At 27.0% G+C, this 57,671-nt stretch carries 49 protein-coding genes, 2 tRNA genes and 1 riboswitch (2 of these 52 running past the window's edge); of the genes, 43 read left to right on the top strand and 8 right to left on the bottom strand.

Annotation, left to right across the window (positions count from 1 at the left end; all coding sequences use genetic code 4):
- A protein-coding gene (locus MTABA_RS03395) for a serine hydrolase domain-containing protein (RefSeq protein ID WP_244166535.1) crosses the window boundary here: on the bottom strand, positions 1 to 21 show its start. Its footprint begins 1,077 nt before the window's first position; 21 of the gene's 1,098 nt are visible here — the first part of the coding sequence; it begins with the start codon at positions 19 to 21; its stop codon lies off the left edge, out of view.
- A gap of 222 nt (positions 22 to 243) precedes the next feature.
- Between MTABA_RS03395 and MTABA_RS03390 the strand changes: the two genes are divergently transcribed.
- The 10 genes from MTABA_RS03390 to MTABA_RS03345 all read left to right on the top strand — a co-directional run bounded on the left by MTABA_RS03390 (position 244) and on the right by MTABA_RS03345 (position 12,651).
- Positions 244 to 1,401, top strand: coding sequence for a hypothetical protein (locus tag MTABA_RS03390; RefSeq protein WP_100679762.1), 1,158 nt, complete (start codon positions 244 to 246; stop codon positions 1,399 to 1,401).
- A 14-nt stretch (positions 1,402 to 1,415) separates the two neighbouring features.
- A complete protein-coding gene (rpoB, locus tag MTABA_RS03385; RefSeq protein ID WP_100679761.1) occupies positions 1,416 to 5,270 on the top strand; it encodes a DNA-directed RNA polymerase subunit beta in 3,855 nt (1,284 codons plus the stop codon).
- Positions 5,271 to 5,279: 9 nt separating this feature from the next.
- The gene (gene rpoC, locus MTABA_RS03380; protein ID WP_100679760.1) at positions 5,280 to 9,044 is read left to right on the top strand and encodes a DNA-directed RNA polymerase subunit beta'; all 3,765 of its coding nucleotides are present in this window, start codon (positions 5,280 to 5,282) and stop codon (positions 9,042 to 9,044) included.
- Between the two features lie 154 nt (positions 9,045 to 9,198).
- Positions 9,199 to 10,152: an L-lactate dehydrogenase gene (locus tag MTABA_RS03375; protein WP_100679759.1), complete on the top strand. Its 954-nt coding sequence runs from the start codon at positions 9,199 to 9,201 to the stop codon at positions 10,150 to 10,152.
- A gap of 75 nt (positions 10,153 to 10,227) precedes the next feature.
- Positions 10,228 to 11,358: a hypothetical protein gene (locus MTABA_RS03370; RefSeq protein WP_100679758.1), complete on the top strand. Its 1,131-nt coding sequence runs from the start codon at positions 10,228 to 10,230 to the stop codon at positions 11,356 to 11,358.
- Positions 11,345 to 11,683, top strand: coding sequence for a hypothetical protein (locus MTABA_RS03365; RefSeq protein WP_100679757.1), 339 nt, complete (start codon positions 11,345 to 11,347; stop codon positions 11,681 to 11,683). The genes MTABA_RS03370 and MTABA_RS03365 overlap by 14 nt, the downstream gene beginning before the upstream one ends.
- A gap of 28 nt (positions 11,684 to 11,711) precedes the next feature.
- Complete coding sequence (locus MTABA_RS03360; RefSeq protein ID WP_100679756.1) at positions 11,712 to 11,936, top strand: acyl carrier protein; 225 nt, start codon at positions 11,712 to 11,714, stop codon at positions 11,934 to 11,936.
- Positions 11,937 to 11,938: 2 nt separating this feature from the next.
- A complete protein-coding gene (locus tag MTABA_RS03355; protein ID WP_100679755.1) occupies positions 11,939 to 12,400 on the top strand; it encodes a Fur family transcriptional regulator in 462 nt (153 codons plus the stop codon).
- 61 nt (positions 12,401 to 12,461) lie between these two features.
- Positions 12,462 to 12,537 (top strand) — tRNA-Trp (locus tag MTABA_RS03350).
- 38 nt (positions 12,538 to 12,575) lie between these two features.
- Positions 12,576 to 12,651 (top strand) — tRNA-Trp (locus tag MTABA_RS03345).
- Positions 12,652 to 12,734: 83 nt separating this feature from the next.
- Here MTABA_RS03345 and MTABA_RS03340 read toward each other — a convergent pair.
- Positions 12,735 to 13,586, bottom strand: a complete 852-nt coding sequence (locus MTABA_RS03340; protein WP_100679754.1) for a DegV family protein — start codon at positions 13,584 to 13,586, stop codon at positions 12,735 to 12,737.
- Positions 13,587 to 13,594: 8 nt separating this feature from the next.
- Positions 13,595 to 14,425: a DegV family protein gene (locus tag MTABA_RS03335; protein ID WP_100679753.1), complete on the bottom strand. Its 831-nt coding sequence runs from the start codon at positions 14,423 to 14,425 to the stop codon at positions 13,595 to 13,597.
- Positions 14,426 to 14,503: 78 nt separating this feature from the next.
- Between MTABA_RS03335 and ytpR the strand changes: the two genes are divergently transcribed.
- From ytpR to tyrS, 3 genes are read left to right on the top strand one after another with little or no spacing between them, the layout of a single operon-like run.
- Positions 14,504 to 15,085, top strand: coding sequence for a YtpR family tRNA-binding protein (gene ytpR, locus MTABA_RS03330; protein ID WP_100679752.1), 582 nt, complete (start codon positions 14,504 to 14,506; stop codon positions 15,083 to 15,085).
- Positions 15,086 to 15,088: 3 nt separating this feature from the next.
- Positions 15,089 to 16,144: a nicotinate phosphoribosyltransferase gene (locus MTABA_RS03325; RefSeq protein ID WP_100679751.1), complete on the top strand. Its 1,056-nt coding sequence runs from the start codon at positions 15,089 to 15,091 to the stop codon at positions 16,142 to 16,144.
- 13 nt (positions 16,145 to 16,157) lie between these two features.
- Positions 16,158 to 17,399 carry a tyrosine--tRNA ligase gene (gene tyrS / locus MTABA_RS03320; protein WP_100679750.1) on the top strand — a complete coding sequence of 414 codons (1,242 nt, stop codon included), beginning with the start codon at positions 16,158 to 16,160 and terminating at the stop codon, positions 17,397 to 17,399.
- Positions 17,400 to 17,656: 257 nt separating this feature from the next.
- On the opposite strand, the gene rpsD is transcribed toward tyrS, so the two are convergent.
- On the bottom strand, positions 17,657 to 18,283 hold the full coding sequence (rpsD, locus tag MTABA_RS03315) for a 30S ribosomal protein S4 (RefSeq protein ID WP_100679749.1): 627 nt from the start codon (positions 18,281 to 18,283) through the stop codon (positions 17,657 to 17,659).
- 252 nt (positions 18,284 to 18,535) lie between these two features.
- On the opposite strand from rpsD, the gene MTABA_RS03310 reads away from it, so the two are divergent.
- From MTABA_RS03310 to MTABA_RS03270, 9 genes are all read left to right on the top strand, one after another.
- A complete protein-coding gene (locus MTABA_RS03310; RefSeq protein ID WP_100679748.1) occupies positions 18,536 to 20,326 on the top strand; it encodes a hypothetical protein in 1,791 nt (596 codons plus the stop codon).
- Between the two features lie 18 nt (positions 20,327 to 20,344).
- The gene (gene thiI, locus MTABA_RS03305; protein ID WP_100679747.1) at positions 20,345 to 21,547 is read left to right on the top strand and encodes a tRNA uracil 4-sulfurtransferase ThiI; all 1,203 of its coding nucleotides are present in this window, start codon (positions 20,345 to 20,347) and stop codon (positions 21,545 to 21,547) included.
- Complete coding sequence (gene dnaE / locus MTABA_RS03300) at positions 21,547 to 24,525, top strand: DNA polymerase III subunit alpha (RefSeq protein ID WP_100679746.1); 2,979 nt, start codon at positions 21,547 to 21,549, stop codon at positions 24,523 to 24,525. Before thiI ends, dnaE begins: the two co-directional genes overlap by 1 nt.
- Before the next feature lie 16 nt (positions 24,526 to 24,541).
- Positions 24,542 to 27,229, top strand: a complete 2,688-nt coding sequence (polA, locus tag MTABA_RS03295; RefSeq protein WP_100679745.1) for a DNA polymerase I — start codon at positions 24,542 to 24,544, stop codon at positions 27,227 to 27,229.
- 16 nt (positions 27,230 to 27,245) lie between these two features.
- Positions 27,246 to 28,073 carry a DNA-formamidopyrimidine glycosylase gene (gene mutM, locus MTABA_RS03290; RefSeq protein WP_100679744.1) on the top strand — a complete coding sequence of 276 codons (828 nt, stop codon included), beginning with the start codon at positions 27,246 to 27,248 and terminating at the stop codon, positions 28,071 to 28,073.
- A 161-nt stretch (positions 28,074 to 28,234) separates the two neighbouring features.
- Entirely contained in the window at positions 28,235 to 29,431 is a 1,197-nt protein-coding gene (locus tag MTABA_RS03285) for a DnaD domain protein (protein WP_100679743.1), read from the top strand.
- A gap of 7 nt (positions 29,432 to 29,438) precedes the next feature.
- Positions 29,439 to 30,374, top strand: coding sequence for an AAA family ATPase (locus tag MTABA_RS03280; protein WP_100679742.1), 936 nt, complete (start codon positions 29,439 to 29,441; stop codon positions 30,372 to 30,374).
- 92 nt (positions 30,375 to 30,466) lie between these two features.
- Positions 30,467 to 31,480 carry a type I glyceraldehyde-3-phosphate dehydrogenase gene (gene gap / locus MTABA_RS03275; RefSeq protein ID WP_100679741.1) on the top strand — a complete coding sequence of 338 codons (1,014 nt, stop codon included), beginning with the start codon at positions 30,467 to 30,469 and terminating at the stop codon, positions 31,478 to 31,480.
- A gap of 113 nt (positions 31,481 to 31,593) precedes the next feature.
- On the top strand, positions 31,594 to 32,808 hold the full coding sequence (locus tag MTABA_RS03270; RefSeq protein ID WP_100679740.1) for a phosphoglycerate kinase: 1,215 nt from the start codon (positions 31,594 to 31,596) through the stop codon (positions 32,806 to 32,808).
- A 44-nt stretch (positions 32,809 to 32,852) separates the two neighbouring features.
- On the opposite strand, the gene MTABA_RS03265 is transcribed toward MTABA_RS03270, so the two are convergent.
- Entirely contained in the window at positions 32,853 to 33,539 is a 687-nt protein-coding gene (locus MTABA_RS03265; RefSeq protein WP_100679739.1) for an ECF transporter S component, read from the bottom strand.
- 87 nt (positions 33,540 to 33,626) lie between these two features.
- Positions 33,627 to 33,743: riboswitch (FMN riboswitch) on the bottom strand.
- A 64-nt stretch (positions 33,744 to 33,807) separates the two neighbouring features.
- Here MTABA_RS03265 and MTABA_RS03260 point away from each other — a divergent pair.
- Positions 33,808 to 34,314 carry a hypothetical protein gene (locus MTABA_RS03260; RefSeq protein ID WP_100679738.1) on the top strand — a complete coding sequence of 169 codons (507 nt, stop codon included), beginning with the start codon at positions 33,808 to 33,810 and terminating at the stop codon, positions 34,312 to 34,314.
- Between the two features lie 272 nt (positions 34,315 to 34,586).
- Here MTABA_RS03260 and MTABA_RS03255 read toward each other — a convergent pair whose 3' ends face one another.
- From MTABA_RS03255 to def, 3 genes are all read right to left on the bottom strand, one after another.
- The gene (locus MTABA_RS03255) at positions 34,587 to 35,537 is read right to left on the bottom strand and encodes a hypothetical protein (protein WP_100679737.1); all 951 of its coding nucleotides are present in this window, start codon (positions 35,535 to 35,537) and stop codon (positions 34,587 to 34,589) included.
- A gap of 88 nt (positions 35,538 to 35,625) precedes the next feature.
- The gene (locus MTABA_RS03250; RefSeq protein WP_100679736.1) at positions 35,626 to 37,392 is read right to left on the bottom strand and encodes a ribonuclease J; all 1,767 of its coding nucleotides are present in this window, start codon (positions 37,390 to 37,392) and stop codon (positions 35,626 to 35,628) included.
- 144 nt (positions 37,393 to 37,536) lie between these two features.
- Positions 37,537 to 38,139 (bottom strand): peptide deformylase, encoded by a 603-nt coding sequence (gene def / locus MTABA_RS03245; protein ID WP_100679735.1) that lies wholly within the window; start codon positions 38,137 to 38,139, stop codon positions 37,537 to 37,539.
- Positions 38,140 to 38,308: 169 nt separating this feature from the next.
- Between def and MTABA_RS03240 the strand changes: the two genes are divergently transcribed.
- The 20 genes from MTABA_RS03240 to scpB form a co-directional block, all read left to right on the top strand.
- Complete coding sequence (locus MTABA_RS03240; RefSeq protein WP_100679734.1) at positions 38,309 to 39,268, top strand: glycosyltransferase; 960 nt, start codon at positions 38,309 to 38,311, stop codon at positions 39,266 to 39,268.
- A gap of 6 nt (positions 39,269 to 39,274) precedes the next feature.
- Entirely contained in the window at positions 39,275 to 40,111 is an 837-nt protein-coding gene (locus MTABA_RS03235; RefSeq protein WP_100679733.1) for an RDD family protein, read from the top strand.
- Complete coding sequence (locus tag MTABA_RS03230; protein ID WP_100679732.1) at positions 40,104 to 42,275, top strand: ATP-dependent helicase; 2,172 nt, start codon at positions 40,104 to 40,106, stop codon at positions 42,273 to 42,275. Before MTABA_RS03235 ends, MTABA_RS03230 begins: the two co-directional genes overlap by 8 nt.
- Positions 42,276 to 42,350: 75 nt before the next feature.
- Complete coding sequence (locus tag MTABA_RS03225) at positions 42,351 to 42,620, top strand: HPr family phosphocarrier protein (RefSeq protein ID WP_100679731.1); 270 nt, start codon at positions 42,351 to 42,353, stop codon at positions 42,618 to 42,620.
- Between the two features lie 77 nt (positions 42,621 to 42,697).
- Positions 42,698 to 43,690, top strand: a complete 993-nt coding sequence (locus tag MTABA_RS03220) for a CPBP family intramembrane glutamic endopeptidase (RefSeq protein ID WP_100679730.1) — start codon at positions 42,698 to 42,700, stop codon at positions 43,688 to 43,690.
- A complete protein-coding gene (locus MTABA_RS03215; RefSeq protein WP_167373337.1) occupies positions 43,690 to 44,598 on the top strand; it encodes a pseudouridine synthase in 909 nt (302 codons plus the stop codon). The genes MTABA_RS03220 and MTABA_RS03215 overlap by 1 nt, the downstream gene beginning before the upstream one ends.
- A gap of 17 nt (positions 44,599 to 44,615) precedes the next feature.
- Entirely contained in the window at positions 44,616 to 46,670 is a 2,055-nt protein-coding gene (locus MTABA_RS03210) for a hypothetical protein (RefSeq protein ID WP_100679728.1), read from the top strand.
- A 198-nt stretch (positions 46,671 to 46,868) separates the two neighbouring features.
- Positions 46,869 to 47,669 carry a 30S ribosomal protein S2 gene (gene rpsB, locus MTABA_RS03205; protein WP_100679727.1) on the top strand — a complete coding sequence of 267 codons (801 nt, stop codon included), beginning with the start codon at positions 46,869 to 46,871 and terminating at the stop codon, positions 47,667 to 47,669.
- Between the two features lie 28 nt (positions 47,670 to 47,697).
- Positions 47,698 to 48,591, top strand: coding sequence for a translation elongation factor Ts (gene tsf, locus MTABA_RS03200; RefSeq protein ID WP_100679726.1), 894 nt, complete (start codon positions 47,698 to 47,700; stop codon positions 48,589 to 48,591).
- A gap of 2 nt (positions 48,592 to 48,593) precedes the next feature.
- Positions 48,594 to 49,154 carry a hypothetical protein gene (locus MTABA_RS03195; protein ID WP_100679725.1) on the top strand — a complete coding sequence of 187 codons (561 nt, stop codon included), beginning with the start codon at positions 48,594 to 48,596 and terminating at the stop codon, positions 49,152 to 49,154.
- Between the two features lie 44 nt (positions 49,155 to 49,198).
- Positions 49,199 to 49,939 (top strand): polysaccharide deacetylase family protein, encoded by a 741-nt coding sequence (locus MTABA_RS03190; protein WP_100679724.1) that lies wholly within the window; start codon positions 49,199 to 49,201, stop codon positions 49,937 to 49,939.
- Between the two features lie 2 nt (positions 49,940 to 49,941).
- Positions 49,942 to 50,256, top strand: a complete 315-nt coding sequence (locus MTABA_RS03185) for a hypothetical protein (protein WP_100679723.1) — start codon at positions 49,942 to 49,944, stop codon at positions 50,254 to 50,256.
- 89 nt (positions 50,257 to 50,345) lie between these two features.
- On the top strand, positions 50,346 to 51,062 hold the full coding sequence (gene pyrH / locus MTABA_RS03180) for a UMP kinase (protein WP_100679722.1): 717 nt from the start codon (positions 50,346 to 50,348) through the stop codon (positions 51,060 to 51,062).
- A gap of 11 nt (positions 51,063 to 51,073) precedes the next feature.
- Positions 51,074 to 51,619: a ribosome recycling factor gene (frr, locus tag MTABA_RS03175; protein WP_100679721.1), complete on the top strand. Its 546-nt coding sequence runs from the start codon at positions 51,074 to 51,076 to the stop codon at positions 51,617 to 51,619.
- Positions 51,620 to 51,670: 51 nt separating this feature from the next.
- Entirely contained in the window at positions 51,671 to 53,332 is a 1,662-nt protein-coding gene (argS, locus tag MTABA_RS03170) for an arginine--tRNA ligase (RefSeq protein ID WP_100679720.1), read from the top strand.
- A 1-nt stretch (position 53,333) separates the two neighbouring features.
- The gene (locus MTABA_RS03165; RefSeq protein WP_100679719.1) at positions 53,334 to 54,818 is read left to right on the top strand and encodes an MFS cation transporter; all 1,485 of its coding nucleotides are present in this window, start codon (positions 53,334 to 53,336) and stop codon (positions 54,816 to 54,818) included.
- Between the two features lie 9 nt (positions 54,819 to 54,827).
- Complete coding sequence (locus tag MTABA_RS03160; protein ID WP_100679718.1) at positions 54,828 to 55,397, top strand: hypothetical protein; 570 nt, start codon at positions 54,828 to 54,830, stop codon at positions 55,395 to 55,397.
- 18 nt (positions 55,398 to 55,415) lie between these two features.
- Positions 55,416 to 56,255: a hypothetical protein gene (locus MTABA_RS03155; protein WP_100679717.1), complete on the top strand. Its 840-nt coding sequence runs from the start codon at positions 55,416 to 55,418 to the stop codon at positions 56,253 to 56,255.
- Positions 56,256 to 56,305: 50 nt separating this feature from the next.
- Positions 56,306 to 57,139 carry a segregation and condensation protein A gene (locus tag MTABA_RS03150; RefSeq protein WP_100679716.1) on the top strand — a complete coding sequence of 278 codons (834 nt, stop codon included), beginning with the start codon at positions 56,306 to 56,308 and terminating at the stop codon, positions 57,137 to 57,139.
- On the top strand, positions 57,132 to 57,671 hold the 5' portion of the coding sequence (scpB, locus tag MTABA_RS03145; RefSeq protein ID WP_100679715.1) for an SMC-Scp complex subunit ScpB. It continues 90 nt past the right edge of the window; 540 of the gene's 630 nt are visible here — the first part of the coding sequence; its start codon is at positions 57,132 to 57,134; its stop codon lies beyond the right edge, outside the window. The genes MTABA_RS03150 and scpB overlap by 8 nt, the downstream gene beginning before the upstream one ends.

Here is a 57,671-nt window from a genome sequence, read left to right as displayed (position 1 = left end):
TTCCTTAATTTTTAGTTCCACGTTTTTCACTTTTTTGATTCTCTATTTTTCTATTCTTAAATATATTATAAATACTTAAAAATAGAATAAGAAAAAAACACTATTTTAGCTTTTAAATTAAGTAGTTATATTTGATTTTTTATGGTGTTTTATATATAATAAAATAATCGAGTCTAGTTTAGTTAGTTAAGAGCTTCTGCTATTCTCAATTTTTTTGCAAAGAAATATTGGGAGGAAGTTTTTATGAGTCTAAATTATTTTCTAAATAAAAAGATCATTAATTCAATGCAACAAGTCGTTGAAGAACAAGGCCTTTTCACTATAAACTTTCCATTATCAATAGGGCAAAAAATGAATTTCGAACCAATAAATGAAATAGAAAGTGATAAGTACCTAACTAATTACTTTCAAGCATATACATTTGCGAACAATAAACAATTAACAGAATTTATTTTAACTAGCAATATATCTTCACTAATGTTTTTAGAAAATTTGGCAGAAGGTTCTTCAACGCTCTCAATTAATAATATGATTAGAAAAATTGAAAACGGGGCAAAACCAAAAACTAAAAAAGAAAAAATGGCAATGAATCTAATTGAAGCAATTAGATTAGTTAAAAAAACAGACTTTAAAATAAATGAAGATAATTATGAATTATTAATTCATATTTTGTTTAGAAATACTGAATTTAACTTAGATAGAAAAGCAAATTATTATAGAAACAATAACAAAACAATGTTGACTGATATAGCAATAAATTTTGAGCTAATTGATGAAGAACTAAAAGGCTTGTTTGAGTTTGTAAATGATGTACCTGAAAATTCTTTTGATGGTTTTACAAAAGCAATAATTATTTTCTTACAGATTTTAATTATTCAACCTTATCAAAAGTTTAATTCAACTTTAGCTTTACTAATGAGTCTTTGATTTATGGGTCAATACAAAGAAAAGGAAATGTTTCAAGTTTGAATTTTTGATTTGCTAAATCACTGAGAAGAACTAATTGAAAAAATTAATGAGTTAGCAGTTAACAATTTTAATATAAGTGAAATTTTGAAGTATATTAAAAAAGATTTAAAAGATTCTGTAAAAAGAGGATTTATATTGTCTCTAGTTAAAGAATGAATAGCTCAGGATTTTGATGTTAGAGCAAAATTTTTTCCAAGTGATTACGAACTTGTTGTACTAATTACTATTCTTACTGAAAGAACAAAAGAAGTTTCAGTAAAAAGAATTACTGACAAACTAAAAGTAGCAGGTTACACAGCAGTCAAAAAACAAGAAATTAAGGATGCTTTAGAAAATCTCAAAAGCGCTAACATAGTCAAAGTTACAAAAAATGACGCAAATTTTATGATTGCTGATAAGCAATTAAACAAATATAAATATATTTTAGAATAATGAAAGGAAACAACATGGCATATAAAATTAAAAAAGTAAACCGTGGCGTTGAAAGACGTGATTATAGAAAAGTTTCAGGTAATCTTGAATTACCAAACTTAATCGAAATTCAAACAAAAACTTTCGAATGATTCAAAACAAAAGGAATTGACGAAGTTTTAAATGAATTTTTTGCAATGAGCTCAAATGATGCTAGTGCATCTCTTTTCTTAGAGGGATGAGAAATTAAAGAAGCTAAAATTTCTCCAGCAAAAGCAAAAGAACAATCAAAAATTTATGATGCTCCAATTTATGTAGACTTACAATTAATGTTTACAAAAACTGAAGATATTTCAAAGCAGTTTGAAGAAATTGTAGAAAAAGATATTAAAAAAGTTTTAGCAAATTGAATTGCTGAAAAAACAGATTCAAAGAATGTTTCACTTGTTAAAAGTACAGAAAACATTTATTTCTTTGATGTTAAATTAAAAGGTACAGAAAAAAATGACTTATTTCAAATTACAATATTAGATGAAAAAGAAGATGTAGTTGTAGCTGAAGTTAGTGTAAGAAAATGAGGACAAGTATTCTTTGGAGACTTCCCATTAATGACTGACGCTGGAACATTTGTTATTAATGGTTCACAAAAAGTTATTGTTTCACAATTAGTTAGATCACCTGGTTCATATTTTAAAACAGAAATCAACAACAAGACAGGGGAAAACCTATACAATGGTGATATTATCCCAAGTCGTGGGACTTGATTAGAATTTGAAACAGATACTAAAAAAACTGCTGAAACAACAAATTCATTATTTGTTAAAATTGATAAATCAAGAAAAACTACTGCAACATCATTTTTAAAGATTTTAGGATTAGATAGAGATACAATCTTAAATATTTATGATAAAGACAAAGTTATTGTTGAAACTTTAAAAAATGACAACGATACTGGAGATACATATGCAGACTGAACTCAACATGTTCAAGAAATTTATAAAAAAATTAGACAAGGTGAAACAGCAACATCTGATGGGGCATCAAAATATATTAATGGATTATTATTTGACCGTAGAAAATATGATTTAACAAAAGCTGGTAGATTTAAATTACAACAAAAATTGGCTGTTAAAAATCGTTTAATTGGAAGAATCTTAGCTGAAGATATTATTGATGCAAATGGAAAAGTTTTAGTTGCTAAAAACACTGAAGTTTCTAAAGCAAACTTTAAAGAAGTTTCTGAAGCTTTATCACAAGAGGGTGTTATGGTTTCTTCAATTGAATACAGAGAAGATATTCCAGGTTCACGTCAAATTCAAAAAGTTAAAGTTTACCAAGACAACAATTCAAAAGATGAAACTTTCACAATCGTGGGTATTACTCCTAATTCAAAAGAAGAACATATTACAGTTGTTGATATTGTAGCTACTGTATCTTACTTATTAGGATTAGAGTACAACATTGGTGAATATGATGATATTGATAACTTGGCTAACCGCCGTGTTAGAACTGTTGGAGAATTATTACAAAACCAATTTAGAATGGGATTAACTCGTATTGATAAAAACGTTAAAGAAAAACTTTCAACAAGTGATTTATACAAAGTTAAAGTTTCAACAATCATTAACGCAAAACCATTAACTGCTGTAATTGGAGAGTTCTTTAACTTGTCACAATTATCACAATTCATGGATCAAATTAACCCATTAGCAGAATTAACTAACAAACGTAGATTAACTGCTTTAGGACCTGGTGGATTATCAAGAGACCGTGCCAGCTTAGAAGTGCGTGACGTTCACCCTTCTCATTATGGAAGAATCTGTCCTATTGAAACTCCAGAGGGACCAAACATTGGATTGATTAACAACTTATCAACTTATGCAATCGTTGATGAATTAGGATTCATTAGAACACCTTACTTAAAAGTTATTAATGGTGTAATTCAAAATGAACATGAATATTTATCAGCTGATGAAGAAAAAGAATACATTATTTCTCAATCAAATGTTACAAAAGATGAAAACGGAAAAATTTTAGATGAAACTGTAGTTTCACGTTACAAAGGTGATGATTACATTGCTAAAGTAAGCGAAGTTCAATTTATTGACGTTTCACCTAAACAAATTGTTTCTGTTGCTACTTCAGCAATTCCATTCTTGGAAAATGATGATGCTAACCGTGCACTTATGGGTGCTAACATGCAACGTCAAGCAGTTCCTACAATTGTTCCAGAATCACCATTTGTTGGAACAGGTATTGAATTTGAAGCAGCTAGAGATTCAGGAGTATGTATTGTTGCTACAGAAAACGGAATTGTAAAATATGTAGACGCAAAACAAATTACTGTTGAATCAAAAGCAGGAATCAAAACTTATACATTAGCAAACTTTGAACGTTCAAACAATGGAAGCTCTATTGTACAAAAACCAATTGTTAAAGTTGGGGATTCAGTTGAAGCAGGGCAAATCATTGCTGATGGACCGTCTGTTGATAATGGAGAATTAGCCTTAGGACAAAACGTTGTTGTTGCGTTTACTACATATAATGGATACAACTTTGAGGATGCTATTGTTATGTCTGAAAGAGTTATCATGGAAGACAAATTTACATCAGTGCATATTGATGAATATGTATTAGAAGTTCGTAACACAAAACAAGGAGCTGAGGAAATCACTTCAGAAATCCCTAACATTAGTGACAATGCTAAAAAGTACTTAGACAATGAAGGAATTGTAGCAATTGGTACTGAAGTTAAAACTGGAGATATTTTAGTTGGTAAAGTAACTCCAAAAGGACAAACTCAATTATCACCAGAAGACAAATTATTACATGCTATCTTTGGAGAAAAATCAAGATCAGTTAAAGATAACTCATTGAAAGTTCCAAATGGTGGAGAAGGTATTGTTCAATCTGTTAAACGTTTCAAAGCTAAATCAGCAGCAAACCCAGATGGTATTGAATTGCCAGCAGATGTATTAGAAGTAATTAAAGTTTATATTGTTCAAAAACGTAAAATCCAAGAAGGGGATAAAATGTCAGGACGTCATGGTAACAAAGGGATTATTTCAAAAGTTTTACCAGTTGAAGACATGCCTCATTTAGAAGATGGAACACCAGTAGATATTCTATTGAACCCACAAGGAATTCCATCACGTATGAACATTGGACAAATCTTAGAAATCCATTTAGGAATGGCTGCTAAAAAATTAGGAGTTAAAATTGCAACTCCAGTTTTCGAAGGAGTTAACAGTACTGATTTAGATGAAATTATGGCTGAAGCTGGAATGGAAAACTATGGAAAAGTTAAATTAATTGATGGTCAAACTGGAGAAGCAATTGACAAACCAATTTCTGTTGGGGTTATGTACATGTTAAAACTTTCACACATGGTTGATGATAAGCTTCATGCAAGAAGTGTTGGGCCATACTCATTAATTACTCAACAACCTCTTGGAGGAAAAGCACAAAATGGGGGACAACGTTTTGGAGAAATGGAAGTTTGAGCGTTAGAAGCTTATGGGGCAGCTCATACTTTAAGAGAAATCTTAACTATTAAATCAGATGACTTAAAAGGTCGTACAAAAACCTATGAAGCTATCGTAAGATCAAAAAACATTCCTACTCCAGGAACACCTGAGTCATTTAATGTTCTTTCAAAAGAAATTATGGGATTAGGATTTGATATTTATTTATTAGACGAAAAAGGTAATAAGTCACAAATTAATGCATATGATGATGATAATGATTCAATTAATGATGAAAGTATGAAGCACGCTTCAACTGATAAATTAACTTTTGAAGATTCAACAACTCTTGTTGAAATTGAAGACTTAGATAGTTTTGAAGAAGTAGATGAAAGTGAAATTAACCTTTCATTTGAAGAAGAATAGGAGGGCAAAATGGAAAATAAAAACAATAAAGTAATTAAAATTGAATTAGCTAGTGCTGATACTATTCGCTCATGATCGCATGGAGAAGTAACTAAGCCTGAAACAATTAACTATAAAACATTAAAAGCTGAAAAAGATGGTTTGTTTGATGAAAAAATATTTGGACCAACTAAAAACTATGAATGTTTTTGTGGAAAATTTAAAAAAGCCAACCCTATGAATAAAGGGAAAAAATGTGAAAAATGTGGTGTTGAGTTAACTGAATCAATCGTGCGTCGTGAAAGAATGGGGCACATTGAATTAGCTGAACCTGTTACTCATATTTGAATGGTTAAAGTATCACCATCAAGAATTGCGTCATTATTGGACTTAAAATCTAAAGAATTAGAAGAAGTTGTTTACTTTGTTTCACATATCGTTTTAGATCCAGGAACATCAAAACACTTTGCAGCTAAAGAGGTTTTAGATTTAGGAGTTTCAAAGTCACAAAAAACTCGTAGCAAATTAAGACCTGCTATTGAAGAAATTGTTACGTTAATAAATGATCCAGCTCATAGAGATACACTGAAAGCTGAAAGATTATTAGAAGAATTAAATAATCCAACTATTCCTTTTTCAATTGATGAAGCTACTGCTTTAATTTCAAAATATACAGATGCTAAATTTGGTATTGGTGCTTCTGCTATTGAAGAATTATTAAAGCAAATTGATTTAGATAAAGAAATTGAAATCACAAAAAATACTTTAGATGCTATTGGTCAAAATGCTGATAACTCAAAATTATTAAAAAGATTAGATATCTTAGAATCATTAAAACGTTCTAATCAAAAACCTGAATGAATGGTATTACGTGTTTTACCCGTTATTCCACCAGACATTCGTCCTATCATTCAATTAGATGGAGGAAGATTTACAACTTCTGAAATTAATGATTTATACCGTCGTATTATTATTAGAAATGAACGTTTATTAAAAGTTAAAGAAATGGGTGCACCATCAATTATTATTAACAACGAAAAACGTATGTTACAAGAAGCTGTTGATGCATTATTAGATAATGAACGTAAGCCACGTCCAATTCAAGGAAAAGACAAACGCCCTTTAAAATCATTAACAAGTGTACTTAAAGGAAAACAAGGTCGTTTCCGTCAAAACTTACTTGGAAAACGTGTTGACTACTCAGGTCGTTCAGTTATTGCTATTGGGCCAGATTTAAAAATGTATCAAGCAGGAATTCCTCGTGAAATGGCTTTAACATTATTTAAACCTTTTGTAATTCAATGATTACAAGAACATGAGTATGCTGAAAACGTTAAAGTTGCTGAAAAAATGATTTTACAAAATGATGCTAAAATTTGAGAAGCATTAGAACACGTAATTAAAGATAGACCAGTTCTATTAAACCGTGCTCCTACTCTTCACAGACTTGGTATTCAAGCATTTGAACCTAAATTAGTTAAAGGGAAAGCAATTCGTCTTCACCCGCTTGTAACTACTGCGTTCAATGCCGACTTTGATGGGGACCAAATGGCTGTTCACGTTCCAATTACAAAAGAAGCAGTTGCTGAAGCTAGAGCTTTAATGTTAGGATCAAATGCTATTTTAGGACCTAAAGACGGAAAAGCAATTGTAACTCCAGGTCAAGATATTATTTTAGGTAATTACTATGCTACTTTTGAAGAAAAAGGGCAAAAAGGTGAAGGAACAATCTTTGCTGAAATTACAGAAGCTATTAATGCTTTTGATACAGGAATGGTTTCATTAAACGCAATTATTGGAATTGCAGTTGATGCATTACCTACTGAAAAATTTACTGAAGAACAAAGAAAAGGTTATTTAGTAACAACAGTTGGTAAAATACTATTCAACCAAATATTTGATGCTTCATTCCCATGAATTAACTCATCAAGTATTTATGATGCAAAAGAAGCAGTTAAAACATTTATTTTTGACTTCTCAAAAGATATAAATGAAGTTATTGCTGAGTACTCAGTTATAAGTCCAATTAAGAAAAAAGAATTATCAATTATTATTGAAATATACTTTAACAATTTTGGAGCAAGAAAAACAGCTGAAATGCTAGATAAAATGAAAGATTTAGGATTTAAATATTCTACAAAATCTGGAACTACTATTTCAGCTGGAGACGTTGTTGCCTTTAAACATAAATATGAAGAATTTGCTGAAGCTGATCAAAAGGTTGCAGAAATTACAAACTTCTATAATGAAGGTATGTTAACTAAAGAAGAGAAAAAACACCGTGTTATTGAAGTTTGATCTGATGTTAAAGATGACATTCAAAAAAGACTTGAATTAGTATTGAAACAAGATACTAAAAACCCTGTTTTCGTGATGGCGGACTCTGGAGCCCGTGGTAACGTTTCTAACTTTACACAACTTGTAGGTATGCGTGGACTTATGAACGATACTAAAGGGGACATTAAAGAAATTCCAATTAAATCATCATTCCGTGAAGGTTTATCAGTTTCAGAATACTTCGTTTCAACTCACGGTGCCCGTAAAGGGATGGCTGATTTAGCCTTAAAAACTGCCGATTCAGGTTACTTAACACGTCGTTTAGTTGACGTTTCACAAGAAATTGTTGTAGTTAATGAAGACTGTAAAGCAAATAAAGGATTTGAAATTGAATCAGTTATTGATACAAAACACAACAACATTATTGTTCCATTAAAAGACAGAATTGTTGGGCGTTACTCATTTAATGATATTAAAGACATCAAAGGTAATGTTGTAGTTGCTAAAGATACTTTAATTGAATCAAAAGAAGCTGATGCAATTATTGCTGCTGGAATTACAAAAGTAACAATTCGTTCAGTATTAACTTGTGATAACCAAAAAGGAGTTTGTCAAAGATGTTACGGACGTAACTTGGCAACTGCATCATTAGTTAAAATTGGTGAACCTGTTGGAGTTATTGCTGCTCAATCAATTGGTGAACCTGGAACTCAACTTACTATGCGTACCTTCCATACCGGAGGGGTTGCAGGGGACGCTGATATTACTCAGGGTCTTCCTCGTATTAAAGAGTTACTTGACGTTACAACTCAAAAAGGTTCAGTTGCTATTATTGCTGAAAAAGCTGGAGTTGTTACAGATATCATTAACAAAAATGGAATTAATACAATTGTTGTTACTGAAGAAGTTAATGGAACACAAATTGAAAAACAATACAAAACAATGTATAACGCTGTATTAAGAGTTAATAAAGGTGATGAAGTTAAACCAGGTAAAAAACTTACTGAAGGTTCAATTAACCTACATGATCTATTAGAAGTTGCTGGAACTACAGCTGTACAAAACTACATCTTAAAAGAAGTTCAAAAAGTTTACCGTTTACAAGGGATTGAAATTTCAGATAAATATATTGAAATTATCGTAAAACAAATGTTAAACAAAGTTAAAGTTATCCAAAGTGGTGAATCTCATTTGCTGCAAGGTGAAATTGTAACTCAACAAAAATTTAAAGAAGTAGTTACTCAATGTATCCGTGATGGTAAAGTACCTCCAGTTGCTAAAAATCAAATTTTAGGTATTAAAAAAGCTCCATTGAAATCTGAATCTTGATTATCATCAGCTTCATTCCAAGATACTGCGCGTGTATTAACAGACGCAATTATCAAAGGTAGAGAAGATAAATTAGATGGTCTAAAAGAAAACATCATGTTAGGAAACTTAATTCCTGCAGGAACAGGTTTAACTGGAATTGATGAAGTAATGGAAATTGCTGAAGAATACCACAAAAACGAATACTAATATTCAATATCAAAGTGTTACATCTTAGTAACACTTTTTATTTGTTTTGCAGAACACTCATAAATTATTATTTTCTATTGAAAAATGCTTAATTTTTATTCTTATAGAGAATATAATTATTTAGTAGAGAGAAATTAATAGGGAGAATTTAAATATGAAAAAAACTTCAAATAAAGTTGTATTAGTTGGTACTGGTGCAGTTGGAATGTCATTTATTTATTCAGCAGTTAATCAAGGTTTAGCTGAAGAATACGTATTAATTGATGTTAATACAAAAGCTGCAGAAGGAAATGCAATTGATATTCAAGATACAATGGCTGTTTTAGACAAACCATTTACTATTAAAGCTGGAACTTATGAAGACTGTAAAGATGCTGATTTAATTGTTATTACTGCTGGACGTCCTCAAAGACCTGGTGAAACAAGATTAGAATTAATTGCAGATAACTCAAGAATTATGAAAGGAATCGCTGAAGCAATTAAAGCATCAGGATTTAATGGAGTGACAGTTATTGCTTCGAATCCATGTGATGTTTTAACAACTGTTTACCAACAAGTAACTGGTTATGATGAGCATTCAGTAGTTGGAGCTGGAACAACTCTTGATTCAGCAAGATTAAGAAGATTAGTTGCTGAAAAATTAAATGTTGCTCCAAAATCAGTTAATGCTTACATTATGGGAGAACATGGTGATTCATCAGTTGCTGCTTACTCAAAAGCGACAGTTATGGGACAACCAATAAGCAAATACTTAGCTGAAGGAAAAATTACTGATGCTGATTTAGAAGAATGTTGAACAAGAGCTATTAGAATGGCATATGAAATTATTGAACGTAAAGGTGCTACTTACTATGGAATTGGTGTATGTTTAGCAGCTATTTCAGCAGCAATTTTAAGAGATGAAAAAACAACATTTATGGTTGGTGCTAAATTAAATGGTGAGTATGGACAAAAAGGTTTCTACACTGGAGTTCCTGTAATTTTAGGATCAAAAGGATGAGAAACAATTATTGAATGAGATTTAACTGCCGCAGAACAAGAAGCATTTAAAAAATCATGTGATGCTTTAGATGCAACTTATCAAAAAGCTAAACAAGCTATCGCTTAATTAAAAATAATAATAAGATGTATTATCATCTTATTTTTTTTGTATTTTTGCTTAATTATAAATGAGGTGAGCAAAATGATAATTCAGTCAGAACAAAAAATAAATACAGATATTATTGTTGATAATATTATTTCAAATAGCAACCAGTCTTTTTTATCACCAGAAATAGTCTTTTTTAATAAACCTTATACTATAAACAAAAATAGCTATTATAAAATGCTTGTATGTTTAAACTTAAATCCAAATATGGCTGACTTATCGCAATATAAGGAGAAATACAATATTGCAAATTTAGATTTTAAACTTTATACGTCTGATTTAAAAGAAATAAAACCAGTTACAGCAATTTCAAAAAATTACTTAATTGATAATGAAAACAAATTATTTTTTGAGTTTGAGATACCTGTAGCACTTAAGCAAGAACATTATATAAATTTGACTTTTGGTTTAAGTCATGATTTCAATACATTAAATTATAGGTCAAAAGGAATTATTAAAATAAATCCTAAGTTTGTTAAAAAAGATGATGAAATAAATATAAATTTAGTTAATTATTTAACTTATTATGATATAAAAAACAAAAATAAAATGTGAACTTCTGAATGTCTTTTAGAAGCTAATGTAAACTTAAAATTCAATAATCTTGAAGTTAATAAATATTATGATGAATTTTCAGAAATAAATATAAACTTTGCTGAAAAAAATCAGCACTTAATAAATCATAATCAATTGCTAATGTATGAAATACAACAAATTAAAAATAATAAAATTTTTCCAGCTGTAAAACTAAATGATTTTAAATTAAATGATGAAATACAATTTAAGAATTATTACGCTGGTAATTTTGAACCTAAACTTTTGGAAAGTTTAGGAGTATATAAGGTTGTATATTTAGAAAAATCTTTGTTAGATGAAAAAAATAAAAAAGTTATTTTGAATGAAGGAGAAAAAGGACTTTATTTTAATCCTTTTAATTGAAGTAAAAAGCAATCAATAAATCTCAATCTTGAAGTGTTTGGAGAAAATTTAATATTTCCTATTCCAATAAAATCTTATTCTAATTTTCAGTTGATTGATTCATTAAAATTTGAAATTATTAAAAGCAATAAGTTTATATATAAATTTAACTCAGAATTTTGAAACATTCTAATTTTATTAACTAGTGATGAAATCAAGGAGGCATTAAAATTATATGAAGTATCTTAAACAAGTCATAATTTTAGTTCTTTTAGCATCAGGTCTTTTAAGTTTATATTTTGCAATTATTAATGCAAACTTTTTTGGTCGTAATCAAGTTGATAATTTAAACATAAAAAAAGTTACTTTTAATGATAATGAATGGCACACATTCATAAATAAAAATGGTGATATAGACAATGATAAATTTATCAGCGCATTTTTACTAAAAATTGAAAATCAATCTCATATAGAAAATATAAGTTTTGATTTTGAAGAAAATAAAGTTATAGTAGATATATGAAATGAATTCAAACATTATAAGTGATTTTACCAATTAGAAAAAGGCCAATAAATGATATAATTTGTTTAGGTGATTAAAAATGAATATACATAACGAAATTATTAAAGAATTAAAAAGCAAAGGTGCTAAAGGAAACTTGACAACTCAAACTCAATTTTCATCAATTGGTCTTGATTCATTAGATTTAATGGATATGATTACAATTCTAGAGGATCGTCTTTCAATATTTGTTCCAGATGATAAACTTTTAGAAATCAAAACAATAAAAGACTTAGAAAATGTTATTGCAGAGTTAACAAAGTAATTATGTTAAAGTTAAAAAAAGCTCAACAAGCTAAATACAATGAAATTATTGATCAGTTAAAAGTAAAATCAATAAAAATAACTGAGATAAGATCTAATATTATTAAGCTTATTATTATTTCAGAACATATCAATATACAACAATTAACTCTTAAACTTGAGAAAAATTTATCAAATGTTAATTTAGCGAGTATTTATAATACTATGGATTTATTATTAAAGGAACACATAATATCATCAAATACGTTTGATGGTAAAAATATTTGATACGAACTTTCAACTAATAAATCTGCACATATTAAATGTGATAAATGTGGGAATATAGAACATGTTTCAACAGAAAAAATTAAAAATATAAATTTTGATGAGTTTAAAACATTAATTGTAGATAAAAGCCAAAAACTTGAGCACCTTAAAATAGAGCTGCATGTTATTTGTGAACGCTGTAACAAAAAAAGAAATTAGCGCTTTGAATATTAAGATTGAAAAATTACATTTTTTTATTTATAATATTTAAGTGTTTAATAGGGGCATAGTTCAGTTGGCAGAACATCGGTCTTCAAAACCGAGTGTCGCGAGTTCGAGTCTTGCTGCCCCTGCCATTATAAAAACAAGGTGCTCATTAATAGAGTACTTTTTTAGAGGTATAGTTCAGTTGGTAGAACATCGGTCTCCAAAACCGAGTGTCACGAGTTCAAGTCTTGTTACCTCTGCCAATTAAAGAAATTAGTGCGATATATTTTTATAATAATAAAAGTGCTATATTCAATATAAAAAAATGTCTTTAAAAGACATTTTTTTATATTTTTTTAGTAATAATGAATGCTATTGTATCAACACCAGCATGAGCTGTGTAAATATTAGGTACCAATTCTTCTGAAAAATTTACTTTTCCTTCAACCAATGCATTTCTAGCAGCTTCATAAATTTTTGAAGCTGTCAAAGGTGTTCTAACAAATACCATTTCATAACCCGTTTTATAATTTTCATTGTAAACTTTAATTATTCTATCCATAATTGAATGAATTGTTCTTCCCATTGCTTCTTTTTTTGGTTCTGCTTCTCACTTAATTAAGACTTTAGTTTTTAAAAGGTTTAAAACTGTTGTAACTGCTTTTTTGCCTCTCCCACCGCTAGTTAATCTTTTAAGATCTCCCGGAAGGATAGCAATATACATTGTTTTTTCATATTCTTTGATTGCTTCAGTAATTTGTTCTGGCGTTGTAATTTTGCCTTCTTCAATAAGTTTACAAATGTATAATGCTGTTTGTTCAATTGCTTGGGCAGCAATGTTTAAATTTTCATAAACTGTTACTTTCCCAATATATTTTTCATCTCTTGAGACCATCATAGCAGTTTGTAGCATACTTGATAAGTTTCCAGTAATAGGTATATGATAAACATGATCATAAGTTTGTAAAAGTTCATCATATTTATTTTCAACTTCTCCAGGACTAGCTTGGCTTGTTTTAATATCAACTCCTTCTGAAATAAGTTTTATAATTTCTCTTTCCTTTACTTCTTTTGGTGTATCTAACATGTCTGTTCCATTTGGAAAAGTAAAGTGCAGTGGTAAAACATCAATATTTTTATTTTTAATTTTTTCTGATGAGTTAGTTCCCGAGCTGTCTAATAAAATAACTATTTTCATAAATCCTCCTATTTCTTTCATGCGGCAATAGCCAATGTTTCTTTTCCTGTGTGTGCTGCAATAACACTTGTTATCTGACTTTTTAAATTTATAGTAAATCCTTTTTCTTCAATTATTTTTACAACTTCTGTTAGTGTTTCTGGATCCATTCTTGAATAAGAAATATCAACAGTTTTAACACCTTTTGCATTTTTCTTAATTAAATCTAAAGCTTCATTAATAGCTTTTTTAAAAGTTCTTGCTGTAGCTTCTTTATCTATTTTTCCATCGTATCTAAGTATTGGTACAATTTTTAGCATTTTTGCTAAGCTAGCAGCTGCAAGACTTATTCTTCCTCCACGCTTTAACGTGTCCAAAGTCTTTGGAATAATATAACCAATGAAATCTTCATTTGATTTTGATACAAGTTCCATTATTTCAAATCCTTTTTTATTTTGCGCAATTCAAAAGGCTACTTTTTTTACAAATTCTTGGTTAATAATACTTACTCCGTTAGTGTCACAAACAAAAACTTTCCCTTTATATTCTTCTTCATTTTCACTTAACATTCTATAAGTGTTGAATTGACCACTTAATCCTTTTGATAAAGGCAAGAAAATTATTTGATCATACTCAGTTAAAAGTTCATCTCAAACTTTTAACATTTCTCCTGGTGTGGTTTGTGCAGTCTTTAAAACCTGCTTATCTAATAAGTCATAAAAAAAGTTATCATCTAACTTATCATCACTAAAATGCGTTGTACCATCTTCTTCAACAATCAATAGAGGAGCTTGGTACAAATCTTTAAAACTTTTTAAATTCCCATCAAAAGATGAGTCAGTTAAAATAGCTATTTTCATAATCTAACCTCCTGTAGTGCTTTTTTAATAACTTAATTATATAATATTAATAAAATTATTAAAATAGAGGGTGAACATATGAATACAAAATTTGGAGTCTTTTATAATAAGCAATTTAATTGTTTAATGCTTGCTTTCAATAATAAACCAATAACAGCATCAGAAAAAATAAATAATGTACTTATTTTAAAAAATGAAAACAACATTGTAGGTATTAATATTTTTGATGTTAAAAAAGAAATAAATAAAAACTTTATTATAAATGAACCTGAGATTTATGAGTATATTAGTTATGAGTTAAAAGATGTGATAGTACTTAAAAATTTGCCTCAATTCATTGTAGGAAAAATTATTAAGTGTAACAAAATTCCTGATACACATTTAAGTGCTTGTGAAGTTGATATAAAATCAGAGGTATTAAAAATTGTATGTGGAGCAAAAAACGCTAGAGAGGGAATCTATGTTGTTGTTGCCACTGATGGAAGCTGAATGCCAAACGGAGTGCAAATCGTTAAAGGTAAACTTAGAGGTTTTGATTCTGAAGGTATGCTATGTAGTGCTAAAGAATTAGGGATTGAAGAAGGCAAATTTAATTCAGACGGAATAATTGAATTAAGTGAAAAATATCAAATCAATCTAGGTAAAGAGTTCAAAGGATAATTTATGAAGAAAATAAATTTTGATAAAAAAATTAAAGATGGATATTACATTGCTGATTATTTCAAAAAGACAAGTTTGATAATAGAAAACGAACTTCCTAATTCTGTTGTAACTATGCAATTTTTTCAAAGAAAAAATAATATTACAATATCCGGTATAAGCGAAGTTATTCAACTATTAGAATTTGCATGTAAAGACTATAAAAACTTAAAAATATGGTCATTAAAAGATGGAGACATTATAAACTCAAATGAACCAGTTTTAAAAATTGAAGGGAAATATTCTAGTTTTGGTTGATTAGAAGGAATGATTGATGGGATACTAGCAAGAAATTCATGTATTGCAACTAATTCAAAAAAAATAGTGTCTGCTGCTAATGGTAAACCAGTTTTAAATATGATGGATCGTGCTGACTCATATCTAACATTAGCAAATGATGGATATTCATCATGAGTTGGAGGAATAAAACTTTTTGTAACTGAAGCCTCATTGGAATTAATTGATGATAATACAATACCTAAACCATCAGGAACCATGCCACATGCGCTTATTCAAGCTTTTGATGGAGATATAATAAAAGCAACTGAAGCTTTTTATAGAAATTTCCCCGAAAGCAATTTATTAGCTCTTATCGACTATAACAATGATTGTGTTAGAGATGCTGTTAAGGTTGCAAACTATTTTAAAGAAAAATTGTGAGCAATTAGAATCGATACTTCAGGAAATTTAATTGATAAATTCCTAGAAGAAAACAAAAGTAAGTATCCTGTTGATGCTAATTTATATGGAGTTAATGAATATTTAATTAAAGAAGTTAGAAATGCACTTGATAATTCAGGGAACAAACATGTAAAAATAATAGTTTCATCAGGTTTAACAGAAGAAAAAATAAAAGAATTTGAAATTAATCATACACCAGTTGATATTTACGGAGTTGGTGGATATTTAGCAAAAATAGACAATAATTTTACTGGTGATGCTGTTTTAATTAATGGCAAAGAACAAGCAAAATTTGGAAGAAAAAATATGTCTTCTGAACGTTTAAAAAAAATAAAATAAATAAGGAGAATTTATGAATATAATTAAAGAACTAGAATGACGTGGACTAGTAAAACAAATCACTAATGAAGAAAGATTATTAAAGGCACAAAATGATGGTGCTGCAGTTTATTGTGGTTTTGACCCAACTGCTGATTCATTACATGTAGGTCATTTAATGATGATAGTAACACTTAAAAGATTTGATCAAGCTGGTTTTCAGGCTATTGGATTAATAGGTGGTGGTACTGGAATGATAGGAGACCCATCTTTTAAAGCAGATGAGAGAAAATTGCAGAGTGATGAGCAAGTCAAATACCATGCTACAGCAATTCAAAATCAACTTTTAAGTATAATACCTGATGTAAAATTTGCTAATAATGCTGATTGATTAGGCAAAATGTCATTGATTGATTTTTTAAGAGACGTAGGAAAAGATTTTAATATTAGTTATTTATTAAACAAGGATTCAATTGCGACTAGAATTAGTACTGGTTTGTCTGTAACAGAATTTTCATATACTATGTTACAAGCTTATGACTTTTATAATTTGTATACTAATCATAATTGTAAGGTACAAATAGGTGGAAGCGATCAGTGAGGAAATATTACAAGTGGAACTGATTATATTTCAACAAGGCTTGGATCAGCAAATACTGAAGCAGCCGGATTTACAATCCCTTTGCTTACAAAATCAGATGGCCAAAAATTTGGTAAAACAGAATCAGGAGCAGTTTGATTAGATGCTAATAAAACAAGTGTATATGACTTTTACCAATTTTGAATTAATCAAGATGACAATGATTGTGTAAAAATGCTAAAATTTTTAACATTCTTATCACAAGAAGAAATTGCAAAATTGGAAATAAAACATAAAGAAGCCCCACATTTAAGATCAATGCAAAAAATATTGGCATCTGAAGTTACCAAATTTGTTCATGGAGAAAAAGAACTGAATAAAGCTATTAAATTAACTGAAGCTTTTTTTAATGGTAATATTTTAACTTTAGATGAAGAACTTTTAGAGTTGGCAATTAAATCAATACCAACAGTTGAATTAGAGAAAGCAACTACAGCAATTGATGCAATTATAAAAGTCAATGCTGCAACTTCAAAAAGGGAAGCAAGAGAGTTTATTAATTCAAATGCTATTTCATTCAATGATGTTATAGTCTCTGATGAAAGTATGATTTTGTCAGAAACTAAATTAATTAAAAATAATAAAATAATTGTTAAAAAAGGTAAGAAAAAATATTATTTATTAAAAATAAAATAAAAAATTCCAAAAAAATATTTAACATTTGGAAAAATATATATATAATAAAAATAGGGGATAAGAAATTATCCCCCCGCATAAAAATTGCTAAAGCAGTTTTTAAATCTTTTCATTTATATATACTTTTATTATCAAATTTACATTTTATTTTTTCTCTCAAAACAAAATTATTAACTCATCTTTAAGATGAGTTTTATATAATGAAAAATAAAAAACACCAGCGATCAGTCGTTGGTGTTTTAATTTGTTTAATTTTATTATTTAATTAAACGGTTGTATCATTCAACAATTAAAGCATCGTTGATTTCTACATTTAATTCTTGACGCTCAGGTAATCTAACAAATTGACCTTTTAAATTAGCTTTGTCTACTTTAACGAATTCAACTGTTGATTCATTATTTTGTAATGCTTCAGCAATTTTATCGTTTTTCTTCATAGCTTCTTTAACTTCAATTGAATCACCTGGTTTTACTTGGTATGAAGGAATGTCTAATTTTTTACCATTTACTAAAATGTGACCGTGGTTTACTAATTGACGAGCAGCTTGTCTAGTCATTGCGAATCCAAGACGGTAAACAATATTATCTAATCTTGATTCTAATAATACTAGGAAGTTTGTCCCTAAAATTCCACCATGAACTTTTTTAGCTCTAGCAAATGTATTTCTAAATTGTCTTTCAGTCATTCCATACATAAATTTAACTTTTTGTTTTTCTTGTAATTGAGCACCATATCCGCTCATTTTTAAACGAGCTTTGTCTTTACCATGTTGACCCGGAGTTGTTACTCTTTTTTTACCTTTGCTAAATTCTTTACCATTCTCAAGAATTGAGAAACCATATCTTCTTGCTTTTTTAAATGTTGATCCTGTATATCTTGACATACTTAATCTCCTTTTTAAAAATAGCGTTATTAAAAATAGTCTTTAATGAATTCTTTACTAATCAGTTTACTGATTCGCTCTTACTGCCAAGAGTTACTTTTATAACTAATATGTAAACAGTTTTTAATAAATATTCATCCGCAGAATATAAACAATAACTTTAATATTATATATATAAAGTACATTACTTTCAACAACAAATGTGTTAAATATATTTGTTATAATTATATATAGTAGAAAAGTGGTGATTTCATGAATTTAATGTCAACTTTATCAAGTAAACCAACAGCACTTTTTATGGTTGGTATTGGATTAGTAGTGATTTCAATATTAGGACTAATATGTACTCTTGTAACTTTAGTCCTTTACAAAAAAACTGTTGAATATACATATGAAAGTTCTAAAAAACTTTCATATGTTGACTCATCTCCTTTACTTAAAAAAATTATTATTATTTACAGAATATATATTAAAAATAAAGACAATAAAAATTTAGAAAGTACTTTTTTAATAATGTTAAGAAATTATTACAATATTTATGCAGAAAGATTTGTAACTTTGACAACTGAAACTACTCAAATGTTTAATGAAAACAGTTATAGACCAAAACCAACTATTAGTAATTATTTAAAAGCTAAAAGAATTTTTTATAAAGCTGATATTTTGCAAACAGATACAGCAAATGTAGTTAACAATATTGAACAAATTTTAGAAATGCAAAAGATAGCAAGAGATTGATATATCAATGTTGTTCATGAAACAAATAATATCAAGACATTAATTAAAACAGGAAATGGAATTTCAAATGATGTTTGAAGTCCAAACACTTTAAATGGAAACTTTTTTAACAATTTAAATTTATACATTGAATCAGCTAGTGTTGATATAAAAAATGCAAAGTATAATGAAGCTATCTCAAATTTGAAAGATGCCTATGAAATTATTTCAAAATTAATATTAATATTAGATCATACTGAAAAAATAGTCTATTTAGTTGATCAACAATTAAAAAATAAATTAGAAGAAATTCGTAATTCTATTTTTCAAAGTACAACAGGTAATGAAGTTCAGAAAAGTAATAAGATTTCGCAGTTTAATTCAATTTCTGACTTTTATGCTAATTCAGTAAAAACTATTAAAAGAGAAATTTACTCTATCAACATCGAAAAAGCATATGAAAATTCGGAAAGACTTTTATCTCAAATACGTATATTTGAACTTAATATGAAATATGAAACTTCAATTAAACAGTTTATTGAAAATAGTCAAAAAGTTATTAAAAATGCTTTTTCATCTGTTTCTAATGAAATAGTTGCTCTTAAAGATATTAGAAGCTTGAATAAAAAGTTTGGAACAAGCAGCAATTTAAACGCTATTAGATCAAGAATTTTATCAGTTGAGCAAACAATTAAAGAGCAACAAGAAAGATATACTAACTTGCTAAAAGAATTTGAATTAAGTCAAAACTCTGTTCAAAAACTTCACTACACAAAGCAAGGGCTAAATCTAATGGATATAATTTCAAAGATATTTTTATCATTTGAAAATTTAAGATTAATTAGAGCTGAATTAACATCTAAGGAAGAAATAATTAATGAAATTCAATCTAGAAATATGAGTTTAAAAAAAGTTTTAGCTGTTATGGAAGTCATGATTGCTAAAAATTCAAACATATCAGTTTTGAAAACTTTTCAAGAAAAAATAAACATAGGTTTTAGAATATTAGAAAAATCAGAAAAAAATCTAAAAAATTATCCTGAGACTTTTTTAGTCCGATCAGTATTTGATGAAATGATTGAATACTTAGATGGAAAAATAGTTAGTTTTGCAATTTTAAAAAATGATATGGCATCAACTATATATCTTGCAAAATTGGCAGAAGTGAGTTTATCATATTTAAATCGTTTCGGTGGAATTGAGTCAATTGATAAAAGCATTGCAAAATCTTTAGAAAAATTAAAGCAAGAAAATTATACAGAGTGTTTAAAAGATAATGTAACAATATTAAGTAGACTAAGCTCTCAAAATATAGCAGTTAGTTAAAATAGAAATTAGGTAAAAATGAAAAGTATATTAGTAAGATATGGTGAATTGACTTTAAAGGGAAACAATAAACATATGTTTATTAGTAAACTTTTAGATAATATAAAATTTAAACTAAAAAAAATTGATCAATCAAAAGTTAAATTTATTAAAGATAATAATTCTTTAGTTATTGATGTGGAAAATGAAATTCTTGATGAAGTTTTAGAAGAATTAAAAACAGTTTTTGGTATATATTCACTTTCAGTCATTGAAAAATGCGAAAAAAACTTAGACAAGATTGCTGAAAAGGTCATTGAAATTGCTAAAAATTCAGTAAATAAAAGATTTAAGTTGGAAATAACAAGAAAAGATAAAAGTTTTCCAGTGACAAGCGCAGAGCTAAAATTAGCATTAGCACCAATGGTTTTAAGAGCTGTTGATAATCTTGTTGTTGACGTGCATAACCCAGATTTAAAAATTGAAGTACTTATAAAAAAAGATGGCACTCAAATCTTTTCAAAAAGAATTGAAGGATTAAAAGGATTACCTGTTGGAGTAAGCGGTAAGGCACTATCTTTGTTAAGCGGGGGGATTGACTCTCCAGTTGCTTCATTTTTAACAATGAAGAGAGGTATGCATGTCGATTTTATTCACTTTATGACACCACCACATACTTCTCCTGAAGCATTAGAGAAAGTCTTTCAGTTAGCAAAAATTGTTTCAAAATATAATTCGAAAAAGTTTAATTTATATGTGTGTGATTTTTCAACTTTATTACAAGAATTACAGCACATACCTGAAGAAAGTTACAAAATTACAATCATGAGAAGAATGTTTATGCGCATAGCCAATTTAATAGCTAAAGCAAATGGCCATGAAGCTTTAATAACTGGTGAAAGTTTAGGTCAAGTTGCTTCTCAAACAATTCAAAGTATTGATGTAATTAATTCAATAAGCGATTTGCCAATTTTAAGACCAGTACTTACTTATGACAAAGAAGAAATAATAATAATATCAAAATTCATTGAATCATATGAAACATCAATTTTACCATTTGATGATGCGTGCTCACTTTTTGTTCCAAAACAACCTGTTACAAAGCCAAAAAGATGAATGGCAGAAAATCAAGAAAATGCTATTTTATGAAATGAATTATTAGATTATACAATGGAAAATAAAATTCAAAAATTTGTTTTTCATAAAGGAAGTTTTACAGAAGAAACTAATAAGGAGGATTAATGCCAAATTTTATACCCCTAATAAATGTGCGTAGCGTATATAATTTTCAAGAATCATTGATTAAAATTAATGATTATATTTCTTTTGCAAAAAAAGAAAAATTTGAATATTTGTTTTATTGTGAAAATAAAACAATGTTTGGGGTAGCTGAATTTTTCAAGAAAGCTTTAGAACAAAATATAAAACCAATTATTGGATTATCAATAGAATTAGAAAATAAAAAAATAATAACTTTGATTCCTAAAAATAAAATAGGTTATGAACATATATGTTTAATTTCTTCTCAACTAAATGATGAAACAAAATTGAATGAAGAACAAATTTTTAACTTACTTAAAAATAATATTGATAGTAATACTTTTTTATTAACAAATGTTAATGATAAAGATTTATTTTTTAATAATGCTGAAATTATAAACACAAATGAAAATAAAATATTTTTTAATACAATCAGATATATCTTTGATAATGAAAAAGAACATTATAGAGGTCTTTTTGCTTTAAAAAATGGATTAACAATTAATGAAGCTGTAGAATCTTATAAAATAAATGAAGCATATCCAGGAGCTGATGAAGTTCTTGAAGTGTTTTCTGAGACAGAAAAAATTGGAAATTATATTTCTAATAAAGTTAGCTTAGATATTTTTGGTGAGAATAAAAAACATATGGCGAAATTTGTTGCGCCAGATAACATGCCAAGCTTTTCATATTTAAAACAGAAATGCTTAGCAGGTTTAAATCATTATTTTAAAAATATAAAAAATCAAGCAATACCAACAGAATATATTGAAAGATTAAATACAGAATTAGATGTTATTGAAAAAACAGGTTTTGCTGATTATTTTTTAATTGTTCATGATTATGTTTCATATGCTAGAAAAAATGACATAATTGTTGGTCCTGGAAGAGGAAGCGCTGCAGGAAGTTTAGTTTCATTTCTATTGAGAATTACAACAGTTGATCCAATAGAGTATAATTTACTTTTTGAAAGATTTTTAAATCCTGAACGTGTCACTATGCCTGATATAGATATTGATTTTCAAGATAATAGACGAGATGAAGTTATTGAATATTTGTTTGAAAAATATGGTAAATATAATGTCGCAACAATTGTAACTTACCAAACAATTGCATTTAAATCAGCATTTAGAGATGCATGCAGAATTTACCAAATTGATATGGAATTAGTTAATCTTATAACTAAATCATTAAGTGATGATTATTTGAGTTTCAATGAAATAATTAAGACACAGAAATTAATTCGTGAATACAGTGAAAAAGAAGAATTTAAAAGTATTTTTAAATTAGTTGAAAAGTTAATTGGGTGTCCAAGACAAACAGGTACCCATGCTGCTGGAATAATCATTAGTGATGTAGATTTAAGAACCATTTTGCCAATTAGACAGGGCTTAAACGGAATTTATCAAACACAATTTGATATGAATTACTTAGAAGAAATAGGTTTAATAAAAATGGACTTATTAGGTTTAAGAAATTTAACTACAATAAAAGAAATTTTAGATCTTATTAAAATAAATCATAAAAAAGATTTAAGTCTTTCAAAAATAGATTTAAATGATGGTAAAACTTTTGAAATTTTAAGACAAGGTAATACAACAGGTATTTTTCAATTAGAATCACAAGGTATGACAAATTTAATTATAGATATGAAAGTAAATAGCATAAATGATATTGCCGCGGCTTCATCTTTATATAGGCCAGGTCCACAAGAAATGATTCCTGAGTATATTAACAGTAAAAATAATAGAAAAGTAAAGCTAGTTGATAGAAGTCTAGCAAAAATACTATTGCCCACTTATGGTGTTATCGTGTATCAAGAACAAGTAATGCAAATACTTCAATATGTAGGTAATTTTTCTTTGGGTAAAGCAGACATTGTTAGAAGAGCAATGGGTAAAAAACAAATTGATTATATGATGGAAGTTAAAGACGAGTTTATTTTTAATGCTATCAAAAATAATTATTCACAAAAAAAAGCAGCAGCTATTTGAAATTGAATTGAACAATTTGCAAAATATGGTTTTAATAAGTCCCATGCAATTGCTTATTCTTATATTGGTTATTGATTAGCTTGATTTAAAGCACATTATCCAGCAGAATTTTATACTGCATTATTAAATGGAGTAATGGGTAATCCAAGCAAAACAAGCAAATATATTAAAGAAGTGAAGCAATTTGGAATTGAAGTTATTAAGCCATCGGTTAAACCAATTAGTAACAAAATAGAAAAAACGTTAATTAAGTCAACATATACAAGCTCTGAAAATAGAATTTACATGCCATTAACATTAATTAAAGGAATAGGTAGAGATTTTATATCAACTTTAAATAATGTTGTTGATGAACATGAAGATTTATTTGATGATTTAAATAATTTTTTCTTTTATATGAAAAACAAAGGATTAAATGAATCAAATTATACATTTTTAGCAAAAGCTGGAAGTTTTGATTGTTTTGGTTACAATAAATCAACTATGGTAGCTAATAAAGACTTTATTTTTAGTGCCATGATTGCGTTTAACGAAAATATTTCTTTAGAAAAGCAAACAAAAATTGAAAATTTATTTGAAGAACAATTAAATGAAGAACTTGAATCAAATTATGAAAAAGAAGTTTTTGGCTTTTACATTTCTGCTAATCCATTAACAAAACTAAAAAATGAAAATGCATATTTTAAACCTACTGACATCAATAAATTGGTTGAAAATATGAATAATGTAAATATAATTGGACAAGTTTCAGGCATTAGAGTAATTAAAGATAAAAATCAAAATAGTATGGCTTTTATAACTGTATTTGATGATACAGAATCAATTGATTTAACTGTATTTGCATCTAACTTTGAGAACTTGCAATATGATTTAGTTGCAAATCGAAACTATGTATTAAAAATTAAAACACAAAAATATAAAAATAAAATTACAGGTATACTTGAAAATATAGTTAAGCCAATTTAATTTAGAAGAGGGAAATATGAAAAAGATTTTATTAGTTGATGGTAATTCATTATTGTTTAGAGCGTACTATGCAAGTGCATATGCTGGTCCTATTTTGAAAACAAGCAATGGATTGCCAACAAATGCTGTTTATTCATTTGCAAATATGCTTACAAGTCTAATAAGTGATAGAAACTATTATGATGTAAAAGTAGCCTTTGATAAATCAAAAAAAACTTTTAGACACGACAAATTAGAAAATTATAAAGCAGGTAGATCAGCTACACCAGAAGATTTAATTCCCCAATTTCAAATTGTTCGTGAATTTTTAGATTCAGCTAATATATTGTGATGAGAAAAAGAAAATTACGAAGCAGATGACTTAATAGGAACAATGTCTAAGATAATTGAAAATCATTGTGAAGATTTTGAAGTAGAAATTTTAACAAGCGACAAAGATATGTTTCAACTGATTACAGAAAAAACAAAAATATTATTACCAAAAACTGGAACATCTAATTTAGAATTATTTGGAGTAGATGAACTTTTACAAAAATGAGAAGTTTGTCCCGCAAATGTTATAGATTTAAAGGGACTTATGGGAGATCCATCTGATAATTTAAAAGGTGTTGAAGGTGTTGGAGAAAAAACAGCAATTAAATTGCTTAAAGAATATGGAACTGTTGAAGGTATATATAAAAACATAGAATCAATTTCAGGTAAATTACAAGAAAAACTTATTAATGGAAAAGAATCTGCACTTTTATGTAAAGAAATAGCAACGATAAACTGTGAAGTAGAAATTGAAAATTTAATTTTTGAACCTATTAATATAAATCTTAATGGCTTAATAAATTTTTTAGAAAAATACGAGATGTTTTCATTAGTTAAGAGACTTTCTAATAGAGTCGGAATGATTAATAAAACTGATGATGAAGGATTGAAAGAAAAAATAAGCTATAAGAAATTAGAAGAATGAAATAATGATTATTCATCTGAAATGAATTTTATTTACATTGAATCAATTGATGAAAATTATCATAAAGGTGAAATATTAGGTATAGCTATTTCAAACGAAAAGGGAATGTTTTTCTTGAATAAAGTAAAAGGCGATAAAGAATTTGAACAATTTTTATTAAATAAAGATTTTAGAAAAGCAACTTATGATATTAAAAAAACAGCAACACTTTTAAAAAATAGTAATATAGATTTTAATTATCATAGTTTTATTTATGATGCTATGGTTGCTGCTTACGTTTTAAATCCTAATATTACTTCAAGAATTCAAAATTTAATAAATATAGTTCAAACTCATTTATTTATTGAAGAAGATGAAATAATATATGGCAAAGGTGCAAAGCAAAATAAAGAAATACATATAGATGTAAAAGCAGACTTTATTATCAGCAAGTTAGAAATGTTAAAGGTAACTTATAATCTAATTATTGATAAGTTAAAAAGTGAAAAACAATTTAATTTATATGAAAAAATAGAATTACCACTAGTTGAAGTTTTATTTGAAATGGAACAAAAAGGTATTTTAGTAGACAAGTTAGAACTTGATAAGCAAACAGCTAGAACACTTTCATTAATCGAAAATTTAGAAGATAAAATGAGAATTATCTTAAAAGATGAGATAGATGAGAATTTTAATTTTTCATCTCCTAAACAAGTTAAGGAATTATTGTTTGGCCAAATAGGATTACCTTCAAATAAAAAACAAAGTACTGATAAAGAAGCTTTAGAAAAAATTGTTCATTTACATCCTGTAATTAATTTACTTTTAGAACATAGAAAACTTAACAAGCTTTATACAACTTATTTACGTGGATTTGAAAAATTCATTTTTGCTGATAATAAAGTTCATACTATTTTTAACCAAACTTTGACTTACACAGGGAGGTTATCTTCGTCTGAACCAAATATTCAAAATATTTCTGTAAAAGATGAATTGCAAAAAGAAGCTCGTAAAATTTTTATATCAGATATCGAAACAAAATTTTATAGTTTTGATTATTCACAAATTGAACTAAGAGTTTTAGCTCAACTTGGTGAAGAAGACACTTTATTAAGCATTTTTGAAAATGATAGAGACGTACATGCAGAAGCAGCAAAAAAAATCTTTGATTTAAAAAATGAAGAAAAAATAACTAGCGATCAAAGAAGAATTGCCAAAGTATTTAATTTTGGAATAATCTATGGTTTAAGTGATTTTGGATTAAGCAATGACTTAAAAATATCTATAAAAGAGGCCCAAGAATATATTAAAGATTATTACAACTCATTTCCAAAACTTATGATGTATAAAAATAGTCTTGTAAAAGAAGCAACTGTTAATGGATATGCTGAAACTTATGCAAATAGAAGAAGAATAGTAAGTGAACTATTATCAAATAATTTTTTAGTTAAAAATTTTGGTAATAGAATAGCTGTTAACATGCCTATTCAAGGTACAGCAGCAGATATACTTAAAGTTGCTATGATTGACATATTTGATAAATTTAAAAAAAATAACCTTAATAGTTACATGGTTGCTCAGATTCATGATGAAATTATTTTTGAAATATTTGAAAATGAAAAAGTGGAAGCGGTTAAAATCGTAGAAAGCTGTATGAAAAATGCATTTAAAAAATTAGCTTTATTAGTAGAAAAAGATAAAAATAAAGTTCAAATAAAACTTGAAGTTAATATGTCAAAGGGAAAAAATTGATTTGAATTAAAATAAAAAAGGAGTGATTTAGATGCCAGAATTACCAGAGGTACGATCTGTTGCAAGATTTTTAAATAAAAAAGTTGCAGGTGTTTCAATTTTGAAAGCAGAATGTTTTTTTGAAAAAATGATTTGGAGAAATAGTGTTCAAGATTTTTTAAATAAAGTATCTAATCAAAAAATAATAAGTGTATCAAATTATGGGAAGTATTTAATGTTTGAACTCTCAGAACAAATTATTATAAGTCATTTAAGAATGGAAGGCAAGTGAAGTATTTCAAAGAAAGAAATTGATATTTATAATAAAAGTCATTTAAGATTACAGTTTGAATTATCTAATGGAGAATTCCTGAAATATTATGATTCAAGAAAGTTTGGTACAATTGAAATTTGAAATAAGAATGAATACTTGGATAAAAGTGGAATGGATAAATTGGGACCAGAGCCTTTAAATAATGAACCACCATTAAAATATTTAAAAGACAAAGCTATTAAGTCCAATTCAGTTATAAAAGCATTTATATTAGATCAAAGTGTTTTGTGTGGTATCGGCAATATTTATGCAAATGAAATTTTATTTGCTGCTGGAATTCATCCAGAAAGAATAACCAAATCTTTATCTGATAAAGAACTGAATAATATAATTATTTGTTCTAATAAAATTTTAGAAAAAGCAATTGCTTTAAAAGGCACTTCAATACATAGTTATAAATCAGGAGATGGTGAAACAGGCCAATTTCAGCATGAATTAAAAGTACATTTGAGAAAAGATGAAGAATGCTATAAATGTGGATCAAAAGTAGTTAAAAAACAAGTTGCAGGGCGAGGCACTTATTTTTGTTTAGTTTGTCAGCAATAGCTTCTTGTTGATATGTGGAAAACTAAAAATTAATCTATGTTTTACATAGGTTTTTTTTTAGTTTATAAACACTACAAAATTTCTTTAAAAAGTCCATAAAAATTATTGAAAATTTTGATATTTTTTATTTTATATTTATATTTGTATCAAGGAGGTATAGTATGAACATTTTAAACAGGAAATATTCAATTCATTGGTCTAAAGAATTAACAAAAGTTGATCATGAAGTTTTACTTAATCTATACCAACCTATTATCGGAGCTTCAGCAATTGGTTTATACAACACTTTAATATTAGAGAGCAATTGAAGCAAAAAACTTAATTCGTCGCCGTTTATGTTAGAAAGGGTTGCTCTAATAACGTCTTCATCAGAAAAACAATTAAAGAAAAATTTAGGAAAGTTGACGAAACTAAAATTGATTAAATGTTTGAAATCTAAAAAAAGTGGAAATATGGCTATTGTATTAAATTTGCCGTTATCTCCTAAACAATTTTTTGAAAATGATGCAACAAGAACATGGTTATTAAAAAAAGTTGGTGAAGAAAATTTTGAGTTGGCTCATTTGCAATTTAAAAATAAAGAGTTTAATATTGATGATTTAGACTATGAAATAGAGGATTTGTTTGAAAATAACGAAGAAAATGAACTTGATTTTATTGATATTGAACCTGCTGTGCAAACAACAAAAAAAGAAGTTTATATTTGTGAACAATCACTAAATTTATTTGATTTAAATGGTTTATTGATTAGAAAAGGTGTGTTAATTGAAATTAATGAAAGTGTAAAATCAAATTTAGATGCTTTATTATTAAAAAAAGAATTTGACATACAATTTATAGCTGAATTAATGATAAATAATTATAAAAAAACATTTAATGAAATAGATTGAATTAATTTAAATAAAGAATTTAATGCAATATCAAAAGAACTAATTAAAAAGAATTTTAGCCTTGATTTATCAGATGATGATATAAATGTTATTAATAGTTTTAATTCAACTGAATGAATAAATTTTTACAATAAATGCATGGGAGTAGAAGCTGATCAAAATGTAGTTGAGATCATTAGTTCTCTTAAATTAAAATACAATTTATCAGATGGTATACTGAATTGTTTAATAAGTTACTCATATTTAAAGAACAATAAAAAGTTTATTTATAACTATGTTGTTAAAATAGTAGAAAGTTTAAAAGCTAAAAAAATATCAACAACAAAGGAACTTTATATGTATTTAAAAAATGTAAGTAAAAGGCATGAAAAGAACATTGAAAAAGAAGCAAAAGAAAATTCAATTTATGCTAGACATCAGCCAGTAAGTGAGTTTGTAATGGAAAAAAACATTGATATAGAATGGTAGGTAAAATATGGATATTCAAATTTTTAAAGATAATAAAGTTATTGCAAAATTAATTGAAAATAGTAAAAATGAAATTTATAAAATAACAGATGATGTTTTGAAAGAAAATTTTATTATTTTATTTGAATTTGTATCTGATTATACTGAATGTTCAATTGGGCCATTAAAAGAATGCAAACAAAGAATTAGAGGTAGGCAATTAGATTTGACTTTTAAAAATTCAAATTTTTATTTAAGTTCAACACCTTGTGCTCATTTTGAATATGAAAATAAAAATCAAGCGATTAAAAACAATTATATATACAAAGATTTTAGCGTTGATCAATTTCCAAAAACAATTAAAAATTATTTAGAAGATTTAAGAACTGAAAATTTTTTTAGTGAAGAAGAGATTGAAGAGAGAGAATTAACAATTCAGAACGCAGGAAAATTGATTGTCAATTATATTGATGATAAAAAAAATCTAGATAGAAAAAATATAAAAGGAATATATTTATATGGTAACCCTGGTATTGGCAAAACAACAATTTTTAAAACATTAGCTAATGAAGCAGCTAAAAGAGAAGCAAAAATTTTCTTTTGTACAGCACCAGACATAATAGAAAAATGTAAAGAACAATTTAGTAGAAATTCTAATTCACCAATTCCTTATATTGATCAAATGAAAAAATCTGATATTTTATTTATTGATGATTTTGCTGGTGAAATGGTTTCAAGTTGAACAAGAGACAATCTATGATATATCATTTTAAACTATAGAATGAATAGGAAAAAACTTACTTTTATATCTTCAAATTTTACACTATATGAATTAGATAAAATTTACAATATAAGTAAAAATAATAAAGAAATTGAACTTATGAAAGTAGCTAGATTAAAAGAAAGAATAACAACTTTAACAACATTTTTCACACTATCAGGAAAACACTCAAAAAGAACATAATTTTTTCAAAGAATTTTTTGAAAAAATTGTTCTTTTTTATTTAAGAGTGTAAAATTATTAATGTATAGATATTACAAGAGAGGATAAAATATATGTCAAAAAAAGTTGCAATTAACGGATTCGGAAGAATTGGACGTTTAACATTTAGACAATTATTCAACCAAGGAGTTGAAATCGTTGCTGTTAACGATTTAACAGATACAAAAACATTAGCTTACTTATTAGAATTTGACTCAGCACAAGGAAAATTCCAAGAAGGAAAAATTTCATACACAGATAACTCAATTATTGTTGATGGAAAAGAAATTAAAATCTTTGCTGAAAGAAATGCAGCTGATTTACCTTGAGGTAAATTAGGAATCGATTTAGTAATCGAATCAACAGGATTTTACACAGACAAAGATAAAGCATCAGCACACTTAACAGCTGGAGCAAAAAAAGTTATTATTTCAGCACCTGCAACAGGAGAAATGAAAACAATCGTTTATGGTGTGAACCATAAAAACTTATCAGCAGAAGATGTAATTATTTCAGGAGCTTCATGTACAACAAACTGTTTATCACCAGTTGCAAAAATTATGGATGAAAAATTTGGAATTGTTAAAGGAAAAATGGTTACTGTTCATGCTGTAACAAATGATCAAAAATTATTAGACTTACCTCATGGTGACTTAAGAAGAGGGCGTGCTGCTGCATGAAACATTGTTCCTTCAACAACTGGAGCAGCTAAGGCAGTTTCATTAGTATTACCAAACTTAAAAGGTAAATTAGATGGATACGCATTACGTGTACCAACAATTACAGGATCAATAACAGATGTTACTTTACAATTAAGCAAAAAAACAACTGTTGAAGAAATTAATGCAACTGTTGAAGCAACAATTAAAGCTGATGCTGAATTATCAAAAGCAATTAAATTTAATACACAAGAAATTGTTTCAGGAGATACAATCGGATCATCATTCGGTTCAATCTTTGATGCAACATTAACAAAAATTACTGAAGTTGATGGTGAACAATTAGTTACTGTTTGTGCATGATATGACAATGAGTCATCATATGTTTCACAATTAGTAAGAACAACAATTTACTTCATGGGATTATAATTCCTAGAATTAATAAATTTAAATACCCTAAAGGGTATTTTTTTTGTTATTAATTTAATAATTAATATAAAAGAGTTAAAATATATAATGTAAAGAAAAAAGAGGAGAATAGAATGAATTACAATTTGAAAAAAACATTAAAAGATATTAATGTAAAAGGAAAAAAAGTTTTAGTTCGTGTTGACTTTAATGTTCCATTAAAAGATGGAGTTATTACTGATGACAATCGTATTCAAGCAGCATTGCCAACAATTAAATACTTAATTGCAAATGATGCAAAAGTTATCTTATTTTCTCACTTATCAAGAATTAAAAGTGAAGATGATAAAATAACTAAATCATTAGCTCCAGTAGCAAAAAGATTAGAAGAAGTTTTGGGACAATCAGTAGTTTTTGTTAACCAAACAAGAGGAGCTGAATTAGAATCAGCAATTAATGCTCTAAATGAGAGACAAGTTTTATTATTTGAAAATACTCGTTTTGAAGATGTTAAAAATGGTGAAGTAGTTAAAGCAGAATCAAAAAATAATCCAGAACTAGGAAAATACTGGGCAAGTCTAGGAGATGTATTTATCAATGATGCATTTGGTACAGCACACCGTGCCCATGCTTCAAACGTTGGTATTGCTTCAAACATTTCTGAATCAGCATTAGGTTTCTTAGTACAAAATGAAATTGAAATGTTAGGAAAAGGAATTGATGCACCTGAAAGACCTTTTGTTGCAATTTTAGGAGGAGCAAAAGTTTCTGATAAAATCGGTGTTATTGACAATTTATTGACTAAAGTTGACAAAATTTTAATTGGTGGAGGTATGACTTATACATTCCACAAAGCAATGGGGCTAGAAATTGGTAACTCATTATTAGAAGCTGATAAAGTTGAATTAGCTAAGGAATATTTAGAAAAAGCTAATGGAAAAATAATGTTACCTGTTGATAGCTTATGTGCTCCTGAATACGCTGATGTTACTCCAACATTATGTGGTGAAAATGTTCCAACAGGAATGATGGGATTAGACATAGGACCTAAAACTATTGAAATGTATGAAAAAGTATTAGCAAATGCGAAAACTGTTGTTTGAAATGGACCAATGGGAGTTAGTGAATTTGAAAATTTTAAAGCTGGTACAGTTGCTGTTTGTGAAGCTGCTGCTAAACGTAAAGCTGATGGAGGATTCACTTTAATTGGTGGAGGAGACTCAGCAGCTGCAGCAATAAAGTTAGGATTTAAAGATGAATTTTCATGAATTTCTACAGGTGGTGGAGCTTCATTAGAATACATGGAAGGTAAAGAATTACCTGGGATAGCTGCTATCCAAAATAAATAATTTTTTCATTTTAATAAAAAAGACAGACTTAAGTGTCTGCTTTTTTATGCTCTTGATTGTTTAATTAAAATAAATAATATTTTTATTGTTGAAATAAACAGTATTATATTAATTATATATTTTGCCAATGTGACTCCAAAACCAACTCATAAAAGCATTTCTCAATAACCACTGCCATCATTTGAAAGATAATACATATTGAAAATAAATTTGTCATTACATATCATTGAAATAAACCCTGATCCGACCATTGAAACTAGTCCAGCTAAACAAACTAAAAAAATAAATATCTTTATTTGATTTTTAAACTCCGTTTTTAAAAGAATTAATTTTTTAAGAATAAAAAAAATTATCGCAAATAAAGTTAAAAATGTCATATCAGAAATCATCATTGAAAGTAATCCAATAGGTTCACTACCTAATAATAGTCTAAATCAAATAGCACCAATAGACAAAATTGAGGCATATATGTAATTAGAACATAAATAGATTACTAATATTATAAAAAAAGATATTTCAATAGTATAAACTCCGGCTATCATTGGAATGGCTATTCCCATTACAACTTTTGATATTATAGTCATTAATATTTCTAATGTAAATAACATTGATAAAAGAGCAACTTTTCTTGTGTTAAGTCTAAATGTGTCTCTAAAAACTTCTTTTCAATTTTTGAAATTTATTTCAGCAAAATCATATTTATAATTTCACAGTTTATATTTTTTGTTCATAGTATACCCCTTAGAAATAAAAAAACCGCTTACTAAAGAAGCGGGACGGACAGCAAAAAATGTAAACAAAAATTGTTTAACCTTAGCTGACATTTTCTACCATCCGGACTATACCGTCGGTTTCAGAATTTCACTGAATCAACCTGTTAAGGTTCATGGACTATTACCATCGGTAAGGAATTACACCTTGCCCCGAAAATGTTATATTCTTATTATATAAAAAATATATATTAAAGTTGTAAAATATAATAAAGTAAAAGGAGATAAGATGAAAAATTGTAATTATTGTAAGCTATCGATAAAACCATATCAGCTAAGTAGAAGTGGTCAAGTTTCAAGTGGAACTGTATACACACCTAATAATTCAAATTTTGGTTTTGTAACAACTGGTGGAAGAATATATACAAGTCACATGGGATGTCACAAAATAATCAATAAGAAATTATGACCATGAATAATAGTAGCATTAATATGTATGATAATAGCATCTATTTTATTTATTCCAGGAATCATTAATGTTGTTGATTATGAAAGTTACAAATGAGAAAATGGTAAAGAAATTCTTGTTGTTGATTTAGCAAAAAAATCCAAAGGAATTACTCAACTTGTAATTGCTGGTATTCTACTGTGTTTAAGTATTTTATCTTTCATTATTGGGTATGTTTACGCATTGTCATTTGTTAAAGATGGTCAACATGCCAATGACTTTATTGATGAAGATGCAAAACTAATTTATGATGCAGCTCTTAAAAAAGCAAAAAAAGAATTAAAATAATGAAAAATATTAAATAAAGTATTTGAGGCTTTTAATATGAATAAAATTAGTATATAAGAAATTAATAGTAAAGTAAACCAAGGATATACAATTTTAATGACAATAAAAGGGGACAGAATGTTGCTAAGTCAATAAAAGAAGAAAGAAGCAAATATCTTGATGATAGTGTTGAACTAAAGAATTAAAAGTAAATTTGGAATTTGTGGTTGTGGTAAATAAGCTAATTTATTAGATTATATTTGAAGAAAAAAACGGATTACAAAGTCCGTTTTTTATGCGTTTTGTTGTTGAACTCTTGCTTCATCAACTTTTTCAAAGTTATTAATTCTAATAACTTGTTCTTTTGATCAAAGACCAGAAATAATTTTTGAGTACATTGAAACAACTCATGTAACATATCAAATTTCAAGACCTATTCTTGAGAATGCTAAGAATATTGCAAATACTTTGAAGAATCCATCATAGCGATTCATGTAGCTAAATGATTGGAAGATTACACCTATTAATCTAAATATTGCCATTATAATTAAGAATACTAATTCTAAAGTAGCAATAATTGTAAAAATTACACCAACAACTTGCATTAGATAACCTTGCAAGTTTTTTTCTTTCATTAAATCTGAAGCATTACTTCTTGAAAATAATCCAAATCCTAATACACCAATTAAAAATCCAACAATTGATAATGTTATAGATAAAAATCCCATTAAACCATAACTAGTAGTTGTATCAATTAGTTGGTTAAATGTAATCCCTGAACCCAATGATATTGAAATGAATGATACTAAGAATAAAGTAAACCCTATTAGCATTGTTAAACCTAAGTGCTTTGCTAAGAAAGCTCTTGGATTCAATGATGATTGAGTTTCAATATTTGGCATTGAAGTTAAGATAAAAGGTGTAACGATTCCTCCTACTCCAACGCTTAATACTGCAAGTATGTATCTATTAGCAATTACTTCTTCATCAGACGCAGAATTTAAATAACTAATTATTACATAAGCTGAATAAATTGATTTTCATAAGAAATAAATTTCTATACCAATTATTAAAGAACTCATTGTAACAGTACTTGGGTCATTTGATCCTAAGAATTCACTGCTTGAAAAAAAGTAAATTGTCATTACTAATATAAGAGCAGTTACAGCTGTTCCTAATATTTGAGCAAACTTTATAAATCCTCTTGGAATATAGCTTCGCCCATAATTTCTATTTATAGCCATAATTATAATCTCCTTTCATGGTTAAAATAATTATATTCTTTTTTTGCGAAAATGAAAATATTAAAAAAAGAACGCTTAAATCGTTCTTTTATTTTTTGTTTAATATAACTGGAATAATTAGCGGATTTCTACGTTTAGTTTTGAAAATATAAGGCGAAAGTGATTGTTTAATTGCTTTTTTAATTGCTCCAAAAGTCGGCTTTGAAGAATTCAATACTTCATTTATAGCCTCAGTAACAATTGTGATAGCTTCACTAATAACATTTCCTGAATCTTTTACATAAAAACTTCCACGTGAAATAATTCTAGGTGCACATAATAATTTATTAGTTTGAGAATCAATTGAAACAACAACTGATATTAAACCATCTTTACTTAATATGTCGCGTTCTCTAATTATATTTGAAGCATGTGCAGTCATATCTTTACCGTCTACATAAATAGCATCAGCATCTACACGTTTTCCAATTTGAGCATTACCTTGTAATAATTCTAATTGATCACCATTAGCCATTACAAATCCATTACCTTGTTTCAGGTTAACTGATTCAGCAGTTTCAATATGTTTTTTTAGCATTCTAAATTCACCATGCATTGGCATGAAATAGTTAGGTCTTAATAATGTAAACAATAATTTTTGCTCTTCTTGACTAGCATGACCAGAAGTATGAATTCTATTGCTTGGTGAAGATTCAATAACATTAGCACCTATTCTTGTTAAGCGATTAATTAAAATTTCAACATCAGCTCTGTTACCAGGAATTGGTGATGATGAGAAAATAACAGTATCTCCAGGAATAATTGAAATAGATTGATGTCTATTTGTAGCAATTCTTGAAAGTGCAGCCATTGGTTCACCTTGACTACCTGTTGAAATAATCATTATCTTGTTTGCTGGGTGTTTTTCTATGTCATTAGCCTTAATAAACATTTTGTCATTAATTTTTAAATGCCCCATTTGACGAATAATTTTGATAATTCTTTCAATTGATCTACCTAAAATAACAACTTTCTTATCGTATTTATTAGCTAGCTCAACAATTTGTTGAATACGGTGAACATTAGAAGCAAAAGTTGTAATAAAAATTCTACCTTTAGCTTTTAAGAAAAGTTTATCAATGTTTTCAATAATTCCTTTTTCACCAGGCGTATAACCTTCAACTTCAGCGTTAGTTGAGTCTGACATTAAAAGTTCAATTCCTTTATCACCCATACTTGCTAATTTACTTAATTCAGCAAAATGACCTAAAGGTGATCAGTCAAATTTATAATCTCCTGTTGAAAAAATATTTCCATTTGGAGTTTCCACTAAAATCCCAAAAGCATCAGGAATAGAGTGGTTTAATGCAGCATAACTAACTCTTAAATTTTTAGTTGCTCAGATATCATCAGCAACGTATTCTTTAACAATTGTTTTATCTGTCAATTTGTGTTCTTTTAATCTGTCTCTAATTAAAGCAGCAGCTAACTCAGGCGCATAAATAACAGGTATATTAACTTGTTTAACTAAATAATGTATTCCACCTATATGGTCTTCATGACCATGAGTAATAAATAATGCTTTAATTTTTGATTCATTTTCCTTTAAATATGAGTAATCAGGAATAACAGCGTTAATTCCAAGCATTGAATCATCTGGAAACTTAACTCCAGCATCTATCATGATAATTTCATTTTCATGCTCTATACAATAAGTGTTTTTACCAATTTCTTCAAGTCCACCTAAAGCAAAAACTTTAGTTGGAGATTCAGTTTTAATGTATTTTCTTTGAACTTCTTTTTGTTTAAAAACAAAAGGTTCAAAATCCTCTTTTTCAATAATTTGATTTGTAGAAGTTATTTTTTCCTTTTCCATTTTTTCCTCCATTTATATAAAATAAACATACATAAACATAACTTATGTTTTAACTATTAAAATTGCTCTGATTATTAATTAAAATATAATGATTTAACATTCAAATATGTATTTTGTTTTTTATTAAATTGATATTATCATAAATTAAAGAATAACTCAATCATCACCAATAAACTCAGGTTCATCAATGTTTATGTGGTCATAATATAAATTCCCAATATTGTGATCCATTTCATGTTGAAAAACAATAGAACGATAGTCTTTTAATTTTAATTCAACTCATTCTTTTTTCAATCAATCAAATCCTTTGACAGATATAATTCATGATCTTGGAACAATTCCATGTTTATCTTCATCAACACTTAAGCATCCTTCGCCTTCTTCCAAGGCAGCTAGTCTAGATGACTTTGCAATGTATTCAGTATTTATCATTGCGTACTCTTCAATTTTGTTATCAGGTAAATTAAATCTTACATAAAACATGTCTTTATTGATTCCAATTTGTGGGGCAGCTAATCCAACAGCAGGTCTTAAATATTCTTCTTTGCCCTCATAGTTGTATGCTTCATCTTGGCTTACTACAACAAAATCAATTAACTTTTTCATTGTTAATTCTTCTTCGCTTGTTAAATTATTAACGTCTAATACTTTTGGTGAGACAGATCTAATAATATTTTTATTGTCATCTTTAGTAAGTCATTTATTTGTTGGTATTTCAGATTGTAGTAAATAATTTTTAATGCTCATATTATTCCTTTCAAATTTAAAATTTATGTATTTTTACTTTTATAATATTATATATTAAATTTATTTTAAAAAAATTAATGTGACGCTCCATAAGTACTTAAATTAATAAATGACAAAAAATACCTTTTAGTGTAAAATATATATAGTTATATTCAAGAGAGGTGAGAAAATGTTAGTTTCATTTATTATTTCTAGTCAAGCTAGAGAAGAAAAATTATTTAAAACAATTAATACATTAAAAAAACAAACTAATGATTCATACGAATTAATCATAATAGTTGATGAACCAAATACAGAAAAGGAAGCTATAGATTTTGTTAGAGATCAATTTATTGAAAATGATAAAATTATGCTAATTTTTAATTCTAAAGGTCAAGGTGAATCTTTGAACTGAAATAATGGAATTGAGTTAGCTCGTGGTGAATATGTTTCATTTTTAAAAGAAGGAGATTTAATCAATGAGAACTATGTACAATCAGTTCAAAACATTATTGAATCAAGCAAAAACAAAGTAGATTTAATTGAAGTTCAATACGAGCAGTCAAATTTATTTGAAGGTGAAACACAACCTTTATTAGAAACAAATAGGTTATATGATTTGCAAGAAAATAAAGAGGTTTTTGCATATATAACACAAGAAATATATGGTAAATTATTTAGAAGCAAGTTTATTAAAGATTTTAGAATTACTTTCAAAAAAAATGTTAGATTTGATATGTTATTTTTATTTATGTCATTAGCTCACTCAAGAAATTTTTATTTATCTGGAGATGTTTTATTCAAACATAAAGTTTCTGTTCCAAAATATTCAATTTTTGATATTGTTAATCAATGACCGCATGTTTTAAATTATTATAGAAGAATTGGTACATATAAAGAGTTTAAAGATGAACTAAATTTTGCAGCTAACTATTGTATGGCGTATAATTTCTTAAATTTATCAAAAAGAATTAAAAACGCAGGTATAAATAAAAAATCAATTTTATTTGTTAACACCAAACTTGATAGAAAAGTTAAGGAATTCACATCTCAAAATGTAATTTTTTTAGAAAATGCAAATCCTGACTTTACAATTAGAATGGAAAATTTTAACGGCTTTATTAATGAACAACTTAAAAAAGTAGGATAGTTAATAATGTTAGAAGTTACTAAAACTGTTGATGAAAGCTTTGAGTTATCTCAAGTACAAGAAAATGCATTAAAAGAAAATCAATTTTATTTACCAAGTTTATGAAGAGTATTTTTTGCAAGGATAACAGATTTGATTATCAGTTCTTTATTATTTTTGATTTTAGGGTTTATTTTTAAGGATCAAGCTAAAGATGGTAATTGAGTTTTCTTATTTATAATTTTTTCAGCAGCTTTAATATGAAATTTTTCCTACTTTGTTTTATTACCCTATTTTTTAAAGGGAAAAACAGTAGGAAAAATTATTTTTAGAATAAAGCTAGTAAAATTGAAAATTAATGAAAAACTAAAATTTAAAGATCTTTTTCAACGTGAATTGTGATTTATTTTATTGCCATGGTGCTTATTATATTTAGGTAATATTTTATTTCTTTTTTTAATGATGAAATATGACAAAACAAAAACAAGTATTTTTCTTGATTTAGGATATATTGTATATCAAGTAAATTATTGAATTTTTTTAATTTGAAATATAGCAATAGCTTTATCAATTAAACTTCAAAAAAATCATCAATCATCAGCTGATATGAAAAATAAAGTGATTGTTGTTTTAGAAAAAACAAAAAAATTAAAAAGATATTCAAATATATCTGGTAAATCAGTTTTAAAAGAAACACCAGGTAAATTTGATAGTGTAATTTTAAATGAAATAGGTAATTCTGATGAAAAAGAATTTTATAGTTCTATACATGTTGATAAACCGAATTTAACTGAAAATTTAAAATTGGAAAAGAAAAACCGAAAACAAATTGAGCAAAAAGAAAAAGGAGAAAGCCATGAATAATTTATTATTGCAATTAAATGAACAACAATTGGCAGCTGTAACAATTACAGATAAACCATTAAGAATAGTTGCTGGAGCAGGTTCAGGTAAAACCAAGGTTATTACTACAAAAATTGCATATTTAATTGGAGAACTTAAAATGGCTCCCTATAAAATATTGGCTGTCACATTTACAAATAAAGCAGCAAGAGAAATGAGGGATAGAGTTAATAAAATAATTCCTGATTTAACAAGCAATCCACATATTTCAACTTTTCATGCTTGATGCTCAAGAGTTTTAAGAGAAGATTTTGAATTAATTGGATTAAATAAAAATTTCTTAATTATTGATCAAGGTGATCAAGTAGCAATTATTAGAAATTTAATAAACGAACATTTTAGTCATTTGACAGAGTTAAAAAAATATACAGAGAAAAAAATAATATACAGAATTGGTAATTGAAAAAATGATTTAATATCACCATTAGAAGCAATGGAAGACTGCTATAGTGGTATTGAAAGAGCAATTGCAACTTTATATCAAAAATATGAAGATTATTTAAAAACAATAAATTCAATTGATTTTAATGATTTGCAAGTATTAGTTTTTAAATTATTTAATGAGCATTCAGATGCTCTTGAAAAATGAAGAAACAGATATGATTATGTAATGGTTGACGAGTTTCAAGATACAAATGACTTACAATTTGACTTAATAAAATTTTTAACAAGAGATAAAAATAATTTAACTGTTGTTGGAGATCCTGACCAAACTATATATTCATGACGTGGAGCGAAAGTGGATATTATTTTAAACTTTACGAAAGCTTTTTTAAATGGTGTAAGTATTACACTTAATCAAAACTATAGATCAACTCAAAAAATATTAGATCTAGCAAATGATTTTATTAATAACAATAAAAATAGAGAAGCAAAAGACATTTTTACAAATAATGTATCAGGAGATTTACCAATTGTTAAAGAATGTGAATCAAGAAATGATGAAGCAAGATATGTAACTTTAAAAATTAAAGAATTAATTCAAAATGGTTATGAGTACAAAGATATATTCATATTATATAGACTTAATGCATGATCACAGGAATTTGAAAAAGAATTTCAAAATAATAAAATACCTTTTCAATTAATTGGTGGTATACGTTTTAAAGACAGAAAGGTTATTAAAGAAGCTAACGCTTTTTTAAGAACTTTAGCTGCAAAAGATGAACAAGCCGTTGAAAGGGTTTTAAAAAGCATACCAAAAGTTGGAGATGTTACAATTAAAAAATTAAAAGAAAAAGCACAAGATATGAAAGTATCTCTTTATGATTTAATTGTTAATGAAGATGAGTTACATATTAATCAAATTTCAAAACATTTAACAACTATTAGAAATGTACTTGCAAAATCAGTTGATGTTTATAATGAAAACAAAAACATTAGAGTTACATTACAATATATGCTTGTTGAATCAGGTTATATGCAAAAATTAAAAGATACTGAAAAAAAAGAAGATATAAGTTATATTGAATCATTATATGATCAACTAGAAAATTTTGATAAGTCTTATCAAGTTGAAAACTCTGAAGAAGAAGCAACAGAAAAAATTGTTTCTTATTTACAAGAAGAAGCTTTATTAAACTCTGATGCTGATGATATTGAAGCACAAAAAGTTACATTATTAACAGTACATGCAGCTAAAGGGTTAGAAAATAAAATTGTTTTTGTTGTTGGACTAAACCAAGATGTTTTTCCCGGAAGACTATCTGCAAATTCAGCTAAAGAAATTGAAGAAGAACGAAGAGCATTATATGTTGCTATTACACGTGCTGAAGAAAAAGTATTTATTACATATATTAAAGGCGAATTTTCATTTATTTCCCAATCAGAATTAGCTCCATCAAAATTTATAAAAGAATTTGATCAAGACTTGTATCATTTTGAAGGAAAATATCAAAAAAGCTCTAATCCATTTGCAAATATTAGTCACTTAGGTTCACCTAATCTGAATACACAAAATAAGGTTTCGGTAGGATATGAAAAAAATGATATTATAGAACACATGATTTTTGGAGATGGAGTAGTAATTGAGATAAATGGTCAAACAATGAAAGTAGCTTTTAGTTCAAGTTATGGAATTATGCCTATTTCAGTTAGCGATGCAACTATATCAAAGAAAAATTAATTAATTAAGAATTGATAAAAAAGTTAACTTATTGTTATAATTATATAGTATTAAAAAATACAGGAGGAAAATTAAATGGCACAATTTACAGCAGTTATTACTGATAAAATTGGATTACATGCAAGACCAGCAACTGCAATTATTTCAGCAGCTTCTAAATTTGAATCAGACGTTAAAATAGTTTCAGGGTCAAAAACAGGAAACTTAAGATCAATTATGAACATCTTATCAATGCAAATTAAAAATGGCGATGAGGTTACTATTATTGCTGAGGGATCAGATGCTGATGCAGCAGTTGCAGGAATCAAAGAAGCAATGGTTTCAGCAGCATTAATTGAAGGTTAATAAAAAATTAATTAAAATTGCTATAAGCAATTTTTTTATATGTTTTAATTAATTAGACAATAAACAAAAGGAGAAACATGAAATTATCAATAAATAAATACAAACATTTAATGAAGTCATCAATTACTAAATTAAAATTTCAAGATGATTTACCACAAGAAATAAAGTTTAAATTTAATGTTTTTAATCCTTTAATTGATGGAATAATATTTGCAACATCAGTACTATTTGTGCCATTAATAGTTCTTATAATTTTAAAATTTACAGTAAATACAAGCTCAGTTGAAGACACTCAAAGTATTATAAATCTTGTATTTGTTTCAGTTCAAATTATTTGTTCAGCTATTGGGTGCTTTGTTTTATATAAAAGAGATAATGAACTTTTTACAAGAACAAATGCTTTTGGAATATATGCTTTTATAGTTTTACCGTTTTTATTTGTTATTATTTTGGGTTCACTATTTTTAGCCTTATCAGGCTGAAATAGCAAATCAAATTTAGTAGCTACTCAATTCGTGTTGATGTCATTACAAATAATTGCAGAAATAGTTGTTGGAATAATATTGTTTATTAAAGTGCCTTTTTTAAAAGACAGAATTTTCTGAACTTTAAAAAAAGAATGAAAAAAAGTTTTAGTTGTTGTTCTTTTTATGACAATAATTTTGTTTGGAGCATCTTTTGGTTTGAGTTTCATTGAAGTGGAAACATCTAATCAATCAGCTTTAGAAGAAATTTATAAAAACTCTTCAATAACAGTAAAAATATTTTATTCAATTTTATTATTTATTTTTAGTGTGATAGTAGCACCAATAGTTGAAGAGCTAGCATTTAGGGATTCAATATTTACAGGAACTGGAAATAAATGATTTGCAATGATAGTTTCATCACTAGCATTTGCAATGGTCCATGTTGGTATGGGAGATGTGCAAAACATTTATATTTATTTAATACCAGGAATTATCTTGTCAGCAACTTTTATTTACACAGAAGGTAACGTAACCTATTCATGATTAGTTCATTTAGGATCAAACCTTATTACATTTATTTTAATGATCGCAGGGAGAAACTAATGAATAAATTTATAGCAAATCAAAATGATGATAACCAAACATTATTTAAGTTCTTAAAAAAGAACTACAAAACAACACCACTTTCAGTTATCTACAAATGACTTAGAAAGGGTGATATCAAAATCAATGAAAAAAGGATTAAAGATAAAGATTACTTAATTAAAACTAATGATGAAATAGTAGTTTATGATAATAACAAACCAGTGCTAAGAGATGATTTTAAAAAATTATCAAAATATGATATTGATGTTATTTACGAAGATTCAAATTTATTAATAGTTAAAAAACCATACAATGTTGAAGTTCATTCACCAGTTAAAACAAGCATGGATGATATTGTTAAGAATTATTTATTTGATACTAAACAATATAATCCAAGTGAAGAAAATTCATATGTAATTAGTCATATTCATAGACTTGATAAATTAACATCAGGTCTTATAATGTACGCTAAAAATAAACAAACTCATGATATTATGGTTGAGGCAATTCAAGATAAAGATAAAATTGAAAAATATTATAGATGTAGAATCGATGTGCCGGTTACTGAAAGATTAGTAGCTAATGGTTGAATAAAATATGACCCAACTATTCAAAAATCAGTTTTTAGCGAAGAATTTAGATCTGATTTTAAAGAAGCATCAACAATATTTAACGTTGTTAGTTTAGATGTGACAAATGAACAAACTGAGTTAGAGGTACAAATTTTAACGGGTAGAAAACACCAAATTAGAGCGACTCTTGAATACTATGGAGCATCAATCATTAATGATTCAAGATATTCTGGAACAATCATTAATAATAATAAAATGATTTTCCTATTTGCTAATAAATTAGTCTTCAACGGTTTTGAAGGAAAATTGGAAAATCTAAATGGTAAAATTATAGAAATAGAACCAACCTGATAAGAATAGGAGGTGGAGAAATGCAACTGGAAGCTACAGCTACAGATAATGTTGTTATAAAGACGTCTGCAAGAACTAGTGTATGAAGTGCATTAGTAGGAGTTGCAATTTCTTTAACTAATACTATTATTCAAATTCTTATGATTTATTGAATTTTGAGTGCCTATGGTACTGAGTTCAATGGGTTTGTAAGAATTTCTATGTCCGTTGCTATAATTGGTGGAACTTGTGAAGGTGCGCTTGGTATAACAACAGTTATTTTAATGGCAAAACCAATTATGGAAAAAGATTGAATTACAGCTAATGAATCATTTTCAACCGCAAAAAGAAAATATCGTAATAAGCTATGAAGAGGTTTACTGTTTGTTACTTTAATTTCGATTTTATATCCTCTTGAAATTGCTTTAGCTCCTCATTTTTTACAAGGTGATCAAATTACAACTATTATAACTGGACCAATAATCAAACCAGGGATTGAACCAATTACAATTCACTTATGAGAACTAGGTTTTGTTTGTTTCTTTTTTGGATTTAAACAAGTTGTAAGTTCATCTATTTTTGGTATTTATGAAAATGTGCTTGAAGCAGATAAACAGAATTATTTAAGAAGAGCTATTATTCTTTTTACAGATGTATTAGTTTATATGCTAATTATTTCTCTTTTAAGCTGAATTAACTTTAAAGGAATTCACATTAGTCCAGTATTAGTATTCTTACCAATTACTGTTTATCCTTTTATTCGTGGATTCATGATAATGGTTTATGTAAAAAGAAAATATCCATGAATTAAATTTTATTCAGACTTTAATGATCATAACTTAGTCAGAAAATCATCAAAATTATTTTTCTCATCATTGGGAATTAATATTTTAATGAATTCAGACATTATTATTCTTTTAGTTGTTTTGGGAGCATCAGGGCTTAAAACAACATCTATGCTATCAATTTATATGATTGTTGGTATTAATATAAGAATAATAATGTTAAATTTCATTGTTTCATTTAGAGAGTATTTTATTTCACAAATTTTAAAAGAAGGACGAATAGAATGAAAAACATATACAAACTATGAGCTTTATACATACATTGTTGCAGCTTTTAGTTTTGTTATGATTTCTATATTAACTCCGTTTGTAACTACTGGTTTATTTGGAAGCGTTATAGCAAAAGACTTCGATGGAACTGAGGCTAGTGCCATTTATCAAGCACAAGCTTTAGAATATATTTTTTCAGGCCAAGAATTTTCGATTTTGTTTGGTTTATCAACAAGCGCAATAATTATAGTACAAGGTCAATATGTTTTAGTTCAGGCAAAAGGAATTGAGAAAAGAACAACAAAATGATTAAATTTAATTGCAATTTGATATTTAATCACAGCTGGATTAACTTTGGTTCTTTTATATTTCTTTGCATTCAATTCAGGAACTAAAGACAATTGAATTCCTTACATGATTAGATACTTGTATATTATTAAACTTATTTTTATGATGCTAGCATATTTTTTCTTGTGGTCGTTTACATGAACACATATTACATACAACTCATCATTAAAAAATGTTATACCTAATTTTATATTTTTATTAGTACCTATTATTTCAACTTCTTTATTTATTAACTATGGATTAAGTCAGTTTGCATTAATTAATATAACTAGTAAAATTGTAGATAATAAAATTAAAGTTGTTGTAAACCCAATATCAATTCCAACAATTGTTAGTGTACTAGTAATAACAGGGATAACAAGTTTACCTATTTGTATTATTTTGCCTTTAATATTTAGACCTAAAATTGGATTAAACATTATTGTTAATTTACCAGTTGTTAAGCAAATTATTCAAAAAAATAGTAGTAAACTTAAAATTGCAAGATTCATTGATGCTGGTATAAATGCAGAGGAAGAATCAAATCAAAATGAACAAATAATTAAATCATTGTATGATCAAATTGAAGAAAATAATGAAGTAATAAATAGTGAAAGTTATTTTGAAAAAAGGTATAAGTACAAAACTACTCCCAAAGTTTATACTTTGAAATCAAATGAAAAAACTTCAATTAAAGGTAAATCTAAGAAGTAGCGTTAAAAATATTAAAATGAAGCCCTTTCAAAAAGTGGCTTTTTTTGCTATAATTTTAAAAGTTGATTATTTAACAAAATTATAGATATTCAATCACAAGTGAGAATTCATTTACCCAGTGCCCAAATTAGTAAAAAGGGTGGTAGTGTTCGAATCACTTGGAAGCCTAACAAATACAAAATAAGAAGGAGTACAAAAATGGCATACAAAGAAGTAACAAGAGATGAATTATCTGCTGCTGGTGTTCAATACGGTCACCAAACAAAAAGATGAAATCCAAAAATGGCACCATTTATTTATGGGTCAAAATCAAAAAACCATGTAATTGATTTAGAAAAAACTTTAATTCAATTGAGACAAGCTGAAAAATTAGTTCAATCAATTGGAGCTAAAGGTGAAAAAGTTTTATTCGTAGGAACAAGACGTTCAGCTAAATTAGCTGTTAAAGAAGCTGCATTAAGATCAGGAAACTATTATGTTAACCAAAGATGATTAGGTGGAACTTTAACAAACTTTAAAACAATTGTAAAAAGAATTAAAGCTTTATGAGAAATTGAAGAATCAGAAAAAAATGGACAATTAGCTTTAAGAACTAAAAAAGAACAAATTTTAATTTTAAAAGAAAAAACTAACTTAGAAAAATCATTAGGTGGAATTAAACAAATGCGTAAATTACCTGCTGCATTAGTTGTTGTAGATCCTAAATCAGATGAAATTGCTGTTAAAGAAGCAATTAAATTAAATATTCCAGTTATTGGATTATGTGATACAAACGTTGATCCAGACATCGTAACTTTACCAATTCCTGCAAATGATGATTTACAAGAATCAGTAAACATTATGATCAATGCTTTAGTTGATGCATTCGCTGATGGGGCTAACTTGAAATTAGCACCTTCAGTTTTAAAAACAGTTGTTGTTAAACGTGAAAGAACAGAAGGCGAAAACAACTACTCAAACAACAGAAGTTGAAATAGACCTGAAAGAACAAATAACTAAAAAATAAAACTAAAAGGAGAAAACATATATGGCTGTAAACGCACAATTAATTAAAGAATTAAGAGAAATTACACAAGCTGGTATGATGGACTGTAAAAAAGCTTTAGAAGCAACTGATGGAAACATTGATGATGCTATCGTTTGATTAAGAGAAAACGGATTAGCAAAAGCTGCTAAAAAATCAGACCGTGTAGCTGCTGAAGGTGTAGCTTTAGCTAAAGAAAGCGACAATAAAGTTGTTATTCTTGAAGTTAACTCAGAAACTGACTTCGTTGCTCAAAACGAAAAATTTATCAATTTAATTGATGAAATTGCTAATGTATTATTAGCATCTGATGCAAAAACTTTAGAAGAAGGATTAGCATTAAAAACAAATTCAGGTGAAACAATCGAACAAGTATTAGTAAGCGCGACAGCAACAATTGGAGAAAAAATTCAATTAAGAAGATTTACTTTAATTGCAAAAGAAGCTGGAAATACAACTACTTTATATAACCATGCGAATAAAAGAGTTTCAGTTGCATTAAACTTTAAAGGTGTTATAGATGCATCTGACGCATACAACCTAGCTATGCATGTAGCTGCAATGAGTCCGCAATACAAAAGCATGGAAGAAATACCTGCTGAATTTAAAGAATCAGAATTTAACATCATTAAAGCTGAGGCTAAAGAAGATCCAAAATTACAAGGAAAACCTGAAAATGTTTTAGAAAATATTTTAAAAGGAAAATTATCAAAACGTTTATCAGAAATTAGTTTAGTAGACCAACAATATGTTGTTGATGAAAGTTTCAAAGTAGGACAATTCTTGGAATCTAAAAAAGTAACTTTAATTGACATGATTAGATATGAAGTTGGGGAAGGAATTGAAAAAGTAGTTACTGACTTTGCAAGTGAAGTAGCTGCTCAACTAGGTAACTAACTATGAGTTCAAGATTTTTAATTATGAGTATTGTGTTAATAGGTATTTCATTGCTATTATTATTAACACTTGCATTTTATTACTATCAGTTTAGAAAACTAGATACTAAGTCAAAAAAATATGGTTTAGTTATACCAGCTATAACAATTTCATTAATTTCAATAAGCGAAATAATGGGAATTATAACAGCTATAATTTATAAACCAGATGCTTCAAGTTTAAATATAGGTACAATAGTAACAACAGTTATTGGGATGATTTTTATTGCTGCTTCAGTAATTGCTTTATTCTTTTTTATCCCATACTTTGGGGTTGCATTAACAAAAGATTCAATTAATTTAATTGGAGAAAAAATTGATAATAAAAATATTGTTAAAATTATTGAAGATACTAGAACACCAAATATTTTTGTCTTTTACAAACAAGGCAAAAGAGTTACTAAAAAAGTTAAATTTAGTACAAAAATGGTTGATGCTTCATTTTTTGATGAAAAAATCACAGGTATTAAAGTTGATAATGAAGATGCATTAGCATACCATAATAAAACAATTAGAAATAAATAGTTTAAAGCATTCTTATGAGTGCTTTTTTTAAAAAGGACATAAATATGAAAAAATCAGTAAAAATATCAATTGTTTTAATAATGTTGGTTGGATTTATTTTCAGTATCTCATCTTATAAAAGCAATAGAGAAGTAGGGAAAATTATAACTAAAGAAAAAGTGTTAATGTTAACATTTGATGATGGCCCATCAGCAACTGATGATTGGGAGATAATGAATATTTTGGATCAATATGATGTTAAAGCAACGTTTTTTATGACGGGAGTTAATTTAGAAAAATATGATACAGATCCTGGAATTAAAAAGGTTGTTGATAGAATGATAAAAGATGGTCACTCATTAGGAAATCATTCATATTATCATAATAAGTATATAAATAATCAAACGCAGTTAGTTAAAGAATTAAATGATGTAAATGATTTAATTAAATATGTGTATGAACAAAATGGGCAAACAATAGAATCTAAAGATATACCCATTAGGATGCCTTACTTACAATACTATAGGGGATTAGGCTATGTTCAAAGAAAAGTAAAAAACCCTTATTGAGTTAGAGGATACCTAGGAACTGACTATTTGGAAGAAGAAACTGGAAAAGACAAAATATTAAATCAATATTACTCTCATTTGTCAAATGGAAAAATATTAGTAGCTCACACAAGAGGATACGCAAAAGTTTGATTGCCAGAGTTCTTAGAAACTTTACAAAGTCAAGGTTACAAATTTGCTAATTTTACACAAAATAGTAATTCTTTTTATAAAAATTATGGAAGATTAGGTAGTTAATTATGAGATATTCAGCAATAGAGATTATTCAAATAATTAGTGCTTTATTTATAGCATGTATTGGGTTTTATATATCAATTTATAACATTAAAAAAATATTAAAAAATAAGCAAGCAAAAATAAAAATTAATTTTTTAATTATATTTATTTTGTTAGTAGCTTCGGTTTCATTATTTATTTATACTATACTTTCTATGAATTCACTATATAACACATGAGTTTTATTAAACTGACTTTCTTTATCATTAGAAGCTTTAATTATAATTTTAATATCATATTTATTATTTTTTAGCAATCAGCAAAAAAATGATTGTTAGTCTTAAGATATTACTAAGTATTCAATTATGAATACTTTTTTTATTATCTATTTTGGGTATAATAAATAAGATGAATGAGGTATTTTTAAATGAAATATAAATATAGTACAGTTTTATTAAAATTAAGTGGCGAAGCTTTAAAAAATGAAAAAGAAATTTATAACAAAGAAAAGTTAGAAGATATTGCTAAACAAATTGTTGAATTAGCAAAAAATGGATTAAAATTAGGAATTGTTATTGGTGGAGGAAATATCTGAAGAGGTAAACTTGGTGTTGATATTGATATGCCACAAATTAACGCAGACTACATGGGAATGTTAGCAACTGTTATGAATGGTTTGGCATTAGAATCAACAATCAAACGTTTAGGATATGATAAAGTTAATGTTTACTCTTCTCTACCAATTGAAACAGTGACAGATGATTACAATTTCAAAAGAGCAAGGCTAAAAATGAATGAAGGATATATATCAATTTTTGTTGGTGGTACTGGTTTTGCTTACTTTACAACAGATACTAATTCGGTAATTCGTGCAATCGAAATTGATGCTGATGCAGTATTAATGGCAAAAAATGGGGTTAAGGGAGTTTATGACTCAGACCCTAACTTAAATCCTAATGCAAAATTTTATGAAAAATTAACTCATCGTGAAATAGCTGATAAGCAATTAAGAGTAATGGACTTAACAGCCGCAACATTGGCAAAAGATGCAAAACTTCCAATTGAAGTATTTGACATGCAAGGGCCAAATAACATTATTAAAGTTATGGAAGGTTCTTTAGAATCAACAATTATAGAAGAATAGGAGAAAAAAATATGGATGAAATTTTATTATTAGCAGAGCAACAAATGAAGGATACAGTTGTTGCTTGACAAGATCACATTAAAACAATTAGAACAGGTAGAGCAAGTGCAACAATGTTAGACAAAATTATGGTTAACTACTATGGAACTCCAACACCAGTTAATCAAACTGCTCAAATAACAACACCTGAACCTCAACAATTGGTAATTAAACCTTGAGACAAAAGTTTGATTCAAGAAGTTGTTGCAGCAATTAATAAGTCAGATTTAAATTTAAATCCTATTTCAGATGCTGAAGTTGTTAGAATTAACATTCCTGCATTAACTGAAGAAATAAGAAAAGACTTGGTTAAAAAAATGAATAAAGAATTAGAGAACTTTAAAGTTCGCATTAGAAACATTCGTAGAGACTATATCGATACAGCTAAAAAAGACAAATCAATTAGTGAAGATGTTGTTAAAGGAATTGAAAATGATATTCAAAAATTAACAGATTTAAATATTAAAAAATTAGATGACATATCAAAAGAAAAAGAAAAAGAATTAATGGCAATATAGAATTAAAACATTTGTTCAACAAATGTTTTTTCCTTAGAAGGTGGAATAAAAATGGATAACATAATTAATATAGTTAAAAAAGATTTAAAAGAAGTAGCTAAAAAATTGGGCATAGTAAAAGAACCAGTTGTTGAAATTAATAAGAACAATATTGACAGTCATTTTTCTACAACTATTGCATTAATGAGCGCAAAAGAATTAAAACAAAATCCAATACAATTAGCTGATTCTATTAAGCAAGAATTAATAAAAAAAGAATACTATGATCAAATTGAAATAGCAGGTCCCGGTTTTATTAACATTAAATTAAAAACTGAATTACTTTCAACAACAATTAAAAATATTTCAACCTTAAAAGAGGCATACGGGAAAAATGGAAATAAAAATAAAATAATAAATATTGAATATGTTTCAGCAAACCCAACTGGTTTTTTACATGTGGGGCATGCAAGAAATGCAGTTACAGGTTCTGTGTTAAAAGAAGTTTTAAAATTTGATGGTTATGAAGTGCAAACAGAGTATTATACAAATGATGCAGGAAATCAAATTAATATTTTGGCTGTAACTGTTTTTGTTCACTACCTTTGAGCATTAGGCATTGAAGCAGAAAAACCAGCTAATACATATGGTGGAACTTTCTATGATGATTTAGCTAAGACTATGATTGAAAAACATGGTGATAAATTTAAAAGTCTAAGTTTTACTGAAACTATAATTTCTGATTCTAAAGTTCATCAAATTTTTAGAAAAGAAGCTACTGAATATTTCTTAGCAGAAATTAAAAATCAGTTAAAAGATTTTGGCGTTGTCATTGATCATTACTCAAGTGAACAAGAAATGTATGACACAAATCAAATTGAAAAACTTTTACAAGAATATAAAGAAAAAAATGCGACTTATGAGACTGATGGAGCTTTATGATTAAAAACTACTCAATTTGGTGATGACAAAGATCGTGTTTTAATTAAAAAAGACGGTTCATTAACTTATATTGTTCCAGACTTAGCAACTCATAACATTAGAATTGATAGAACTAAAGCAGATATTCTAATTAATATTTGAGGTGGAGATCACCATGGTTATATTCCAAGAATGAGAGCAGGTCTTCAATTATTAGGGCATAATCCAGATATCTTAGAAATCGAAATGGTTCAAATGGTAAGATTAATTAAAGATGGCAAAGAATACAAAATGAGTAAGAGAAAAGGCACTGCAGTTTGATTGGTTGATATTATGGAAATGGTTGGTAAAGATGCACTGAGATATATGTTAGCATCTAAATCAAGTAGTTCACATATGGACTTAGACTTAGATTTAGTTCAACAAAAAAATGCAACTAATCCAGTCTATTATGCACAATATGCAACTGCAAGATGTCATTCAATTTTGAATCAGGCAGAGCAAAAAAATATAAAAGCGAATTTAGAAAAAAATAATTTATTGTCAAATAAAAAAGAAATTGATTTGTTATTAACATTAGACAATTTTAATCAAGTAATTCAAATGGCTGCTAAAAATAGAGCACCACAATTAATTTGTGAATATATTCAAACAATTTGTAAGCAATTTCATTCATACTATGCAGATACAAAAATTATTGATGAAAAAGACTTACCGACAAGTGAAGCAAGATTAGGATTAGTTGTAGCAGTTTTACAAGTACTAAAAAATGCATTTAAAGTTATTGGTGTTAGTGCATTAGAAACAATGTAATATGAACAATTGAGATTTAATTATTGTTGCTCCTTCAGTTATTATTTTTGGTTTTTTATTTTTATATTATATTTACAAAAAACAAAAAGTTGAAAAAAGACTATTTTGATTTTATATTCAAACATTAATTGTCTGAACTGTAAATGCAATCTTAATTCAAGAAAACTCAAATATACTAACTGATCTTTTTGATAAGACACCACCTGCAACAACTGTAGTTTTATTATTATTTAGTAGTTCAATGTTATTTGCAATTTTACTTAAACCATTAGCTACTTGGTTTACAGGAAAAATAAGAAATAGAAATATTTGAATAAGAACTTCAATTTTAGCTTCACTTCTTGCTAGTATGCTTTTATTAATTCCTTCAAGTGATGGTGCACTATTTAAAATTATTATTATTTTACAAGCGGTTATTTTAGGAATTAGTATTTCATCACAAAGTCTATATTTTTTATATTTAAATGAACAAAAATATAATAGATTGTTTGTACTTAAAGTTTCATTTGCATTAGGTTTTGTAATAACATTTGCATCTTTTGTAGGTAATTGAATTCTAAATGTTAACAATTTTGCTACAAATAAATTAGTTTGGCTGAATATGTTAATCATTATATTTTTAATAATTTCATTATTGATAAGTTTTAGAAATGGCATAGAAAATAAAAATAAAATAGGTGAGTTTAAATTAGTCTTAAAAGAAGAATTAGCAAAGTATTCTAAATCAACCTTAATCAAACTAATTATTTTAACTTTGATATTAGGTCTCATTTATGGATTTGTGCAATCTCCAATATTTAGAATGTATTTTATAGCAAATTCAAAAATAAGTAATGATAATATTGAATGACTTGAAACATTAGATAGAAAATATCAAGCTATATTTTTATTTGGTCAATTTGCATTAGGATATTTCTTATATAAAGTTTTATTGCCTAAAATTGGTGTTAAAAACTTAATTTATGGACTAATTGTTATTTCGGGAATAACATTATTAATTTCAACGTTTGTAATTAGTTCAATATGAATAGTTATCTCTAATTTAATTTTTGGGTCTTCTTATTTTGTTTTATTTTACATGTGATTTGCATTTGCAATTATGTGAAACTATAGAGCATCAAGAGGAATACCTGTGACAGGGTTTGTTGCTTCTGCTTTATTAATTGGTCAATTTTCAGTTATACTTATTTTTAATTCTATTGTTTATACAAAAACGGGACTGTTTACATATCAATCAGTACAAGCAATAATAGCTGAAATTAATATTGATAATATTATAGCTTTTGAAAACAGCTTAAAAAAAGTTATTAGAATAACAGCAGCTTCATTATTTTTTATTAATAGTATTTATTTATTTTTAACAGTAATATGAATTGATCAAATAATTGCTGAGTTTGTTGATTATGCAAATATTAAACATATTTTTTCAGAATATGAAAAACAATCAGTAGAGAAAAAAATAAACTCAAGAATAATAATTGAGTAAGGGGGAAACATGATTAATACTTTAGAAAAACTAAAAGATATTAAAATTAATGAAGAACTAAATAATAAAGTGTTTCGCGATTTTATTAAATACTTTGAAACTAAATATAGTTTTAAAATTAGTACTAATCTTTTATTAAAATTTGAAATTATTGTCAAGAAGATTGCAACATACAATGGACATGAGTTTGTTAAACAATCTGATTTATTTGGAATGTTGTTTATAGAACAAAATGAAATAAATGACTTTGAAGAAAAATTTAAAGAAACTATGAAAGAAACAATGTTTAGAGAAGTTATTAATTATCAAAACCTAAATTCTAATATTAAAGATGAATATGAAATTAAATTTAACAATAAAACATTATCTATAGAAGAAAAAGAGCATGCTTTAAACCTTACTAAATGAATTAAAAAACAAATAGAAATATTTTCAAATGAAAACTTAATCAAAAACAATGAACAATTAAAAAATAAAATAACTGGTGAAATGATTAAAGATTTTTTTAAAGAGCAAAATGATATTTTCATTAGAATCTATAAATGACATGCAAATGTATTTGCAATAATGGCTAAATAAAAAGAAGGGAGAAATTTTATGAACGAATTAAAACTTAATCAATATTCTGAAAAAATAAAGCAATTAATTAAGATTGTTAAAAATAAAAGAATTAAGCAATCTGAAGCAGATGATATTTTATTTTTTATAGCTAATATGATTGATGATATTATTTTAAAAGACTCAACTATTTCTCACCGACTAAATATTAATCTTATTAAAAATAATAGAATTCTTGACATTGATATAAAACCAAATAAAAAAGTTGTTTCAACTAAAGAAACGCATGAATTTTTATATCTTTTAAAAACTTTACTTTCACTAATGACAATTAAAAATTATTTCTTTGATTTTTATATATATTCTGAAATAAAAATGATAGTTAATTATTATATTAATAAGTCATCAAAAAATAAATGCTATGACAGTGTTAATGAACGCTTTGGAATAAATGAATTAGAATTTCATGATCAATTAGTAATGTACAAATATTTATATTCAATATTTGATAAGCTAATGTTCATTAACGTATTCTTTGTTGATAAATACAATTTAAAAGAAGTTAATGTAAAAAATAGTTTTATATTTACTAAAGACTTTGATTCTGTTTCGATGCCTTTATTTAAAACAACAGTTAGAAAATTAGCATTTGCAGAATATTTAAAAACGTTGAACAAATCTGTATCATTTCATTATATAAGAAAGTTAAGAAATAATCTTGAACATTCTTTTACAGATCCTAAGTCAAAATATAACATAGCATTAGAAATTGAATTACTTTTCATTTTAGTTACTAGAACTTTAATTCAAATACATAGAGATTTGAAAAAAGATGATGAATTACTAAAGTTAATAAAACTAAATCAAGTTAATAAATAGGAAAAAAGGCTAATTTATTATAAAATAATAAATAACTAAGGAGAAATAATATGCAACATTGAGATGAATTAAATATATCCAATTTCTCAGGTCCTTTAGACTTATTATGAAATATGGTAAAAGATAAAAAAATTGATATTTTTGAAATTAATTTAAGTGAAATCATTGATCAATATCTTAAGTATATTGAAGGCCAACAAAAACTTGATATTGAATTAGCTAGTGAGTATCTAGTAATGGCTGCACAAATGATTGAAATGAAGTCAAGAATTTTATTACCAAAAGATGAAGAAGAATTACAAGATGATTTTATGTTTGAAGATTTACTTGAACAAATTAATCAATATGGTCAAATTAAAGAAGTTAGTGAATATTTTTATAATAAACAAGAAGAGTATTTACAAACTTATTCTAAGCCAAAAACTAAAAAATCATTTGTTCAATCTATAGCAGACAGAAACGATGAGTTAATGGTCGATCCGTTAGACATAGGCATTGATGAATTTGCTGAAATTTTTCAAAGGATCTTGCAAAAAGCAGAAAACTTTAATGATGATTTTGAATATGATGAAAGTATGCTTTTAGAAGATGCATATGCTCCAATTCAAAATGAAATTATTTCTCCACAAGTAATTGCTAAATCAATTGTTGATGTTATGAAAACAAATAAACACAAAGAATGAAGACTTGAAGAAGTTATCACAGGATACGAATTAAACTTAATTAATTTGATTTCAACTTTCTTAGCTGTGTTAGATATGGTTAGGCATCAAGTTGCTGTTATTAATCAAAAAAATGATACGCTAGAGTTCAGATTTACATCTGAAGCTCTTGCTGATGAAACAGTCTTAAAAAGAATAGAAGAGGTAGAAGAATATGAATAGTAATATTAAAGCTATTGTTGAAGGTTTATTATTTGTTTATGGTGATGAAGGTATTAGTTTACTAGATTTACAAAATGTATTAGAAGATGTTAGACCAGTAACAATTCAAGAAACTATTTTAGAGTTAGAAAAAAAATATTCTTCAGATCCTGACTGTGCTTTTTCTATTCAAAAATTTGGAAAAAACAAATATAGATTACAAACAAAACCAGAATTACACGAATATTTTGCAAAATTAGAATTAGAAGTAAATAATTCTAGACTATCAAATTCAAGTATAGAAGTATTATCAATTATTGTTTATAAAGGACCAATTTCAAAACATGACATTGAATTGATAAGACAAGCTGAATGTTCATACCAAATATATAGATTAAGACAAAAAAAATTAATTAAAGCGGTTGGTAAAACTTCAACAGGAGCAAACCTTTATACAATAACTGATAATTTCTTTAAGTTATTTAACATAACAGGTGGATTTGAAGCGTTACCTCAAATTGATTTTGCTTCATACAAAAATGAAGATGAAGAA

This window comes from Mesoplasma tabanidae, from assembly GCF_002804025.1.
GTDB lineage: Bacteria > Bacillota_I > Bacilli_A > Mycoplasmatales > Mycoplasmataceae > Mesoplasma > Mesoplasma tabanidae.
The sequence above is the reverse complement of the archived record's forward strand: the minus strand, read 5'-3'. Positions and strand labels throughout refer to the sequence as shown.